Below are 56639 nucleotides of genomic sequence, written 5' to 3'. Positions count from 1 at the left end.
TTTCGGAGGCGCCCGGGGTGGCGGAACTAGGCGGGGCGGCCCTCAGAGAGGATCGGATCTGCGCTATAATCTGGAAGTATCTCTAGAGGACGCCGCTCTCGGTCGCGAATATAAGATCGAAATTCCCCGTCTGGAAACCTGTTCCGATTGTGGCGGGTCGGGAGCAGCGAAAGGCAGCGCCCCGACGACTTGTCCCGATTGTGGCGGCTCCGGACAAATCCGTAGATCCCAAGGTTTCTTTTCCGTAGCCACTACTTGCGGAACCTGTAGGGGCAAAGGGACGATCATATCGAATCCTTGTAAGACTTGTCACGGTCAGGGACTCGTGGAAAAAAGGCGCACCATTAACATCAAAATTCCCCCAGGAATCGAATCCGGAAGTCGTCTGAAAGTATCGGGAGAAGGCGAAGCCGGACCGAATGGCGGGCCTCACGGCGATCTGTATGTGGTAACACATATTAAAAAACACGAATTATTCGAGCGACAAGCCAACGATCTGATCTTGAACAAGAAGATCAGTCTGACCCAGGCGATTCTGGGAGGAGACATCGAAGTTCCTACCATAGACGGTAAGAAAGTGAAGATGAAGATTCCGGAAGGAACCGAGTCCGGTCAGGTATTCCGTTTAAAAGGTCACGGGATTCCTTACCTTGGAGGCTACGGAAAAGGGGATCAACACGTCGTCGTAAAGATCGAAATACCTAAAAAACTTTCACGTCGCCAACGGGAATTGATCGAAGAGTTTGCCAGGGAGTCGGGAGAAGGTCTGCCGGGTTCCAAGGGCAAGATATTCACGAATAAATAAAACCTCTAAGTAAAAGGAACATTCATGACTGATAGAGTCAAAATCGGTGTGATCGGCACCGGTCACATGGGTCAGTATCACGTAAACGTAGCAAAAACATTAAGTGACGCCGAACTTGTCGGAATTTACGACGCGGACGGAGAACGGGCGAAACAAATGGCCGAAAAGCACAAAACTTCGGCCTTTTCTTCCTTAGAGGATCTGATGCAAAAAGTGGAAGCCGTTATCGTTGCGGTTCCTACCTTTCTACACCACGAAATCGGAAAGAAGGCGCTTCTTGCCGGAAAACACGTACTTGTCGAAAAGCCGATTGCGGAGACGTTGGAACAAGCAAAAGAACTCGTCGAATTATCCTTAAAGAACGACCGAGTCCTTTTGGTGGGTCACGTAGAACGTTTTAATGGAGCGGTATTGGAACTGGGAAAAATCGCGGTCCAACCCCTCTTGGTCGAATCTAGAAGACTCGCTCCCTTCAACCCTAGAATTAAGGACGTGGGGGTGGTGCTGGATATGATGATACACGATATCGACATCGTTTTGAATCTAGTGAAATCTCCCGTGAAGCACCTCAACGCAGTGGGGGCCAAGGTGGTTTCCGAGCACGAAGATATAGCTTCGGTCGTTCTACATTTCGAAAACGGGACGATCGCGAACATTTCGGCGAGCCGTTGTACTCAATCCAAAATCCGCACTTTGAACGTTTCCCAACAGGACGTCTATATTACCCTGGATTTCTCGGACCAGGAAATAGAGCTTCATAGACAGGCCACTTCTGATATCCTACTCCGGACGGGCGAGATCAAATATCGTCAGGAATCGATCGTCGAAAAGATCTTCGTGCACAAGGATAATCCTCTCAAACAAGAGCAGGAACATTTCGTTAAATGCATCCGAAAGGAAACGGATCCGATCGTTTACGGACAGTCCGACATTCAGACTTTGGAAATCGCTTACCGGATTTTAGAAGAGATTCATAATAATTAAACCAGAAATATGGAAAACAATTTCGGCGGCAAAGTTCTAATTTCCAATTCCTCCATAGTGACGGATTATTTCAATCGTACGGTCATACTATTAGTGGAACAAGACCAGGCAGGCGCTTTCGGGTTGGTACTGAATAAGAAAATGGAAGTTTCGCTCAGTGACGTTATCCAAGGGATCCCGGAAGGAATGGACGGTTCTTTGCCTCTCTACTCCGGCGGTCCGGTGGATCCTACTTTTGTGTCCATTCTGCACGATAATCCCAAGTTGAAGCAACCGGGAGTGGAAGTAATCCCTGGCGTGTTCCTGGCCAGAAGTTTCGAAGCGTTGGTCGAATTATTGGAATCCTCTACCAAGACCAGATTTAACGTGTACCAAGGATACTCCGGCTGGGGAGCCGGCCAGCTCGAAGGAGAGATGGAAAGAAAATCTTGGGTAGTTCACGATCCTAAGCCGGAATGGATTTTTACCGCGGATCCGGAAACGACCTGGCAGGAAGCTCTGAAAAGCAAGGGTGGATTGTACAAATATTTCGTCGAACACACCAAAGATCCGCTGCTAAACTAGGATCGACCCCGTTTCGGTCCGCGGAAAAGCGGATATTATAATATTCGGATGGACAAAGCCGAATTCACGTAAGATTCCGGAGGGATGGTCCCTTCTTTACCCGGCTTGGAAATACTGGCAGGCATGATTGCACCTGCGGTCCTGATTTCCGCAAGCGCAAGTCTGATTTTTTCCACCGCAAACCGGTTGGGCAGAATTTTCGATCGAGTCAATCTGTTGAAATCCGAAATAGAAGCGCTTGTAGAGGGAAAGATTTCCTATCCCGCAGAGCGGCTTCTCTATCTTAAAAGTCAGTTAACCATACAGAGAAAAAGAGCGGGATTGATCCAAAGATCCATGGCTTCCCTTTACATGGCCACTTCCTGATTCGTTACTTCCAGTTTAAGTTTAGGAATTGTGGTCGCGTTTCACTCCGATGCAGTCTGGATTCCGACTTTGATGGCATTGCTCGGCGGAATTTTTTTGTTCTTGGCCAGTGTTCTTCTTTTGTACGAGAGCAGATACAATCTTCGTTTCATCAGCGGCCAAATCGATTTTGCCGAGTTCTTGAAGGGAAAGGCGGACGAAAGACGAGGAAAGATTTCGGAACCAGGTTCCCCGTCCAAAACTTGACAAATCGCCGGAATGGAATAGATTTAGTTTTCTATTTCTTCCGAGGACATTCCTTTTGAATATAAAGTTATCGATCGTTCTGGCTCTATTCCTTTCAGTTTTTTTGAGTTCGGATCTCTTTGCGGACGGTTGTTATCTGTGCGCACTCGGAAGTTCGGATTCTTGCAGGGACTATTGTAGGTTTTCGGGAATCGACTCCTTTGATACTCGGAAAAGATGCGAAAGCAAAGGATGCAGGGTAACCGGCATGGCGTCCTGTCCGACTGCGTCCAATTCTAAGGTATGTTCTGCGTCCCTTTTCCGTGGGAAGGAACGATTCAGGAATGAGGAGGGCCCCACCCTACTCTGGGTGGGGGCCGGTGCGGTGGTACCCGTCGCTCCGGTTTTTGCTAAATAGCAGATTTTTTTGATTTTGAAAATCTATTTTTTTTAGCAAAACCCTGTAGGAACTCCTACAAGAAACCTGCTTCATTCGCCTTTATTAGATTTCCTTCAAATATAAAGTAGGACTTCTTTCCCACTCTCCGCTCAAAGTCCAGAAATACATGGCAACCACAGCCAAGTTCGTGAATAGGTAAGCAAAAGCCGCCTCCTTCCAAGGAACGCTTCCGCTAATTTCGAAGACGAAATCCGTCAGAACATAGGAAGCGATCCAAACCAATCCGAACGCGAGTAGAAAAGCAGTCTGAGAAAGCACGAGCGCTTCCCCCAGAAAATATTTACGAAGAAATTCCTTTGTTCCTCCTAGGATTCGTAGTAGGGAAGTTTCTTCCAAGCGCTCCTTCCTGCTCAATTCCAAGGAGGATAAAATCAACAAAAGTGAGGAGATTACGATCAGCCCAGTCATCCAGCGGATCGCAAAGGAAATCTTTTCCAGAATTCCTATAAAGGATTGGACCGCTTTCTCGGTATCTATTATCGTTAAATTCGGGAATTCGTTTAATAATTCTTTCTGTAAGTTATATCGTTCTTCCGGAGATTCCAATCGGAAGGAACTCAGATAGAATTTCGGGGCCTTTTCCAAAATTCCTCGGGAAAAAATTACGACGAAATTTGGCCGCATGTCGGACCAATTCACAGTCCTAAAATTACGGATCATTCCGGAAACTTCCACTCCTCCTATGGAGAAAGTGAGCTTATCTCCTAGTTCGACTTTTAGATTTTTGGAAAATTCCTTTTCGACGGAAATCTGGTCCTCTTCTCCTTTTCTCCAGAAATCCCCTTCGGAAACTTTTTCCGTAGGATAGGTTGTGTCCCGATAAGAGAGAAAGTATTCTCTGGTTCGCGCGGTAGACCTCCAATCTCTTCTCAGAGCGGACTCTTCCGTTTCTTCTTTCTTGATCGGTTCCCCGTTGATACGAACCAATCTTGCTCCGATAACGGGAGCCGTTATCAGTTTTTCCGCATGACGATTCGTTGCGGATTGCATAAAGAAATCCAATTGTTCAGGCCGGATATCCAGGACGAACATATTGGGACGTCTTTCCTTATCCTTCGCTCCGCTATATTCTAATAGGCTATCGCCAATAAACAAACTGAGCAAAAGGACGAATAAGGAGGAACCCAATCCGACTGCGACCCAAGACAAACCGGTACGCGGCCTATCTAATTTTCGTAAGGCCATCCTAATGCTGGGGGAAAAATCAAATTTAGCTAGGATGAAGGATAGCAATTTTCTCACTACCAAAGTGCCGAAATAAATTACGACCGGTAAAAATAAAAGAAGACTGCAAAGTAGAATTCCTTTGAGCCAATCTCCCGTTTCCCACCAAGCCAAACCGAAAAAAAGTAAGTAGACTGTTCCGAAAGAAAGGATCTGTCTCAAATCGAATTTGGGTAAAGGCTGAAGCTCTTCCGCAAAATCGGAACGCAACGCGTAGAGAGGACTCAAGGAACGGGTTTTGGCAAGAGAATCCCAAGCGGAAGCGAGCGGCACAACCCAAGCTAAAAAGAATCCCCAAAGCGCCGTTTTCGGACTCGGAAGCAATTCCGGCTGAAACGGAAAATCGCTAGCGGCTATATTAGGGATTTTGTATTGAACCAATATGCCGACTCCGAAGCCTAAGACGGCTCCGATCGTGGAAAGCAGGAGTAATTCTCCGAGCACTAAGGAAACTACGAGATTCGGTGACGCGCCTAAACACTTATAGATCGAGACCGAATTCGCCTTACTTCTGATTCCCGCACGGCTTGATAGAAGAATGGAAATCCCTCCCAAAAAGAAAGCGCATAATGCCAATAGAGAAAAGAAATCCAAAGTATTCGCCAGGAATTTTTGGGATCCGGAATTGGCTTCCGTGCTTTCGTACAAGAGCAGATCGTTCTTTGCGAATTCCTTGAATTTCTTCTTTTTAAGTGCGGGTGCATCCTCGGATTTAGGCAATAAAATCGGACTTTGGTAACTGATTCTAGATCCTCTCTGTTCTAATCCGGTTTTCTCCAAGGAATCCCTATGAAGGATACAACTTGGAGCCATAGAGAGGAAATTTCCTGCGAGACCCGGTTCTTTCAGAATCATTCCCTTGAGTCGAAAGGAGGCTTCCCCCAATCTGACCTGGTCTCCGATTTTTAATTTGAGATTCTTGATTAAGCTTTCTTCTAAAAGAACTTCTCCTCGAGTTAAGTTTCTGTAAGCTCCGGGAGGATCGGTGACAACATCTCCGAAATACGGATATTCTCCTTTTACCGCCTTTACCAAGGAAAGACTGGAATCCTGGGTATGCGGATTTCTCAGCATGGAAGGGAATTGGACCAATTCGGAGAATTTTGTCCCTTGGGGCAATTCCTGCCTTAAAAACGATTTCTGCCGAGGGGAAAAGGGCGAACTGGAAGAGGCGACTAGATCGGCTCCCATGATGTTTTTGGCTTCGTTTAATATGGTTTTGGAAAGTTGCTCCCTGTAGGAATGAACGGAAAGAACGGCTCCGGTTCCGATTGCGACGGCTAAAATTACTTGGAGAGAAGAGGATTTTCGCGAGCCGATCTCCCGTAACATGACCCGGAAAAAGAAATTTCGATTCATTTCTTTCTCCTAGGAGGAACCTTCTTGGATTTTGAAGGACGAGCCTTTTTTCCGTCGTTTAGGATGGAACCGTCTTTCATTTCTAGGACACGGTCGGCCAAGGAGGCGACTTGCGGATCGTGGGTTACCACTAATAATGTGGATTTCCTCGTTCGATTCAGTTCCTTTAATAAAGACATGATGCGATTTCCGTTGGCTCGATCCAAATTTGCGGTCGGTTCGTCTGCAAACAGAAGTTTCGGCTCATGAATGAAGGACCTTGCAATTGCGACCCTTTGCTCTTCCCCACCGGAAAGTTGGCTGGGAAAATTGGAACTTCTGTGTTCCATGCCGACTTTTGCCAGCCAGAGCCTCGCTCTCTCTCTGATTTCCTTTTCCGGAAGGTTTGTTGTCAAAGCAAGTGGAAGGGATACGTTTTCCAATGCGTTCAGGGTCTTAATCAGTTGGAAATTCTGAAAAACAAAACCCAATTTCTCGCCTCTTAACTTTGCAAGCTCGTCTTCTTTCTTTTCGAGCAGGGAAATTCCGTCCAAGACCACCTTTCCGCTGTCAGCCTTATCCAATCCCGCGGAAATTGCAAGTAACGTGGACTTACCAGAACCGGAGGGACCGACGATGGCGACGAATTCTCCTTCTTGGACTTCGAATTCCACGTCTTTCAAGACGCGAAATTCTTCTCCTGCAACCGTATAAGATTTGTTCAGTTGTGATATCGATAACAAATGCGGCACCTTCCTCAAACTTTGACTGACCTAAACTCGGCACTTGATAGGAAATTTATTTCAGAGCAAAAAAACTTTCACTTGAAAAACCATTCCAGTCTTTGCGTAGCTTGGAATTTTTTTTCGAAAAATTTACGGGCATTTTCGCGATCGTTCTTCCTAATTTTTTTTGACTCTAGAATCGGCCGAATTTATAAAGTAACTCTCGACCTTCGGAGAGTCGGTTCAGAAACGAGAAGTCGATCTCAGACTTATTGACACTCCGTAAATAAAAAGAACCTCGATGGAAATTTCTGGGAGCAAAATGCAATTATCTACAGTGACGGATTTGAACGAACAGGATGCGGAAGTTAATCGAGCTCATGACAGGAAGCTATCGTGCAAAGGTTGCGGTCGTACAACGACGCATCTCTTTCAGTACGATCTTTGTCGCGACTGCTTGAATCAAACTTTTCGCAGACTGATCAAAGTGATCGATTCAGTACGCAAATAAAACGATTCGCTCGGAGCGTTCTCTTCCTTTTTTTTCCAACCTCCTAATGCTGATTTCGAATGATAAAAAGCCGGTTTTTCCCGGCTTTCCTCGTTTTTGACCTGTTGCGATTCTTTCGGTTCCTATTTTCCAAAGAATGAAGAAGGGATCGGCTTAGAATTCCGATCTTTCCGCCGCAATCTCGTACAAGTGATTCTCAAAAAAGAATTGGATTCTGGACCTAGGGAAAAATCCTCTCGGTATGGACTATCCGTTCCGGGAAATCGAATCGAAATGGCAATCGTATTGGGAGAAAAACCGTTCTTTCCAGACAAACCTTCGCTCTTCTAAGCCGAAGTTTTACTGTTTAGACATGTTTCCTTATCCCTCGGGTGCAGGTTTGCATGTCGGACACCCGGAAGGGTACACTGCGACGGATATCGTTTCCAGATTCAAAAGAATGAAAGGATTCGAAGTCCTGCATCCTATGGGTTGGGATGCCTTCGGGCTGCCCGCCGAAAGGTACGCTATGCAAACGGGAATTCATCCCGCTCAAACCACTCACCAGAATATAGACAACTTTAGAAGGCAGATCAAGTTTATCGGCCTGTCTTACGATTGGGACCGGGAACTTTCCACAACCGACCCTAGATACTACAAGTTTACTCAATGGATTTTTCTAAAACTTTTCGATTCTTGGTACGATTTTGAGGCAAAAAAGGCCCGACCGATTTCCGAATTGGCAGATAGGCTGAGAACCAATGGATCTGTAGGATTCGACGATTTAAGCCCGTTTAGCAGCTCCGACTGGAATAAATATTCCGACGTGGAAAAGGAGCAGGTGCTTTCCGGATTCAGATTGGTGTACCAGGCGGAAATTCCGGTCAATTGGTGCCCGGGATTAGGCACTGTTTTGGCCAACGAAGAAGTCGAGGAATGGGTCGAAAAGGGATACGAAGTGGTCCGGAAACCGATGCGGCAGTACATGATGAGAATCACTGCATATGCGGATCGACTTTTGGAGGACTTACGTCTGGTTTCCTGGCCCCAATCGACGCTAGAGATGCAAAAGAACTGGATCGGAAAGAGCGAAGGTTTGGAGATCACGTTCCCTTTCGACCCGGGTACGAATGAACGGGTGAATACCGCGAAATCGCAATTAGATTCCGAAACTTCGTCGCAAAGAGATCTGAATTACGGAGGAGTTAGGGTATATACGACTAGACCCGATACTATATTCGGAGTTACTTATATGGTTCTGGCTCCTGAACATCCGCTTGTCGACTTGTTAACTTCCCCGGAACGAAAGGAAAAGGTCCAGGAATATAGAAAATCCGCTGCCTTGAAAAGCGATTTGGACAGAACGGAACTTTCCAAAGAAAAATCCGGCGTCTTCACCGGAGCCTATGTTCTGAATCCCGCGGATCCTTCCAGAAAAATCCAAATTTGGATCGGGGATTATGTTCTCTATGGCTATGGAACCGGAGCCATCATGGCCGTTCCTGCACACGACTCCAGAGACTACGAATTCGCAAAAGCGTTCGATTTGGAAATCCTTCCGGTAATCGAAGGCGATTTTTCCCAAGGAGCTTTCGATTCCAAAGAATCAAAATGTATTCATTCCTCTTCCGAAGAATTGGACATCAACGGTCTCTCTTACGGAAAGGCATTCGACAAAACTTCTGAATGGGCGGAGCGGAAAGGAATCGGGAAGAGAAAAACCCAATTCAAATTGAGGGATTGGCTTTTTGCCAGACAACGTTATTGGGGAGAACCGATTCCTCTGGTTCATTTTCCTTCCGGGGTAACGAGGGCGATTCCGGAGTCCGAGCTTCCATTAGAACTTCCAAATTTAGCGGAATTTAAACCGTCCGGAACCGGGGAATCTCCCTTGGCTCTGGCGGGAGATTGGTTACAATACAAGGATCCTCTTACGGGCGAGGTCGGAGTGCGGGAAACGAACACAATGCCCCAATGGGCCGGCTCCTGTTGGTATTATCTTCGCTACATAGATCCGAATAATCCGGATCGTTTCGTAGATCCTGAACTGGAAAAAGCCTGGATGCCCGTGGATCTATACGTGGGAGGAGCGGAACATGCGGTTCTCCATCTTTTGTATTCCAGATTTTGGCATAAGGTACTCTTCGATCTCGGACATGTAACGACTCCCGAACCTTTTAAGAAATTAGTGCACCAAGGACTGATCCTCGGCGAGGATAAGAGAAAGATGTCCAAATCCCTAGGAAATGTCGTGAATCCGGACGACGTGGTCCAGAATTACGGCGCCGATAGTCTGAGATTATTCGAAATGTTTATGGGACCGTTCGAAATGGTCAAACCTTGGAGTACAAGAGGAGTCGATGGGGTATTCAGATTCCTAAATCGTGTGTGGAGATTGTATCACTCCGGCACGGGTGAATCCTTCCGATTGGACGAATTCGAACCGAACAACGAAGAGTTAAGAATCTTCCACAAAACCGTTCGCAAAATAGACGAAGACATCCAGAATTTCTCCTTTAATACGGCCATCTCGCAACTGATGATTTTCGTAAACGAATTCACTCCTTCGGAAAGACGGCCTCGCAGGATTTTGGAACCGTTTTTGCTTTTGCTTGCCCCTTTTGCTCCCCATATCTCCGAAGAATTATGGGCTCTTTGCGGAAGAAAAGATTCCCTTACTTACGAGAATTTTCCCGTTGCGGATCCGGAATTCCTAGTCGATGACGAGGTGTTAATCGTAGTTCAAGTAAACGGAAAATTGAGGGCAGACTTTAAGGCCCCGAAGGAGATTCGTCAGGAAGAAGCACTTGCCTTGGCAAAATCCCTGGATAAGATCAAACCGTTTATGGAAGGAAAGCAGATTCGCAAGGAAATCTACGTACCTGGAAAACTCGTAAATTTGGTCGTGGCGTAAGCGATTCTTCGAGGGAAATCCAATAAAAGAAGCGGGTTTCTTGCAGGAACTCCTACAGAGAAAGAGTCTTCAAAATCGGTTTGACAAAAACCGTTTTTTGGAATAAGGAGTTCGGGTACCACCGCACCGGCCCCCACCCAGAGTAGGGTGGGGAGTCCTTCAAAACTTTCTAAAAAGTCCGACTGTATCAGCTTACTTCGACGACCTCAGCGATCGGCGCATTGTTCTTTACCGATTCGATACCGTGAAGGCAGGCTTGCTTGGATTCATAGGCTTCGCTAGCCGCGATAATTTCCCCGTTTCCCGCCTTTAATCGAAAGCGGAATTTACCGCCCTTATCAGTATAAACTTCGAATTTCGCCGCCATATTTCTCTCTCTTGAATCAATAATTTATTTTTATATGTTCGGAGAAAAGCATTGTCAAGGCTAAAAACCGACTTCCGATTTCATGGTTTTTATTTCAGCAGAATGAATGCGAGCATGCCGGCTAAAAGAACAACTCCGATTAAAATGAAATAATTCAAAGTGTTCCCGCTTTCCTGCGCTCTTCCGCCGGACATTCCGGGAGGTCTCGGATTTGCACCAGGGGTAGCGGCGCTTTTCGGACGGGCTAAGCGTACAGGACTTTCCTCGAAAGCTTGCAACAGTACTCCGGCAGGGCCTTTTGCAAAAATATGATATTCGTTTTTACCGGACGCAATGGTCAAAAAAGAACCGACGATAGGTTTGGCATTTCCGTTCTGGTCCACCGCTCCGAGTGTTTTAGCCAAAGCCTTTTCTTCCGGAGAGGAGTTCGGTAATTGAAAAAGGACTTTATCCCCTTCTATCAGATCGTCGAAGTCGATTCCGTTGACCGGAGAAAGCACTGTCTTTGCAGGAACGATGCGCCCGAATCCTTTGGAAATCGCTTCTATCTGACGCTGGACTGCGGCTTTTTCCGGATCAATCTGTGCCGCCGATAGATCCCCCGCTTCTCCTTCTTCCTTGGGTTTGACGATCGGAGAAAGAACTCCGGCAAAAATCGTTTTGCCGCGGTTTCGAACACTGGAAACAAATTCCACATCCGCCTGGACTCGGACCGTATTGATTTTCAATCCGGCTTTGATCTGATTTTCCAGCATATTCACGAGAGCTCCGGTATCGTTCCGGTCCCACATCGGGTAGTAATTTTCCAAAATCTGTTTGTTGAGTTTGGAGTGCATAATTCGGCCGACTTGTTCGGACAGGCCTGCGTCTGCCGCTTCTTCCCTGGCGGCCTCCGCCATATCGTGTGTGATTTGGCCGAAATCTTCGAAGGTTCTGATTTTTCGAATGAGAGAGGAATTCGAAAACAGGGAATATAGTTCTATGATCTCGTGCTTAAATCTGGATACCAAGCTGATGACCACTCCGGCTCTATTTTCTACGTCGATCCGAAGTTTTAAAAGATAGGCATCTTTTAATTTGCCCTGAATGAGTTCGATCGCCTGTTCCTCCGTGAGGACGGATTCGAAAGCCAGGTTCATTAGGTTTGCCTGTTCCTGGAGTTTACTGGTTTGCGGGTTCTTTTCCATTATTCCTCAGTTCCAAGCACGATTATCGGAGCTTCTATTCGATGAAGCTCCTTGATTTTTCTTGCAACCATTTTTGATAACGATGTCTTCTCGGCATGTAATCTTCCGCCAAGGGGATCTCGACGCGAGCTACGGTGCGGTTCTCGGATCGGCGGCTGTAGATGGTAAACAGATGCCGGTCATAGCCGCTTTGGGCTACCAGAATTTCCACCATGGTGATGCCCATCCCGGCTCCTTCCGTCGTATCTCCGTACTTCATATAGTACTCGAAGAGATTGTCAAATTCTTTAGAGTGTATGAACTTCTCTCTGATCCTTTTTTCCTCGCGGCTCGCAAGATTAAAATTGTTCTGAACCAATAGGATGATTCTATCCTTGTTGAAACTTAGAGTTACCTTTACGAAAAGTCCGTTTTCCTTCATTTTACGGCGGTAATACGGAAACTTACGACTTACTAGATTTTCTTTAAACGAAGTCATCCCCTGGTCGTATTGGGTGGAATCGTTTATGTCCAGACCCAATTCTCGGAATAATACCCGTTTAATGGCGGCCTTTGTCGCATTGACGATCAGCTCCTTAGCGGAGGTAAAAAGAAGTTCGATTAAATCTTCCCGTCCGTATTTGGCTAAGACGGTATGTATCAGGTGTTTGAGCTTGGATTCGCCGTTACTACTCAGGACATACGTAATTATAGAGACTGGCTCTTCTTTTTTAACGGCTGTTTCTATTTCGAATAGGAATTCCTGGGAAAACTCCTCGATTCCTTCATTCATTCGGATTATCGATTATATTTACCGGTCCACGTTTTCGAGAAAAAAACGAGGCTTTCCCACGAAAAAAATCAGGATAAAAATCCCGAAAATCAGGAAATTTTAGCTCTTCCCTGTAGGAATTTCGCGATCTCATCCATCACCGGCCCGGTTTCGGGGCGGCAAGAGCGGATTTGATTCGCCAATTTCGGATCGGTGCCGGCGATTTTCCCTTCGTGAAATTTGAGTTTAAATTCCGTGAATTTTAATCCATGGGCGGTGGAAACAACGACTACTTTTTCGCCCTTATGTATCGTCCCTTTCGCCAAGAGTTTGTATAAGGCGGCAAGGGCCACTCCCGTATGAGGATCGTTGTACAGACCGTAAAGATCCGCGCGAGCGGCAGCATCGGATAATTCCTCTTCGCCGGCCTGCTCTACGATTCCGTTAAACGACTTTAAGGTTTTGATCGCTTTTTGAACCGAAACTGGATTTCCGATTTGTATTGCGGAGGCTAAAGTCGGCTTTGCGTCCATTGCCGCAAATTCCTGGAAGTTTTTTAAGTAGGAGAGATACAACGGATTCGCATTTTCCGCCTGTGCCAAAACGATTCGCGGACGCTTACGGATCAGGCCCAATTTTTCGGCCATTTCAAAACCTGCCCCTAGTGCGGAGACATTTCCGAGATTCCCGCCGGGAATGATGACCCAATCGGGAACTTCCCACTCCAGTTGTTGCAGGATTTCCGGTGCTATCGTTTTTTGTCCTTCGATCCTCAAGCTATTCATCGAGTTGGCTAGGTAAATTCCGGCTTCCTTCGTGACTTCCTTCACGATCTTCATACAACCGTCAAAGTCGGTTTCCAAGGCGATGACCTGTGCACCGTTGGAGACGGGCTGTATCAGTTGCGCTTGGGAAACTTTTCCGGCAGGTAGAAAAATGATCGCAGGGATGCCTGCCTTAGCCGCGTAGGATGCAAGCGCTGCGGAAGTATCTCCGGAGCTTGCGCAGGCTACCGCTCGGATCGGAACTCCTTGGTTCAACATGTGCCGTACTTGAGTCAGAAGAACGGTCATGCCAAGATCTTTGAAGGATCCGGTATGCGAAATACCGCATTGCTTGATCCAGAGCCCGCCCAATCCCAGATCCTTGGTGAATCGATCCGAGGAAAAAAGGTGGGATAGCCCTTCTCCAGAGCTTACGATCTCCGAGTTGTCTGCGTGAGGAAGGACCCATTCCCTTTTATTCCAAATCCCGGACGTATTCGGGAATTGAACGGAACGGAATCTGGAGTCGAACAGGTCCCTCCATTCTTGGCCGCTTTTTTCGCGCAAGGCATCCAGGTCGTGGGAAACTTCGAGTAAACTTCCGCATTTTTTGCATTCGTATACGACTTCGTTCAGATCGTATACGGAAGCGCAGGACTCGTTAATGCATCGAAATTCGGCCTTATACCGCGTAAGCGTGGAACTCATACTTTAGATAGAGTTTAGAATGTCCTTTTTTTTGGCATCAAATTCTTCCTGCGTAATGAGGCCTTGGTCCAACATGTTCTTCAATTTCGCCAACCTTGTCGTCGCGTCGTTTTGTCCGTTCGCGGCGGCATTGTTCTGGTTCTGTTGTCCCATCATATTGGCCATCATGTTCGCCATATTCATTCCCATGCCCAATCCCATTCCGGCGGACATTCCTTCCCCCGCGTTCCCTCCGGGATTTCCCGCAGCGGTCTCTCCGATGTCCAGCATCCTTTTTTGCTGGTACATTCCGCCCAGGGTTTCGATCTCGAATTTGTCGGTAAGTACCTTCTGGATTTTTTGGAAATTCGGATCGTTCTGATCGAAGTTGATGGACTGTACGAAAAAGTCCACGACCTCGACTCCATATTTCGCGAAGTCGGGTTGGATTTTCGTTTTTCCCGCGGAAGAGGATTCCTCTAAGTGCTGGCTAAGTCTTGTAATCGGTTCTCCGCTTTTCAGAACCACTTCCGCCAAAAAGTCGCTCAAACGAGTGACGATCATCGGTTTGAAAAGGTTATCGACTTGGTCCTGGTTATACGCGCCTTTGGATCCGACTACGGTGGTTGCGAAGGACTTTGAATCCGTTACTTTAATATTATAAGTTCCGAATGCTCTTACTCCCAGTGTGATCATATATTTCGGATCTTCCACCTGGATCGGGGTGGGAGTTCCCCATTTCAATTGAATCAGAGCTTTGTTCACGTACACGACTTCGGCGCTAAACGGAGTCTGTCCTCCGAAGGGTAGGTTAACGAGTTTTTCCAGAATCGGAACGTTTCCGGTTTTTAAAGTATGGGTACCGGGACCGAATACGTCCAAGGCTTTTCCTTCCTTGAAAAACACCGCCTCTTGGCTTTCGTTTACGACCAACTGTCCGAAAGTGCTGATGTCGTTTCTGGGAAATTTCCAAACGACTTCTCCGGGATTTCCCTCGTATTTGATGACGTCTATTAATGCCATAATCGCTCCTTATAAAGATGTTATTCGTCTGCATACTTGAGTGCAAACGAAAAAACGATGAAATTATTTCTTGAGAAACACGTTCCGTCTGGCTCTCAGCGCTTCCGCGAAACGATCCAATTCGCTTCGAAAATCACTTACCCAATTCCGTACGGATTCGACGGAATCGGTGGATTTTACACCGTTCGAAATCGCTTTTTCCCCCAGTTCTTCGGAGTGCTTCAACAAGGAATAATCCCATTCCGTGAGTTCGGTTAATTCGTTTTCTCCCGGTTTGAAGCCGGAGCCCAGACTAGTTAGACCGTATCCGGCGCCGGTAATTTCGTTTTTTAACCTTTCGATCAAGGAAAGTAGAATCTCCGTGGAACCGATAAGATCCATTCTTCGATCGTTTACGAAACCTTCTTCGATTCTTCGGATCGGTTCCTTTAAGGAACCGATTTTTCGAGAGAGTTCTTCTCTAACGAGGCGATCCGCGTTGTAATATTCCTCGTTTTTTATGATATCACCGTAAAAAGGAAACTTCGAGAGGAAGGACTTCATTTTTCCCCTTTCCGTACGGTAGCGGTCGATGTAACTTTGAACGGCATTGTTATCTGACATGACGAATATATTGTATCGGAAAATGGGCTCGGGCAAGTAGAATTCGCCTGGAAACCTCGATTTTGACGTTGTGCGAAAAAAGGATTCGAGTCTAATGGAAAAGAAACTCGTCGGGAACGGGTGCGGGAAAGCATGCCATTTTTAACCAATGTCGGCACATTTAGATTCACTCTGTTGCTTTGGATAAAAAAGGCGTTTCCCGTTCTTTTAGCGATCGCCTCCGTACTCTATCTCCGAATTTTCGTGATCCAATTCTATTTTATCACCGGAAATTCCATGATGCCTAGTTTTCAAGACGGGGACTTGGTGTTGGTAAAAAAATGGGGATTTCCGGCAAGGGTAGGGCCTTGGACTTGGTCCCTTGTGGAATCGAAAATAGATAGATTCGATGTTCTAGTCCTGGACGGAGTAGGCGCGGAACTCAGCTTGAAGAGGGTGGTCGGATTGCCGGGAGATTTTTTCCGGTTCTCGGAAGGAAGGATCCATATCAACGATTCTTCTTTGGAGGAGCCCTTCGTAAAGCCGGGTTTTAAGACCCAAGCCCCCTCTCTTTCGGTCGTTCCCGTGGTAAGCGTTGCCGGAAATGTCGGAATCGGAGATTCGGGAAGGATTCCTCCGGGATATTTTTTGGTCTTGGGGGACAACCGGGAATTTTCCACGGACTCCCGAAATTACGGACTGATTCCGTTTTATAAACTCAGAGGCAAGGTTTTGGCGAGAATCTAAAAGTCGCTAGCCTTCGGACACAATCGTCTTTGGGATTTTATCGGAACTGCCGATCTTGAAAAAGAAAGTTCCGTTGCGGGTCGCTCGCTAGGCGGCTCGCGATCGAAATCGCGACTCCCGGATAATTTGCAATATCGTTATGCTTCCCGATCGTAAGAGATTCTCCTTTCTTTTTTATTTTCTTTGTTCGCTTTTTGCGATTCTCGCCGGTCGCGTAGGGTATCTTGTATTCTTTAACGACAAGGAAATCGCGTTCAAAAACGGGGAAAGAGTTTTGCGCGGCGCCGTTTACGATCGGCGTGGAATCGAATTGGCGCTTTCCGTAGATTCTTCCACGATCGGAATCTACCCGGCGAATATCTACGACCCGAATTTCACAGCCATGCAGCTTTCTCCGTATTTGGATATTTCCCCGGAGAGAATCGAGGGCTTGATACGGGAAAAAAGCAGGTATTTTCTCTTAAAGCGGGAGATCGACGACGCCACCGCGAGTCGCATCATGGAGATGGCATTGCCCGGAGTGCGCAGAGAAAGGGAATACAAACGGGTGTACCCTCACGGAAGTCTCGCGGCGAGCTTGCTCGGGTTTACCGGAATGGACGACGACAAGGCCCTTTCCGGATTGGAATATTATTATAATCGGGAATTGATGACACCGACCGAATCCGATCCGACCCACGGCGCCAACCTCCATCTGACTCTGGACGGATTGATCCAATTCAAATTGGAAAAAGCCCTTGGAAAGAGATTCGAAGAAACGGGTGCAAAGCGAGCGGTCGGACTCCTGATGGAGTTGCATACGGGAAGAATCCTGGCGATGGCGAGTTTCCCTTCTTTCGATCCGAACCGTTATGCATCCTTCGAAGAGATTTCGCATACCAATTGGGCATTGCGTCACGTTTACGAGCCCGGATCCACGATGAAAATCTTTTTGGCGAGCGTTCTTCTGAACGAAAATTTAATTCGTCCGAACGAAAAATTCGATTGTCCGGGATATGTGGAATACGGAAAAACCCGCATTAAATGCACTCAGGTTCACGGGAAAGTCAACTTAGAGGAGATTCTGCAGTATTCCTGCAATGCGGGAATCATAAAAGCCGCATCCAGGATTCCCAACGAAGTTCTTTACGAATATATGAAACGTTTTCGTTTTGCCGAAAAAACCGGACTATTACCGAACGAATCCGTCGGCTACCTTCCGAGTCTGAATAAATGGACTCCTACCACTCCTATGTTTTTGGCGATCGGGCAGGGGATTTCGGTAACTCCGATCCAGTTGGTTGCGTCCGCCGCTTCCGTCGTGAACGGTGGAAGATTTATCACTCCTCGTGTGGCCTCCCATGTGACGGACGTTTACGGAGAGGTACTCCACGAATATAAATCCGAGGAGGCTCCGGTGGGAATCAGGGAATATTCTACGGAGAGACTCTTGAAGGCCATGACTCGGGTGGTGAGAGAGGGAACAGGGAAAAACGCCTACATACAGGAATATTCCATCGCAGGAAAGACGGGAACCGGTCAAAAAGCGGTGTCGGGAAGAGGTTACCAGGACGGACTTTGGTCCGCTTCGTTTTTGGGTTTTTTTCCGGCGGAGAAACCTAGGATCGTCGGATTGATTCTTTTCGATGAACCGAAAGGATCCAGTCATACCGGAGGCGGATTGGCCGCTCCGGTGTTTAAGGAAGTCGTGGAGAATATCATTCCGATCATCGAACAAGGGGAAAGAACTGTGGACATTCGGCTTCCGAAGTTGGACCGCAAGCCTCTGGTCCTAAAATCGGATCGAGTTCCCGATTTGTCCGGAAAAAGCAAACGCGAGGTGATCGAACTCCTTTCTCCATCCGGAATTCCCTATAAGCTTCACGGAAGCGGATTTTGTTATGAACAAGAACCTTCTCCCGGTAGCCAGTTCGATGGAAAAAGGGTGGATGTGTTCTTTCAATGAAGGAGATCGGTTCCGATTTACTGGATCGAAACTTGAACGCTCTTAGAGTTCTGGATCCGAGGATCGCGGATCAGATCCTGTTTTCCGAATTCATGGGGGAGCCGATTCCGACCGGATCGGGACAACCTAGTCTTAGGATGGATTCGACGATTCTGCACAGCGCTCGGGAACCATATACCGAAGCCGTACGACAATTGGCTTCCTTGAAGAAGGGGGACGAGGATCGGGTCTTCCTTTTTTTTGGAGCCGGCCTCGGATATTCGATTCTGCATGCGCTGGAGTTCGAAAAGATCGTTTGCGTATGGATGGAGCCTTTCCCCGGAATTTTAAAGCGGGCATTTTCCTTGCGGGATTTTTCCGAGGCGCTGGAAAATCGTCGCCTTAGGATCCTTTTACCCCCATTCGACGAGACTTCCTTTTACGACTGTTTTAAAGGAATCTCCGGTCTTCCGATCAGTTTTATTCCGCACAGGGGGAGTCTACAATGGAAGCCGGAGGATTACCAAGAACCGCGGTTTTTGGCGGAAACGTTCTTTCATAAGAAAGACGTAAACACCGCAACCTTGACTCGGTTCGAAAAAATTTGGACCGGAAATTTTTTACGGAATCTTCCCGAAATTTTGGACTTACATCCGATCCATTCGATTTTCGAAATATGCGATTCCAGGATAGACATCGTCGTCTGCGGCGCGGGTCCTACGCTTTCCGAATCCTTGGATTCCTTAAAAGAACATAGGGAAAAGTTCGTTTTGATCGCGGTTGATACGGCGCTTACGGTTCTTCAGAAAGCCGGAATCGATCCTGATCTAGTTTTTAGCGTGGATCCTCAACCGCTGAATTCGAAATATTTGGAAGGATACCAAGGCCAAGCCTCGTTCGTATTCGATCCTACGACCACTTATCATTCCCTTAGAATGAGGATCTCCATGGAAGGAGGTTTTTTTACTTCTTCTCCTTTTCCTTGGATCAAGTTGATCGAAAGTCGTCTCCCGGAAGGAATCGGATCCCTAGATTTCGGCGGATCCGTTTCTACCAACGCCTGTAGTCTTGCCGAGAAGATGGGTGCCAGGTCCATTCTACTCGTAGGCCAGGATCTTTCCTTTCCTCACACTCTTGCTCATTGTAAGGGGGCCGTTCTAGAGGAAAGATTGAACTTTTTAGAAAGCAGAAAATTTCGGAGAGAAAAACACAATCACAAGCAGATGACGGCGCTACCTGCAAGATGGGTGGAATCCGAAACCGGAGAAACTCTGCGCACGAACGCGAAATTGCTGATTTTTAAGAAATGGTTCGAAGAAAGAAAAAAAAACATCCCTTGGAGAAACCTGGGGAAAAACGGCGCTCGCCTGGAAGGTATTCCGTTCTCGGAACTTTCGGACTGGTTTTTGCAAAATCCTCCGGAGGAATCTCTTATCAAAAGGATCCGGGAAAAAATCAAAGGGATTCGGAAATCGATCCCGACGCAAATTCATACGGAAATTCTCTCCGACTTAAATGGGGTTCTGAACGAGTTGGTCGAATTTTCCAAGGACGTCGTGTCCGGGGAGAATCTTTCTCGAAAAATCTATGCTTTGATTTCCGCAGGCGCTAAGGATAGGGAAGGAATCCAAAGAGCGTTACGCGAAATAGACGGAATAGACGAAAGAGTGGCTTCCAAAAAAGGCCTGACGGAATTTCTGGGTGCAAGTCTCCAAAGGACGATTCTTTCCATCACCGAGGGTTACGAAACGGAACTAACCCTCGAAGAAAAAAAGAACGAACAGCTCGCGGTCGCGAAGAAGAGCGTTCTACTGTACGAAGGTCTTCGCACTGCGACCGACATGAACATTCGTTTACTGAAAAGATCGGTCCTCAGGATTCAGAACGCGCACAAGTGCTGAAACCGAACAGAGCGTAAGCAGGGCACCATCCGACTAAGCCGGTCGTAAGGGGAAGGATCCCGAATGCACCTAACCAGTTTTGGGAATAGATCCCCCAGCCAATCGCAATCACTCCTACTAGAACTCTAAGAAAACGATCCAATCTACCTTCGTTTATCGCCATCAATTCCGGATTCCTCCTATTTATAGGATATCCTAACACAATCTATCGTTTTGAGAATGCTGACAATTATCACGGACTCTCCGCTTCCCGCCGGATTTTGGGGAAAACCGGTTCCTATTTCCTAAGAAAACTGCCATAACGACGTCACATTCCCTTTTGAGAGGTCGAAAGAGGATTTCAAAAATTTTCTTTTTTCGGTTGACGGAAATTGTGCGCCGCATTAAAGATGGATTGTGCATTGCACAACAATGTGACCAGGAGAGATTAAAATGGAAAAACAAATTCTAGATATCCTTAACGCAGGTCTCGGTATCGTTAAAACCGGACAAGAAGGACTGGAAAAAGCGAAAGCAGAATTCACCAAAAGTTTCCAAGATTTGGCAGCTAAAGGTGCAGCAGACAATTCCGAGTCTTCCGTTCGTGTTCGCGAGTTTGTCGACAAGTTCCTTAATGAAGCTAAGGAATTGACGACTGCAGCTGGAAAAAGCTACGAAGACGTCAGAGTTAAGGTTCTCGAAAGGTACAACCAACTTGTAGAAGAGGCCAAAAAACTCGTTCCCCAAGAACAAGTAGACGCTATCAAAGCAAAACTTAGCGAAGTAACGGAAACCGTGAAAAACGGAATTCCGGCTAAGAAAACCGCATAAGATATAGCCGTTTGACCCTCCCGGATCGGCGGGAAATTCTTCCCGCCGAGAATTTTTCTCTCCTTATTCCTCGCTTGTCTCCCGACTCGATTTCCGATCCGAGTTTAGAAGTTGCCAGGCGCGGAATAATCTTCTTACTCCTTCCTTCGTTTCCTGTTCCGTTGCTCTAGAGAAATTCCATCTGACTTTTCCGGCGATCGGCTCCGACACGTAAAACGATTCCCCTGGAACGACGGCTACACCTTCGTTTAAACCGTAGCGAAAAAGCGAGTTCGAATCCAAGCTTTCGGAAAATTCCAGCCAAACGAATAATCCTCCTTTGGGCTCCCGAAAACGGACCTCGTCTCCGAACACTTCCGATAATCGATCGCATGTATATCGCGCTTTTTGAAAGTATTGCTTTTTGAGATTTTCCATATGAGACCCGAATTTGCCGGATTCCAAAAAACGGAATACGATCTCCTGGTTTATCGTCGGAGAGTGAAGGTCCATAGATTGTTTTTGAACGACGAGATCCCGTATATTTCTCTTCGGGATCTTGATCCATCCTACTCTGAGTCCGGGAGAAAGTGTCTTGGAAAAAGTTCCTACAGAAAACGTGTTTTCGGGACAGAAGTCATGGATGGAAGGCGGGATCGAGTTCGTAAAATAGAGATCCCTGTAGGCGACGTCTTCGATGATCGGAATCCGATGTCTTGCGAAAAAATCGGCCAGGTCCTGTCGAACGGAAAGAGGATAAGAAAAACCGGATGGGTTCTGAAAATCGGGAATACAATAGAAAAACTTAGGGCTTTTTCGTCGGACCTTAGTTTCCCATTCCTTATTCCATTCATCGCGATTCGATTCCAGGGATGAGTGTTCTATCCCCAAAAACTCGGGTCCATAAGAGGAGAAGGATTGGATCGCGCCTAAATAGCTGGGATTTTCGATCAGGATCCGATCGCCTTCATCGATGAAATACCGAGCCAAAAGATCCAAAGCCTGTTGGGAACCGCTCGTTATCAGGATTTGCTCCGGAGAGACATTCGCATAGTATGTCTCCGCAATCCAGGCTCGTAGCTCCGGGTGTCCTTGTGTGTCCGAGTATTGAAATAACTTCGGTCCTTTTTCCTTGGTCGCTTGAGCAAAGCTCTCTGCAAAATCATGGACGGGAAATAGGGAATCATCCGGCAATCCCCCTGCGAAAGAAAGTATCTCGGGCGAATCGATCACTTTCAAAATATCCCGGACTACCGACTTCGGTGTTCGGGATACCCGGAGAGAAACGCGATCCGTCTCGGGCGGAACGTATGCGGGTTGGATAAATGGCTTGCCCATAGGATTTATCCGATTTATATAATGAAAAGAGAGAACCATACAGATACAGAAATTCATTTTATGACCAATACAGATTCTTGGGAGACTAAATATTCCCGGATCGCAAGATCTTTGATGGAAAGGATAAAATCGGGAGAATTTCCTCCCGGAACGAAATTGCCTTCCCTTCGTCGGATCTGTCTTTCGGAACAATGCAATTTATCGACAGCCGTCGAAGCCTTCGGAATTCTTCAGGAGCAGGGTTATATCCGGGGACGGGAACGTTCCGGTTACTTTACCCTTCCGCGTACGGAGAATCCTCCAAAGTTCAAGGTGGATAAACCCATCCGAATTTCGAATCCTTCCGTTCCGGAGGAAGTGGGTTCTCTCCTCGCGGAATTGGCCGACCCGGCATTCATGTCCTTCGGCGCCGCCGTTCCGGACGATCGGTTTTTGCCCTTGGCATCTTTGGAACGCTGCTATCGAAGTGCGATGAGGGATCCCTTTTTACATAAATATTCCGACGTTCAGGGACATTTGGAACTCAGACGGAAAATTTCGAATCAAGCCTCCGTTAAGGAAAGAAGGATCTCCCCTGAACAGGTATTCGTCACCGTGGGTTGTTCCGAAGCTGCGTTCGTATGCTTATCCCTTTTGACGAAGCCGGGAGACCAGGTGGCGGTAGAGTCTCCTTTGCATTTCGTTTTATATCAAATATTAAGTATCTTGAAATTGAAAGCAGTGGAGATCCCTACCGATCCCGCATCCGGAATGGATTTGAAATCCTACGAATACGTGTTGAAAACGTCCAAACCGAAATTGCTCATCACCGTTCCCACTTTTTCGAATCCGACCGGAAGCCTTATGCCGGTAGAATCCAAAAAGGATCTACTTCGTCTTTCCGTTAAATACGGTGTAAGGATATTGGAGGACGATATTTACGGTGAGTTGTCGCATTCTCCCGGTTTGAGACCGCCTTCTCTTCTTTCCTTGGATGGAAGCCGGGAATTCGTGATTCAGATTTCTTCTCTTTCCAAGACGGTCAGTCCGGGATTGCGGATCGGCTGGCTGATCGGTGATCCGGAACTCATCCACAAAGCGGTGCAAAGACGAATCGCGGAATCCATCGCCTTACCCAGTTTGCCCCAACTTGCCGCCGCGAATTTTCTGGGATCCTTGGGATACGAAAGACATATCCGGAATTTGAAACGCAATATCGGAAACTCCATACTTTCCTACGCGGATGCATTTCTGGATTATTTTCCGAAAGGGACGATGCTTTCCGTTCCTAAGGGAGGATTTTTACTTTGGGTGGAACTCCCGGAAGGCAAGGATTCCCGGGAACTGCGTATCCGCGCCGTTAAAAAGCGCATCAGTCTCGTTCCCGGAAATTTGTTTTCGCTTTCCGGAAAATATCAAAGGAACTTTAGGATCAATGCAGGAATCCCTTTCGGGCCGAGCGTTTCCTCGGCAATCCGCACTTTAGGTAGGATTGCAGGAGAGATCTGAACGGAACCGGATTTAACGATCGTTATTAAAAAGAATTGAGGCCATTTCACTCCTCGAATTATTGTCTCGGCGGAAGTATGAATCTCGAAACTGAAATCCATCAGCAATCCGTCCTCTGCGAATCCCGTGGGAAGTTGAATCTGAATGCGGTCGGTTGGTCCAAAATCCCTCTGCACAGATGTAATTTGAGCCGACATCTGCTCAGAAAGAAAAAGTGGAATTATTGGTGTTTTTACGATCAGGATTTGCTCGTTTCTTTTACCGTTTCCGATTTGGATTATGCCGGAGTCGTCTTCTGTTATTGGTGGGATAGAAAAACGGGAGAGTTCGAAGAGAGTACGATAATTACTCCCTTCGGAAACGGTTGTTCTCTCGGACAGACGGTTTCCAACACGGCCTTGTTTCAGGGAAGAAACGGTAAATTCTCCTTTTCCGTCGACGACTACGGTAGTTACAGAATCTTTGTCGACTTTCATAAGGAAAATCGAAAGTATGTTCGAGCGGAATTGAAGGTGGGTGTTCCACAAAATTGGGAGACTTTGAACGTGGTCGTTCCCTGGAGTCGAAATCGATTCCAATACACGCATAAACTTTTCGGACTCGGCGTAGAAGGGAGCGTAAAAATCGGAGACAAAAGTTACGAATTCGAAAACGAGAGTTCTTTTGCCGTCCTCGACTTCGGCCGCGGTGTCTGGCCGTATTCTACGAAATGGAATTGGGCATCGATGTCTTATCGTCCCAACAAAAAGGAAGTTTACGGAGTCAATCTTGGCGCAGGCTGGACGGACGGAACCGGAACTACGGAAAACGCTCTTTTGATCAACGGTCGTATTTATAAGGTTCCTTCAGACGTGGTCTTCGAATTCGATCGTCAAGATTACCGATCTCCTTGGAGGATCTATACCAAAGATAGCAAGGCAGTGGAATTGACGCTAAAGCCCTCCTTGCATAGAAGGGCCACCTCCAACTTGGGGATCCTCTCCTCTACCGTGCATCAGATGGCCGGGGAATTTGAAGGAGTACTCCGAGTGGGGAAAAACGAATTTTTGATCGAAGGCGGACTCGGTTGGGCGGAAGATCATCGCGCAAGATGGTGATCCGTTTCGGAAGTCGGATTTGACAGCGTATTTCGGAAAGGTAGTATAAGCGAATGGTTGATTTAAAACGGATTTCCACCGATCCACCCGGGGATATAAAGAAGGAAAAAGCGGAAGAAGAAAGGCTCGAACACTTGGATAGAATCGCGGAATTGCAAACCCGCCTGTTCGCGTCCAAGGAAAAGGCGATCCTAATTATCCTACAGGGGATGGACACTTCCGGAAAGGACGGAACCGTTAAGAATCTCTTTACAGTACTGAATCCTTTGGGGTGCACTTGTGCAGCTTGGAAAGTTCCGACGGAGGAGGAGCAAAGTCACGATTTCCTCTGGAGGATTTATAAGGCGGTTCCCGCCAAAGGAATGATCCAGGTCTTTAATCGTTCTCATTACGAAGACATCGTCGTCCCTCTTGTGAAAAAAAGCATCGGTGAAAAACGGATTCGAAATCGGTTGGATACGATTTCCGTATTCGAGAGGTTGTTGTCGGAAGAGAACAACACGCTTGTTCTAAAGTTCTTTTTGCACATTTCCAAGGAAGAACAATCGACTCGGATAGAGAAACGATTAGAGGATCCCAGAAAAAAATGGAAATTCGATCCTAGCGACTTGATCGCTCATTCCCTGTACGAGGAGCATTTAAACGCCTACAGTGAAATATTGGATTATTCCTTCGAAGTCTCTCCTTGGAGAGTCGTTCCCGCGGACAAAAAGTGGTACAGAGATTTCCTGATCGCCAAAATTCTCCGGGAAGAGATGGAAAAAATGGATCTAAAATACCCTCCCTTCCCCGGTTGAGAGGGTTGATTCCGATCAAGTTCGGACGAAAAAAATCGAAATCTCTGATTTTTTTTCATTTCAAGATTGACCGAAATTGTGCGGCGCATTATGAATGGTTTGTGCGATGCACTAAAGTATTCTATCTAAGGAGTTCTGAACATGGAAAAACAATTTTTGGATATCTTAAACGCCGGGATCGGTCTTTTGAAATCGGGACAAGAAGGTCTGGAAAAAGCGAAAGTTGAGCTGGAAAAAACCTACGGTGAACTGGTAGCAAAGGGCGCTGCGGACAATTCCGAAGCTTCCGTCAAGATCCGCGAATCCGTGGATAAACTTTTGAACGAAATTAAGGAAGTTTCCACCGTTGCAGGGAAAAACTACGACGAAACCAGAGCGAAGATCGTGGAGAAATATAACCAAATTTCCGAAGAGATCAAAAAACGCGTTCCGGAAGGACAATTGGATGCAGTAAAGGCGAAACTTGCTGAAGTTGCTGAAACCATTAAAAGCACCGCCAAAGCGAAAGGAACTCCTGCAGCTTAATCTTTTTTATCGCAGATCGGGTTTGGACCGAAACCCGTCTGCGAACACCTTGCTTGACAATTCTCTCAAGTAGGTGTCTCTCAGAAGGATGCCCGAATCTAACAGGCGTTCCGTTCCAATATTCGGATTATTCTTCTTTTTATTTTTCAGCCTCTTGCCGTCGGTTTCTTCCGGAGCGGAGGAGGTCGGAACCCCTTCAATAAACTCCCCGGTTGCCGAAGAAAATAAAGCGGAGACGGAAAAAAATTCCCAGTCATCTTCCGCCGAAAAACCAAAGACGCCTAGTCAGGCGGAATTACGGGAGAAATTTAAAAATCAGTTGGGAGGATTCGGCTACGATCGGTTCTTTTCCTTTCAATATACCCGGATGTTGGATTCGCAATGGGCGATCGGAATCGCAGGTTATACGAATACCTACGTGAATCGCTTCGACAACGACGTTGCGTACCTTCCTTTTTTGTCCCCCAACGCCTTTTACGGAAATTTGAGCGATCATAATTCCAATTACAAAGGCGGATCCTTTTTTGTTCAGAGGTATCTGACAGACACACCTTTCTTCGCTTCTTTGCATTTGGGCCGGGAGCGGCACCAATCGGAGGAATCGATTTTGAATTGGGAGACATTCACCGGAACATATCGTTACGAAAAGGACAAAGTAAATTGGGGACCTCAGAATTATGCAGGCTTCGGTTTAGGGCTGCGTTACCAAGGGACAAGCGGTTTCTTTTTGGGATGGGAGGGAATTTGGAATTGGTATCTTCCCTATAGGGCTTCCTATTCGGTTTCGGATCTGTACTATTCCGATCATCAGGCGAATATGGGGGATCTTATCTACCGAACCTATGCATTGCAAAATCGTTATACTCATCCGGGATCTATGTTTGCGCTGAATCTGGTTGTAGGATGGGCTTTTTAATTGGCGGAGCCGTTTTCCGTCCCTTCTCCTTGGGTGATCGCACATAGAGGGTACAGTGGAGAATATCCGGAAAATACGATGCTCGCTTTTCGAAAGGCAATAGAGGCGGGTGCGGATTGGATCGAATTGGACGTTACTCTCTCTTTGGATCGACAAATTGTAGTGATCCATGACGACACTTTGGATAGGACAACGGACCTTTCCGGACCGGTTCGTGATTTTACCTTCGATCTGATCCGAACTGCGGATGCTGGTTCCTGGAAGGGCCGACATTTTGCGAAGGAACCGGTTCCGGATCTTTGGTCCGTTTGGGAATCCGTTTTAAAATCCGATCTGGGATTGAACATAGAGATCAAATCCAGCGCTTATGAATCGGAACCTAAGGGGAAATCGATCGAACACAGTTTGGTGGATTTTGCGAACAGTAAGAGCGCGTTTTCCCGGACGTTATTCTCTTCCTTTTGTTGGGATTCTCTCGCGAGGATCCGGGAATTGTCGTTCGAAGCTAGATTAGGCGTTTTGATCGGCGGAGAGACGCCAGCCTGGGAAGAGGCGCTGGAATTGGCTTTTCGGCTGAACGCGTTTAGTTTGAATCTTTCCTCTTCCATTGCCTCTCGGGAAGTGGTCGAGAAAATCCAAAGCGAAGGATTTAAAGTGTTCGTCTATACCTTGAATTCGATCGAAGAATTGAAAACGGGAATACTGAACGGAGTAGACGGAATCTTTACGAACTATCCGCCCAGTATGAGATCTCTTCTTACTTAACTTCCACTCTGGAGAATTGGTCCAATTCCACCTGCCATTTTTCCACGATTTTGAAAAGTATATTCAGAACGGCCGGAGTGGGGGCGTCGTAGCGATCCGCCGCAAAGGAATCCGTTTCCTCAAATCCGGGAATGGACCGCAGCGAATCTCCGTCCGCACGAAACCGGAAGATTTCGAATTCCTCTACGCCTCGTTTGTCCCCGTTCTTGATAAAAAAGGGTTTCACCAAACTCATCCGGAACTTGCCGAATGAAATGCCCTTTAAGGACTGCAAAAAGCGATACGTTTGCAATGCGAGCTCCAGTTTCATTCGGGCGGCGTATTGATCCGATTCCAGAAAGGTCAACGCAGATGTTCCGCCAAAACCCAAATATACTTCGTATTTGGTGGGGCTCGAACCGAACACGGGTACGACTTCGGTTTCTTTCAACCTATCTCCGAATAATTCCGTTGCGGCCTTTCGGATTTTATCGCTTTCGGACAATGAATTTTCGGCGAGGATTCTTTTTACTTTTTCTTTGGGGGATTTTTTGCAGGAATTCGCGGAGGTAACAGCGAAAACCGCCAAGAGTATTAGAAAAGGGAATTTTCTAAAAAAGGGGTTCATATTCGAAAATCCTATGGTCACGGATTCCATTCCCCGACTATATGACTTGTTTTCGTTCTAAAATCCATCCCAAAAGATTATTTTTTTCCCGGATTTTGAATATATTTTCGAAGGCGTAGGATCTGCGGAAACCAATTTCCGTTCTTTTTAAATTTGATGTGAAAGAGTATATTCATTTAAAGTTTTTTTCGTATCGAAAGTGTAAACGTTATCGGGATAATGCATTATTTTTTAATTTTATGAAATTTTTTTCTCAAAAGAGAGTTAGTATCAATACGAACGATATAGAACGAGCGTTCATAGAATCTCTATTTCTGCGTTAGCATCTTGCACAAGTCCTCCGTTATATAAACGTGTTATGGAAAAAAATTTCCATAATTGGCGACAATTATGGGAAAATCGTCTTAACGTTGCCTTCTTTCCATTTTGTTAAGATTCCCTTAATCCGGATTCGTTAGTCGACATTGAGCGTGTTTGGCGACGAAGGGAGGTCGATTAACATTTCGAGCATTGGAAAAAACTTTATTAAAAAAATAACTCTGCGTTATGCGAAAAATTAAAAACACTTTACTGGTTTTGTAAGAATGCGACTGTTGTTACGTCAGTTAACGTTTATGAAGCCAAAGAAAGTTACCAACGACGATCTTGAAAAAATCGTCGCAGGGGTAAAAACCCAAGCAGTCGAAGCGATCGGAAACTACCTATATAAAGGATTCCGGATTCAGGTTAGCAAATATAACCTTTCGGGAGCGGAGAGGGTCCAACTCCTTTACCAAAGACGGAGGAAAGAAGGGCTTTGCATCGTTTGCGGAACCAAAGTCGCGAAGAAAAATCCTTCTACCGGCAGGCTATATCGCCTCTGTGAATTCCACCGGAAAAAAATAGATAAAAAAAAGTGATTCATAAAATCCGGAAAACGGCTGATAATCATAAAGAGATTTCAGAAGTCTCGGACGGGTTTCCTTGTTTTCCGGATTTTATTTCAAAAATTGCATTCAGACCTTTCTTCTTTCGACTCTCGTTTCCGTAACGTTTTCCTTTTCCGTTTTTGCTCAATCCGATAAACCGGGCCCTAATTCGGAAGCGGACCTTCTCTTTCGAATTGCGGAAGAATCCTTTAAAGATCGTAAATATTACCAATCAGTAGAGCGGCTCCGGAGTTTTTTGGTTTTGTATCCGGGGAATACCAAAAGAACGGACGCTTTACTTTTGCTTCGAAATTGTTTTTTAAAGCTGGATAGACCGGAAAAGGCCCTGGAAGTGAGCTTAAACCTCTACAAAATGGAACCAACCGCCGAGTCCGGACTGGAGTCTTACTTGGAGGCGGGCCGTCTACTCGCTAAGATGGGGGAAACCGACCGGGCAAAGGAAGTTTTTGCCTCGATTTGCAGACAATCGTATTCGAGAACGGTTGCGGAAAAGGCGGCTTTGGAGTTTTCCGGATTGGACGCCCTTTCGGACGAGGAGCCTTCCTCGGATGCGGAGTCCTGCAGGGAAAAATAGCCTTTCGGGCCGGTTTTCGGTCCTAATTCCCCCGTAAAAAGCCGATACTAGTTTATAGTTGAACTCCGGCGGCGGAATTTTTTAATCACTGGTAAGGTATGTCCAACGGCTTCTTTCAAATCGTGAATTTCCCGAAAGGGTCCTATGTCATTGTCGAAGGCAAGAAAGAAGCCCATAACTTCTTTATCATTCGGCAAGGAAAGGTCCGGGTCGCTAGGGAAAACCAAGTAGTAGGTGAGGATCCGAACCAGCTTTTAGGCCCCGGAGATTTTTTCGGGGTCGTGGCTGCGATGAGCCAGCATGCCCAAATCGAGTCGGCGATCGCGCTGACAGACGTGTCTTTGATCCAAGTGAGTTACGATCAGTTCGGCACTCTGATCCAGAAAAATACTCCGGTGGCCATGAAGATCATCCGGTATTTTTCCATGAAGCTTCGTCAGTTCGACTCGACGATCACTCGTCTTTCGTTTCGTTCGGCCGTAGAGGAGGATCCGAACCAATTGTTCTCGATCGGCGAATATTATTTCAGCCAAAAAAACAATCTCCACGCCGCGTACGCCTTTCAAAAATATCTGCAATATCTTCCCAGCGGTCAATTCGCGACTCAAGCCAAGCTGAAACTGCAAACCATGAATCAGCCCATGGCTTCTCCTCCCGTCGATTACAATAAGTTTAATAGATCCTATTCCGATAACGAGATGATCTTTTGCGAGCACGAGCCTGGGCGGGAATTATATATCATCCAGCATGGTCGTGTGAAGATCACTAAGATCGTGGACTCGAACGAAGTTCTTTTGGCGGTCCTGCAAAGCGGGGACATTTTCGGAGAGATGGCGTTGCTCGACAATAAACCTAGATCCGCTTCCGCTATCGCCTGGGGCGAGGAGATCCAACTACTCGCGATCAATAAGGCGAACTTCGAAGGGATGGTCAAGGCCCAGCCTCAATTGGCTACGAGACTGATCACTCTTTTGTCGGAACGGATCTGGACGGCTTATAAACAATTGGCGAACCTTTTGATCACGGATCCGCAAGGAAGGATCGCGGATACCCTTTTGACTCTGGCGGAAAAAAACAGAGTCAAAGTGATTCCGAAAGCGAATTATAATTTCGAAATCGGAACGAAGGACTTGCTGAAAATGGTGGGTCTATCCTATCCCAAGGACGAAAATCTGGTTTTGGATCTGATTTCGAAGAATAAGTTCATCAAACTCGACCAAGGAAAACTTTCCTGCACGGATTTGGTGGAGCTGGAAAAACTCGTCCAAGTCTTCCGTAAAAAATCCCAAATGGATATGAAACTCAAAAAAAGAGCCTAAGCATGGAGCGGGAGATCAAACTCCGAGAAGCGGAAAAATGGCTTTCCCGGCGGGATCCGATTATGCGTAGGTTGATCGGAAAAGTCGGACCCTGCGGTTTAAAACCCATGGGTTCTCCGTATCATGTTTTGCTAAAGTCCGTGATCGGCCAGCAATTGTCTCTAAAAGCCGCCTCTACAATGGAGGCGAGAGTGATCGGATCCTTCGGTTCCGGAAAAAAATTCCCAAAACCGACCGAATTGAGGACGGCGAGTCTGAAAAAATTACGATCCGCCGGATTATCTCTCGCAAAGGCCGAGACAATCAAGAGGATCGCCCTAGCTTACGAGGAAGGAAATATTTCCGATCGTAAGTTGAAAAATTTAAACGATGTCGAAGTGTTGGAAGCCCTTTGCAACTTCAAAGGAGTAGGGCCCTGGACCGCAGAGATGGTTCTCATGTTCGCATTAGATCGCTGGGACCATTTTTCCCTGAACGATCTGATCTTACGAAAATCGATCGAAAAGCATTACGGAATCCACCGGGATTCCAAAAAAGAAATACTTACGTTTGCGGAGAAATTTTCCCCTTATCGCACGATCTTTTCCTGGTACTTATGGAAGGATGCGGACGGCGGAGAAGGTTGGTGATTTTTTTTCGGAACTTCCGTTCTTTAGATTCCTATGCCGGCAGCTTTGCAATCCGACTTGATCATGATTTCCACGAGTTCTTTGAATTTCACTTTAGGTTGCCAGCCTAGTTTCTTTTTCGCTTTTTCGGGATTTCCGATCAACAGCTCGACTTCCGCAGGGCGATAGAAATTCGGATCCACCTGTACGAGCAGCTTTCCGTCCTTTTTATCATATCCTTTTTCCTGGTCTCCGGATCCTTTCCATTCCACTTGGATATTCAAGTGACGGAAAGATTCTTCCACGAATTCACGGACGGTATGCATTTCGTTCGTTGCGACAACGTAATCGTCCGGCTCGGGTTGCTGTAGCATCATCCACATCATTTCCACATAATCCGGAGCGTAGCCCCAATCCCGTTTGGCGTCCAGATTTCCCAAGTGGATCGGACCGCTTTTTCCGGAAAGTAAGCCCGCCACACCTAAAGTGATTTTTCTGGTGACGAATCCTTCTCCCCTTCTCGGTGATTCGTGATTGAATAGGATTCCGTTCGAAGCGTGCAATCCGAACGCTTCCCTGTAATTGACCACCGCCCAATAAGCGTATAATTTCGCGACGGCATAAGGGGAACGGGGATAAAAAGGAGTCTTTTCGTCCTGGGGAATCGCTTGGACTTTTCCGTACAACTCGGACGTAGATGCTTGGTAAAATCTGGATTTGACTCCGGTTTGTTTGATTGCATCCAGGATTCGTAATGTTCCCACCGCATCCACTTCGGCGGTATATTCCGGGACCTCGAAGGAGACTCCGACATGCGATTGCGCGGCTAGATTATAGATTTCATCCGGCTGTACTTTTTCCAAAACCCGATTTAAGTTACTGGAATCCGTCAAGTCTCCATAATGCAAAAAAAGTCTCTGATTTCCCCGCAAATGCTCGATGCGGTCTCGGTTCAGCGAGCTGGATCGACGCACGATTCCATGCACTTCGTAGTCCTTGCCCAGAAGAAGTTCCGTTAAGTAAGATCCGTCTTGTCCGGTGATTCCGGTAATCAGCGCCTTTTTCATCCTGGGACCAAAAAAACCGATTTTGTTTTCCAGGCAAGAACGTTTAAACCGTTCCTCCGACCCATTTTTTCCTCCGGAATTCGATCACAAAGGTAGCGGAGAGGGTTGCGATCCAGACGAATATAGCGGCCCAGATCCCAAGAGTCCCTCCTTTCAGATAAATCCCGAAGAGATAGGCGCAAGGTAACATAACTAGATACGTGAGTAGCATATAGATCCGGAAGACCCGGATCTGTAGTCCCGCTCCCCGGAGCGCTGCTCCGATGACCATATGATACGCATCTCCGACCTGGATGACTCCGAGAAGGACGAGAGCCGGGTAGCATTCGTCTATGAGTTGCTGGTCTTGGGTGTATACTTTCAGGATGTTCCGGCCGAAGACGATGAATGCGATTCCCACCAAACCCATCATGTGTGCCGAAAAGAAGGCGGATCGAAACGCCGCGTGGTACGCCAACTTGAATTTTTTAGCGCCCATGGCCTGCCCCAACAAAGTGGTCGCGGCGACTCCGAAAGCGTATCCGGGAAGAAAAGCCATGCTCAAGGTCGAAAATAGGATGTTCGAGGCGGCAACGGAAAGGATCGAAATCATGCCTTGGAATTTCACGAATATCATGAACGCTATGTTCACGAACCCTTCCTCCAATCCGGGTGGAATTCCCGTCCGAAGAATTTCGAATAAATGCGCTCGACTGGGAAGGAAGGAAATCCCACGGAAGTAAGTTTCGGCCCCGTGCTTGAAAAGGAAGAAAGGAAAAACGCATAGCCCAGCCAAGCCGGCGAGAGAGGAAGCGAGTCCTGCCCCGGCCATCCCCATCGCTGGAGCACCCCAATTCCCGTATATTAGAATCCAGTTGAATAGAATGTTGGAGAGAGTCGTAACCGCCATGGAGACGAATCCCGCCATGGTAAATCCGAGCCCGTCCAAAAACCCTCTGAAACAGAAACTGATGAAATAAAACCCGCTTCCTATAAATCTGTACGTTAAGTAACTCTCGCCTAGCAGAACCACTCCTTTGTCCGCGCCCATCAGATCCATGAGAGGTCCGGCGATACCGATTCCTAAAGCCGTGATCGCCACGCCTAAAACGGAAGAAAAGTAGAGAGTCGTAACTCCGATTTTCCCGATTTCCTGCGGGCGTCCTTCTCCGAATCGTCTTGCAACGATGATTTGAATTCCCATGGAGAACCCGATGAGAAATGCGATTAGAGTATAATACGTGACTCCTCCCATCCCGATCGCCGCTAAAGCTTCCTTACCTAAGTAACCCACCATGATGGAATCGGTGGACCAAACAACGGTTTGACTGACCATTGCCAGTACTACCGGAATCGCTAAGGAAATAATGGAGGAATTGAATCTGCTGAATCTATAATTTCTGCGTATCTTTTTTAAAAAGGTGCCCAACGGTCTCCAGCTTTGTCGGATCGGACCGTGCAACCAGCACTTTTTCCGCGAAAAACGGTTTCTTCCCCCGTTGGAACGGCTAATTTGGCCTTAACCCTATGACGATCCCGAACAAGGAAACGGAATTCGCGGATTTGCACAACCATCTCTACGGAAGCATTCGCCCAGAGTTGCTTTGGGAGATGGGACGGACCAATCCGAACCCTCGTTGGGAGATTTTTCTCCGTCCTTACGAGACTCTGTACGGGAAAAGAATCGAATCTTCCTCTTTTTTCGAGACGTACCGAGATCCCGAAACGTTCCGAAAATTGTATCTATTCAACCACAAAGGTCCATTTTCCGAATTTCAGGCGAAGTTCAATTTGATCATCGCCCTTTCCAAATTCGATCCGGAAGAGATTCGATTCATCGCCGAAAGGATCACTGCGGACCAATTCTCGGAAGGAGTGACCTACGGAGAATATAGAATCATGTACGCTCCGAACGAATCGGACGTGAACGTTACGGCAAAGACGGTCGCGGCTTGCGAAGGTTTTGCCCGCGCGGAGTCGGAGCTTTCCGGTCGAGTAAAATCCAGGCTCGTGGTTTCTTTGCATAGGGACGGAGATTTTTATCGCGAGTACGAGCTTCTAAAAAGCATCATGGAAAAAGAGGCTCTTGTCAGAAAGTATCTAGTAGGTTTAGATTTTTGTTATATAGAAGAAGGGTTTCCTCCCAAGGAAAAGAGGGAGTTCTTCGAAATTGTCAATAGGGACAACACCGCGCAGAGGTCTTCCGCTCTTAGCATCCTTTATCACGTAGGCGAATCTTTCCAGGACAAGAGTCTGGTCTCCGCTTGTAGATGGGTTTTGGAATCGGCGGAATGGGGCGCGCATCGCCTAGGACATGCGATTGCATTAGGCTTGGATCCGGAAGCATATAGAGGGGAAACATTCCGGGAAACGGTATCGGAAAGAAAGGATACTCTAGAACTTTTATGTGAAAGATGGGAAGAAATCTCTCGTTTCGGCGAAATTCCTGCCAAAGATAGAATCAACGCTGAATTGGATTCGATCCGACATAAAAGCTCGATCGAAATTCCGATAACGGAAACCTCCTTGTCGGAAATTCGCGCCTTTCAAAACTATTGTATGGATAGGATTTCCAAGACATCGTCCGTGGTCGAATCCTGTCCGAGTTCGAACGAGTATATCGGTATGGTTCATGATTTGTCCCATCATCCTTTGACAAGATTCGCGCAGAAGGAAATCAAACTTACCATTTCGACGGACGATCCCGGAATTTTCGGGACCGACATCCGTGCGGAGTACGAAAAGGCGAAAAATTTAGGGCTCTCGGAAGGTCTGCTGGAGAAAATCCGGAAGGATTCCTTTCGGTATACGTCCGAAATATTATCCGGAAGGGAAGTTCCGGAATCATTATCGGATCAGAAATCATGAATATTCCAAAAAAATGCAATGTCCGGTTTTCGTTTCCTTACAAGATTCCGGCGATTTGTGTTCTACTTCTCTTTTCCTTTCAGACGATATTCCCCCAAGTCCAGAGTGATTTTTCGGATCCTTACGATTATAACCTGCGGAACTTCCGGGATGAAAAATCTCCCGATGGATTCCAGGAATACGCGCTTCCTCCCAAATTCGATAAACCGCAACTCGTAAATCCGAGAAATGCACAGGTCCCTTTTCAAAGCACTCTTCCCGCGACTCAAGGAGCGCAAGGGACCCGAAGGACGACGAATCCGAGCCAAGACAGGCAGGACGACGGACTTTTTAACCCGGTAACGGGTGAAGTAAATGTGGAAGCGTTTCAAAGGCAGCAATCCCAAGCCCAAGATAATAAGAAAAAACTGAAAAATTTCGGAAAGGAACCCGAGCCTTATACGGAGACCAGGCTGCGAAGATTTTCCATCATCTTTTTCATGACTTTGCCGGTGGCTGCCGGAGCTTCCTACGGTGCTTTAAGTTTTTTTAAACCAGGTTACCAAAAGACTCTCGCAGGCGGTTGGATTGTCGCCTTTTTGGCAGCGGGCCTGGCTTTTGCGAATGCGTGGGACGATTTGAACGAGTACGACAAAATGAAAAAAGAAAACCAACCGGAAAGTCCGATTCCGAATCCGACCGTTCCGGACCGTCTTTCGGAGTCCATTTTTCCAGGAACTTTTCCCGGGTTGGGACAGTTTACTAGAAATTCGGAAAATCGGTTGGAGATGGAAATTTTGAGAGCCAGCTTTTAGTCTTCTTCTGAAACGTTTTGTTTAGAATCACATTGTGTTATATAAAAACTTTTGGACCCGGAAGAGCATAGATGCCGGTCTCATTCGTCTAAGAAAGAAGGTCGAACGATGAAATTCTCGGTTGCGGTCCTTGTCATTTTCCATCTGTTTTGTTCACCTCTAATGGTAAAATCGGGAGTGGAAGTGAGCCAGTCCCACCGGATGACTTTGTTCGGAAAAACCTTCGCCTTTTTGCCTTTTGCGGGAGAAGCGAGCAAGGTTCAGATCGCCGAGCACGAGGATCTGATCCGAACGAAGTTCATCGAAAAGGGATTTAAAGAGTTGGATGCCAATCGCGCCGATCTTTTGGTTTCCTACGATATCTTGACGTTTCCTAGAGGGACCGTGATCCCGAATTCGCTTCCCGTGGGAGCAAGCGGCGGCTGGTTTACGAAACGGGGAATTCGATACCATTCCGACGGAGACACTGTCAACGGGTACTTCGGAATTCCGTTCTTGGGCGGGTTAGCCGGCGGTGTAGGAGGAATCGGAGGTTATTCCGGATACGGGGGCGGTTACGGTTATTATATGGGCAGCGGCTACGGAGCCTACCGAAGGTCTTTGCCCGGAAGAGCCGGCAACGTCAGCAATTACGATATCATCTTTAAGATGACGATCTACGACGGCCGATCCTATCGGGGAAAACCTTTTAATGTGCTCCTAGAGGCGAGCATTGAGGGAGAGGGCCATTCCGGTTATCTGTTCGACGTGGTTCCGTATCTGATCGCAAGTTTCTTTAAATCCTTTCCCGATTTTAACGGTCAGAAAATGGAAACCGTATCCGAATACGAAGTGGGATTCGAAGATTAGCCCATCGGATACGGTATTTTCCTGGATACAGCATCAATTTTTTTTAATATTTCCTCCGGCAGAATCAAATCGGAGGCTTTCAGATTTTCCTCCAACTGTTCGACCGTATTCGCTCCGATAATCGTGGATGCGACGTAATCGTGTTGTTTGGACCAGGCAACCGAAAGAACGGCGACGCTTACGCCGAACTCGGCGGCGATTTTGGACAATTCCTCCACGGAAGCGAGAGTCCCTTCGTTTAAAAACCGATTGGCCATTTTCTTTTGGCGTTCCGTCGAAAGCTTGGCATATCTGGTAAAACGCGCATTCTCCGGGGGATTGGGAGAATTGTATTTTCCCGTCAGGACTCCGCCGGCCAAAGGGGAATACGGCAATAGACTTACGTTTTCCCTCCTGCATATATCGGATAACGCGTCCTCGAAACGACGGTTCAGGATGCTGAAGTTATTTTGAATGGATTCGTAGCGTGCATATCCGTATTTCTCCGATACGGAAAGATTTTTCATGGTTCCCCAGGCGGTTTCGTTACTGCTACCGATATATCTGATTTTTCCCTCGTCGATCAAATCCGTAAGCGCCGCCAAGGTTTCCTCGTATCCGAAATCGTGATCCGGCCAATGGGTTTGGTATAGATCCACATAATCCGTTCCGAGTCTGGTAAGACTCCCTTCGATCGCGGTTTTAATGCTCCTTCGGTCGAGAGCGGTTTTTCCTTCGCGCACCGGAGGGGAAAACCAGCCATGGCCGGGTCCGCAAACTTTTGTGGCGATTATTACGGATTCCCTTTTTTTGGTCTTCAGCCATTTCCCGAAAATTTTTTCGGTTTCATGGACGTATTTCGCTTCCGGCGGGACCGGATAAACTTCGGCGGTATCGTAAAAATCGATGTCCGCATCGAAGGCGCGGTCCAAAATTCGTATCGCTTCCTTTTCGTCACAACTGGATCCGAAAGTCATGGTTCCCATACAGATCTCCGAAACGACCATCCCGCTTTTGCCGAGCCTTCTTTTTTTCAATCCAAGCCTCCTTCGGAATCGATTCCGAAATTTTTCCTCACTGAAAGAATGGGAAGAGCCGGTTCTTTCGCAAGAATTTTTAGGCTATGCCCGAAAGTCAGGAACTTCCGGGAAAGGAATTCTAGTAAACCGGGTCGAAAGGGAAAATAGATTGTCACTCCGAAAAATAGGAATTATAGTCAGATTCGCGCCGGATCGGAAACACTTTCGGGAGCTCCGTCTAATTCCGTGTTCGGAGACATCGCTTCGGAGAGTATTATAGAATGGCGAAGAAAGCTCGGTTCATTTTGTTCTTTTTTCTCGCAAGTTGCTCGGCGACCGTTCCTCTCGGTCACGTCGGACTGAGATTCGATTCGATCAATAAGGAATTGGATAAGAAGTCCTTACCGCCAGGCTTTTATTTTCCGATCGGTTTCTTCGAAAGGATCATAGAATATCCCGTTCAACTCCAATCCCATACCGAAAAAGTGGAAGTCATCACGAGGGACGATCTCAGGATCGAAGTCGTTGCGACCATCATAATCAAGCCCATCGTGGAAGAGATATACGAACTGCAAACGAAGATAGGCAGGGACTTTTATAATATGGTGGTTCAGCCCGAATTTCGTACCTGCATCCGCAACGTAATGACGAGCTATCCGATGATCCAGATCTCGAAAAAAACTCCCGATATAGAAAAGGAGATCAAGACCGAAGTGATGCGCCGGATCCAAGGAAAGCATGTGGAAGTCGACGACGTGGTTCTCAGCGATATTAATTACAGTCAGAAGATCTTTCAGGCGATCGAGGAAAAACTGACTAAAGAACAGCAGTTGGAGGCGATGAAGTTCCAGATTCGTATCACCCAGAAGGACAACGAGATGGAAAGGATGAAGGCGAAGCGCGAGGCCGAAATCAGGATCATCGAAGCAGAAGCTGAGGCCAAATCGAATGTCATCAAAGCGAAAGCCGCAGCGGAAGCCCAAGAGATGATCAATAGTAAACTGACGACCAAATACATCCAATTCAAAGCCTTGGAAAATCCGAACAACAAGATCATCTATTATCCGTTAGGCAAAGACTCTTTGCCGGTCATTATCAATCCGCAACTCGGAGGAAGGCCGGAACCCGGAAAACAGGATTAGAATGAAACGCAGGAAGAAGGGAAGATGAAAATCTCGGTCCGAAACACCTCTCAGAAAATACTGACGATCTTCCTACTGGCTTTAGGAACGTCCTCTCCGGTCCGTACTCAGGGAAGTGCCGCTTCGGAGGAGACTTTCATTCCGAAGATCGCTCGATCTTCCGGAGTGCTCAGCATTTCCGTATCCGCGGACGGAAATACGTTCGTCTCCGGATGCGAGGACAAGACCGCTCGAATATGGAGTCTGAACAATCGCACCTTCGTAACGCTTTCGGAAAATACCAGTCCTGTTACCTCCGTTTCCTTGTCTCCGCAGGGAGATAAGATTCTGACAAAGGGGGACGGAGATACCGCTATTCTTTGGGATAGAAGCGGGAAGAAACTCCTTGCCACTCATAGCAGTGAAGGATGGACGCAAGTCGTTCTGTTCTCACCGGACGGAAAGAGTTTTTACACCGCTTCCGATGACGGAAAGATTTATCAGTGGGATCTTTCCGGCAAATTGGTTTATAGGTATGTGTTCCATACCGATGCGATCACTTCCATCGACGCTTCCAAGGATGGAAAATTTCTGATAGCGGGTTCGGACGACGGGAAGATCTCCATCTGGCAGGTAAAAGGGAAATTATTGAGGGAAATGGAAGGTCATAGCGCTTCGGTTTCCACCGTTGCAATTTCGCCTAGCGGGGAAACTTTCGTATCGGGAGGTCTGGACAATAAGGCGATTCTTTGGAATTTTAAAGGGGAAAAATTGCAGGATTTTCTGGGGCATACTTCCTCGATTTCGGGAATCGCTTTCGCTCCGAACGGGAAATGGATCGCTACAGCCAGCCAGGATAGGACTGCTAGGATCTGGAACCTATCGGGTCATCTTGTTTCCGTACTGGAAGGGCATACTGAGGATTTAACGGACGTAAAATTTCTTCACAAAGGCGAGATTCTGATCACTTCGAGCACGGACGGTTCTCATAGTTTTTGGAACTTAAAAGGGAAACGATTAGGGAACGTGATCTTGACGGAGCGTGGAAAGGTAGTCTTTACCGAAGACGGGCGTTTTGAATACGACGATTCTCATTCCGTGGATTCCATCGAATTCGAAGATAAGATCTCCGGCCAGGTGGTCAATATTGACCAGTTTTTCGACAAACTCTACACGCCGAACCTTTATTCCGAATTATTAAGCGAAGTTAATGAGACAAAACCGCAAAAGAATATAGTGGAACTGTATAAGGAGTCGCCGGCTCCTAGCGTTTCTCTCGCGATAGCCGATATGCCCAAAACAAAGGAGCAGAAGATCGATCTGGAAATCAAATCCTGCGACACCGGAGGCGGAATCAAGGAAGTTTTGTTGTACCATAACGGAGCCCTGATCGATCCGGAAAAAATGCGAGGCATCCAGATCAGATCGGAGGGAAAATGCGTCGTTAGAAGAGTCGTCGCACCTCTCATCGGCGGTGCAAATACGTTCCAGGCCGTAGCGAAAAGCCGGCTCGGGATGGCGTCGTTTTCCAGGAACGTGAGTATAGATTCCGATAAGAAATTCGGCGCGGGTGCTAGGCCGGCATTGCATATCGTGACGATCGGAATTGACCGATACAAAAATCCGGATCTGAATCTAAAATACGCGGTTGCAGACGCGAAGGCGATTCGGGACGCGGTGAGAGAAAGGGCGGGAGATCTCTTTTCGAACACCTACGTTTATGAGGCTTTCGACTCCGACGCTAGTCGCGAAGGTATAGAGCGTGCGTTCCATTCGGCGTCCGAAAAGGCTAAGCCGGAAGATGTGGCGCTGATTTATATCGCGGGGCATGGATTATCGGAGGATCGTACGTATTACTTTTTGCCTCAGGAAAATCCAGGGAACAATATTCAGATCATTCAGTCGGGCTTGTCCCAACAGGAATTGGTCAAGCTGGTTTCTAGGATAGAAGCCACGAAAAAATTCGTAATCATCGATACCTGTCAATCCGGAGGAGATTGGTTGGTTACCATGAGAGGCGGTTCCGAGGATCAGGCAGCATTGGGAATTTTCGCCAAAACCGCAGGTGTCTGGGTCGTAGCGGCTTCCTTAAAGAAACAATACGCGTGGGAATCCACTTTGACAGGACATGGACTTTTAACCACTAGCATTTTGGAAGCTTTGGAAGGAAAAGCGGGGAAATCAAAAACGGTTTCGGTCGGGGAATTGATTCCTTACATTAATAGGCGTGTTCCCGAAATCGCGAAGGATTATTTTAAACGGGAACAATATCCGTACACCGCGCAACACGGTCAGGATTTTCCGATCGCCACGATCAAGTGAATCTTTAGAGGAATTCGACTCTGAAAATTTTATTTCGGCATTCGTAATCTACGGCCGTTTTCTATGTCCCTTTCATGGAAATAATTAGTTTATAAAATTCTAAACTAATCCTTTTCGGCTATTCGTTTTCGTAAAAACCGTAAAAAAGAGGAAAAGAATCGGAATTTTTGCAGCGAACGCGGCAAAAATGGTGTTAAATGAAGACGGGTATACAAGAGGCACCTAATGATGAAAGTCGAGACAGCCGAACCCGCGCTCAAAGAGGATGCGATCGTTTACCATCACCCGCATCTTCGAACCGAGTTGAAAATCCACTCCGGTCCAAGGTCGTACTTCGATACGGATACCGAAAGCCTTTTGACCATGTCTCGGATCAATTCCCGCCCGGAAGGTCTTTCCGACGGTAAGCTGCCGACACTGAATGCCGAGGTGGACTGGGATCGAAAGATGTATTCCAGAGTGGAGACTTTGGTCAAAGAAGGATTGATCGTTCTCGTTCCCAGGATCAAGTATCGCAAAGAAAAGAGGGATGGGGAAATCGTACTCCATTTGGTTTCCGCTAAGGGGGAAAATACCCGGGATCGGGAAGCCTTCAAGAATCTCATCCTCGAAATTCACAGAAGATCCGCTTGGGCGGTCCGCAATTATACGATCGAAAGTCAGACGAGCAGGGCGAGGAAATTGGAAATTCTTCTCGATGACGTTATCGAGGGTAAGTGGTCGGATCAAAAGAGATCTTCGAAAGAGATTCTGATCGGTTACCTGGAAAGGATCCGAGTCCTCGAACTGTTGCGCGAAGAGGCCTTGCCCGAAGCCGAGGAACAGATCGACGCTTTTTTGAGGGAGGAAGGCTTTGTACTCCCGACGAAGAACTTCGGATACGTTTATGTTCCCGAAGCCGAAGCGGAGGCGCTTTATAAAAAAGCAAGGAACACATATCGGTACCAATTGCTTCCTAAATTAACGAATTCCATTCCCGCTTTGGAGACCGAAATCAGATCCTTTCGGGAAAATTTCCTGGACGTCTTGTACGATGAGTTGATCGAAAATCCGGTTCTTGTCCGTGATCAGATGCTCGTCGGCGAATGGAAGAAATTCTCACAAAGGTTAGGAATCTCTTTGGACGGAGATTTACTTTCCTTGATTGCCGCAATCGGAGAAAAAGCTCTCTCCGCTAGAAGTTACAGGATAGAGACGGAAAATCGCCGGATCGAAAGAGGTTTGATGGAAACTCTTCCCGATGCCGAACCGTCCATGGCGCGATTTTTAAGACTGGAAGGAGAAGCGTTTACCGTTTCCAAATTGGCCAAGAACCTGGAAAGAGACGATAGATTTTTGAGTACGGTCTATTTTGGGGAGAAAGGACCTTGCCTTTGTATCTGTCCGAACTCGGAGGCGACAGTTCTGAGTATTCTTGGCCAACTGGAGGACAAATATTCATTCCAGTCGGAGACAGCGATTTCTTTTCTTTTAACGATTTATTCTAAACGAAATCGACTGGCGCTGTGGTTCAATAAGGAGAGTTTCCGGGATACGTTCTGCGGCGCCGTGATCGGTTGTCTCGGCGCAAAGGTTTCGTGGCTTTATAGAATGGCTTTCTTTATGGGGTTCAGGGAATCCCTATTTTCCGAAGCGCTTCACGTACTTTCCGTTCTGGATTACGAACAACTGGATCGTAAGTTGGAAGAGGAAAATAATCTTAGGAGAAAATACGAAATTTTAAGGACCGATTTCTTGAAGGTCCTTTAAATCATCAAAAGCCTTATTCCAAAACTTCCGCTTTACCGGAAAGGGGAGTGATCGCGCGGATTCTGTCCTTTTTGTAATCCAAAGAATAGAGTGTGTAGCTGGAATAAGGTTTGTATTCCGCGTCCTTGGTTCCCTTTACGAATTTCGGATCGCAGAGAAAATAGACGACTCCGTTTTTGATCACGGGAAAGGAGCCTAAATAAGCGGATTCGAACCTCTGTTTCAAAACTAGATCGATCACAACGAGATAACCGAATTTTCCTTCGGACCTTTCGGTAAAGGCTAGAGTCTTCCCGTCCGAGCTTACGCTTACATTGAATTGCTCTTTCGGATCCTCGTTCGTTTTGGAAGGATAAAAGACCTTATCCAATTTTACCAATTCTCCTTGGGAAGCCGTTAAGTGATAGAGTCGATTTTCCTTTTCGGTAGCCGCACGTACTACGATTAGATCGTCCGAAAGTCCATAGACATCCAGCAGTTGCAGTTTTTCCTTTCCGGATTCCACCCAAGCTATTGTGACCAAGGAATCCGTTTCCGGTTCATATCTATGGATGGGAACACGCAGCGAATCCTCCCCGTGTTCGGAGTATCTGACTTCGTTCCCGATCAGAAATACGTATCGATGGTCGGCGGACAGAAACGGTTGCGTTCCGGGGAGAACTTTCTCCTCTTTTCGTTTTTCGTAATCATACAGAATAGTTTCCCATCTATGGTTCGATTTCCGGGAAAACAAAAGCCAAGGTTTCTCTTTAAAAAAACCGGAATTCCCCGGAAATGCGTCCTGGGACCCGAGAATGGTTTCGCTTTTGCCCAAACCGAGATTGAACAATAAAAGTTCTTTGGAGGTTTTGAAGAGGATGAGATTCTGCTTTCGGAATACGGGGAGTCCTTTTTCCAATGCTCCGGTATAAACTAGACGGGTCTTACCGCTATTGGGAGAAACGGATATCAGTCTTAGGATTCCTTTGTCTTCCTGGACTATGTAAATGGAAGACGAATTATTCTGAGTCAGATTTACACCCGAAGAGGATGCAAAAGGGAAAAGGGACAGACATATAAGAGAAACGGTTAAAAGTAAGTCAGCTTTTATTTCACGAAACCGTCCCATCCGTTTTTCAAACATGCTTTCTTTTTATCGGTGATTTTATTCGTTTAACGTTTGATCTCGAAAGTTCTAAAATTTCCCTTGGGCTCTTCCCATAGGATCGTGGTCTCGGCAACTTTCGCTTTCGAGGGGCCTCTCTGTACCGCTTTGTATAAGTCTTCGATGAAGACTTTGTCGCCTTCCACAACCACTTCTACTTCTCCGCTTGGGAGATTCATCGTGTAACCGGTCAACCTACATTCTTGGGCTCTTTGCAGAACGAAATAGCGAAACCCCACGCCTTGGACGGCTCCTCGGATCCTTATTTTTGCTCTTGTTTGGTTTTTCGTCGCCATTCCGATCCTCGATAAAGTAGAGTTTCACCGATTGCTGTAGGATTTGAAACAAGAAATCAATCGTCTGTAGACTTGTTTACCATCCAAGAGGAAAAGCTTTCCAAAAAATCCCAAAGAATCTCCTTGGTTTCGGGATCCGCGTCCCAGATTTGGATCGCTTTCCGATAACAGGAAAGCCAAGCTCTTCGCGCTTTTTCGTCTATAGGAAAAGCAAGATGGCGAGCTCTCATTTTGGGAGATCCGTAACGCTCCACGTAGTACGGAGGTCCTCCGAGTACCTGGATTAAAAAATCGGCCGATTTGACCGAACTTTCCTCCAACTTTTCCGGAAACATCCGGACGATCGGACTAGAGGCAATGTTCCGATAGAACTCGTCGACTAAGAGGCGTATTTTCTCTTCCCCTAATTTCACGTACAAGGATCTCAATCTTGGGTCCGCAGGAGGAGGTCCTCCAGGAGGAACATAGATCGGATCGTCGTTCATGATATTCTCTCCGAATCCAAATAAGATCGTATTACCGGTTCGAATGTTTCCACAAGCTTTCGGTACACCTCTCTTTTAAAGGATACAACGGTCGAAAGGCAATCCCTTAACGGAATGAACCGAACCTGCTCGAATTCCCGCTCATGAATATCCAGTTTGCAATCCTCCGCAGAGCCGTTCCAAAACAGTAGGAACCATTTTTGACTCTGCCCTTTGAATTTTCGGAGATGCTTATTCAAGGGAAGGGTCTTAGGAAAGTCATACTGGATCCAATCCGGGTACTCATATACGATTTTAGCGTTAGAAACCCCTACCTCTTCGTGCAGTTCCCGAGCTGCCGCTGATTCCGCTTCTTCCCCTTCGTCGATTCCACCTTGCGGGAATTGCCACGAACCCCGAAAGTTCGTTCTTTCTCCCACTAACACTTCCCCTCTAGCGTTAAACACTACCATCCCGACGTTTTTTCTATAAGGTTTTTCCATCCTATAGGAATAAAAACTTTACTTAGTTTCTCCGACAAGCGGTTTCCCTACCGTTAAGAGATGTAGATCATTCGACAGGTTCGTATAAATCAATAGAGGATGGACAAAGTGAAGCCTTCCTATTCATTGGGACAAAAGCTCTGTTGTTTTGGGGGGATCGTATTTCGGAGATGCAGGTACAACGTAAACGGCTTCGCCGTAGGATATTGAAGGGAGTAGACTTCGAGATTCGGGAATCACATATCCCCGGAATAGGCATGGGACTTTTTCCGAAGGCTGATGTTCAAAAAGGCGATACGGTAGGTTTTTACACGGGTCGTGTTCTCGATGATAAGTCTGCTAACTCCTCCAAATACTGCGAATCGAAATATCTACTTTGGATTTGTAAGGACCATTGGATTTACGGGGAAGGAAAAGAGTCAAACTATACCCGTTATATCAACCATAGTACCAAACCGAATATTAAATTAGTGGTATCTACCCGTTGGAAGACCGCTCGATTCGAAGCCCTTCGCAAGATCAAAGCCGGTGAAGAACTCTTCTTCGATTATGGGGACGAATACTGGATCAACGTGGACGTTTCTCCCGTCGAAAGGAACTGAGTCCGAACGTTAAGCCGCTACGGATTCCGGATCCCTTTTTTGCGCCGATGAAAACCTGGATCTGCCTATCTGTTTGAAAAAGAAAGCGAATCCATTGATCAGATCGAAGATCTTCGGGATTGTTTTCAGGGAAATTCCCACGTCTCCATGAGAGATCAGAGGAGTTAAGATCAGTCTTACCTTGTCCTTTTCCAGACATTCCGCGATTCTGACGGCTTGCTGGGGGGGAACCACCTTATCCCCTAATCCGTGGACCACTGAAATCGAACAGGAGATGGAATTCAGCTTGTCCTCCACTTCCAGGTCTTTCAGAAAAGAGGCTTTCTTTCCCGCGTTTTCCACGATTTTCTTCCAGATTTCCAGTCTATATTCCGGATCGTCCCGCAGGTTTTCGAATATTTTGCGGTTCGCGGGTTTTATCGATTCGAGAACCGAAGGTAATTCCAACGAATCTCTTCCGTAACTGCCGTCCATCACGCAAGCTTTCAGTGCGGATTCGATTTCCCGGTTTTCTCCCATTTGAAATTTTATAAAATTATAAAGTAGAATCATGCGGCCGTACTCGTCTCCTTCCGGAGAGGTCATCACATAATCTAGGGTGCTTTGCACGTTGCAGTAAGCTCCGATGGTCAGAATGGACTCCAATCTCCCTTTTACTTCCGGTGCGGAGGCGGCAATCAATCCCATGCTTCCCGAAAACGAGGGCGCAATGTAGGAGATTTTTCCTTTCGGAGAATAATTAGGATCTGAGGATACCGCCAAAATCATCTCCCGGATCGTATCTATCGTTTCCTTTTCTATCTTGAATTCGGTGACTTCCTTAAGAAGAGGGGAAATAACCGTGTAACCTACGGCGCAAGCGGACTTACAGACTGCGGCGAATCTCGGATCCTTATTTCCTAGATAAGCTAGTCCGTTTACGGCTAATATGGTTCCTTTGGGTGTGTTCTTGGGTGTGTAGAGTATCGCAGGGATTTTCTTGTTCGGGAGTGAAATTAGAATCTCGTCTTCCTGCGCTCTCGGCGGTTCAGGGCGTTGGCAGTAGAGGGCAAAAAGAGCGGCTTCTATAAAATATTTCATACAAACGTATCGGACTAACATTCGGTTAAGGGTCGATAACATTTTTATGACGTTTTTTGAATTTTCGAACCCAGGGGCCAAAAATCGGACACGCAAAAGAGCTCTTTCGTAGCGATCGTCTCTTATTTGAAATCAAGAGAATTTTGAGAATGCTGGCGGAATATGGATTACAGCAGCCATGTGATGTTCTGACCGGGTAATGTCTTTTCCGCGATGCTCTTGGAGATTTGCCCAAATTCTACTTTTCCCACTCTTTATCAGTGAGAGATTCCACCAAAATGAAATGGTTTAAAGGAAAAAATCAAAAAATGAATTCAGTAGATTCTTTGCAGCCGACAGAACTTCTAGAGGCGGGTTCTCTTTCTAAGGAGACGCGCAAGGCCTATTTGACCAAGCAGGAAATGGGTCGGATCATCAAAGTTGCGAAAGGAAATGAGAGACATTTTCTTTGGATCCAGATGATTTATTCGTTCGGTCTTCACATTTCCGAATTGGTTTTCCTCCGAGTACGAGATGTGGATTGGGAGAAAAACCTCGTTCATATCGGTAGTTCCAAAAAATCGGAGACTCGCGATCTTTCCTTAACTTGCTCTCTTTCTCTCCGAAGACTATTGTGGTTCGCTTGTGAAAGAAAATCCGGAGACGAGTTTTTATTTTCCGGTCGGAACGGAAACGTCCATCCTCGCACGATTCAGAAAATGTTTTCCAAGCTGGAAAAAGAGACGGGGCTATCGGTGAGTATTACGATTTTGCGTCGTTCTTTGGCGACCCATTTGCGGGAAGTCGGTTGGGGGCGGAAAAAAATCCAGCACCAACTCGGTTTGTGTTCCACTCGTTCTGTGGATGCGCTCCTGAGCGGGGTTCCTTTGCCGAGTCAGGGAGATTCCTTTCCTCTGGATGAAATCCTTTCTTTGGCAGCTTGAACCAAGAGAGAAACGTTAAAAATTTGTTGTAAAACCTTATTTCCTCCCTATTTTAGTCTGGAGAGAGCGTTTCTTTTCCATTTTTGTAACAATGGAAGGGAGACGCTTCCCAAACCGTTTTGCGGGAGCCTCACTTGGAAATTAAGACCAAAAAAATCGGGAAACACACTCTCGTTCAGTTGGACGGAAGATTAGATATTACCCATTCCGATGAGGTTGAGGCGAAATTGTTGGACGATGTCCAATCGGGCGCAGGTGATATCGTAATCAATCTGCAAAATATTTCCTACATTTCCTCCTCCGGTATTCGCATCTTCGTAGGAATGGTGCGAGAGTTGGAAAAGCAAAGTCGGAAATTGAAACTTTGCTGTATTACTCCCAACGTCAAAAAAGTATTCGACGTGGTCGAATTATTGGATCTGTTCGAAGTTTACGAAACCGAGCAGGAAGCTGTCGCCACCTTGAAATAGGTTCGTCGATCGGGAGCCTTATGACCCAGTCTCCTGAATCCGGCAATTCAGATCGATCGTATTCCGCCGTCTCCTTTTTCGGCCTAATTTTCCTTTCCGTTATATATGGTTTAGCGTTTCGCTTTTCCGGTACCGAGTTTCCTCCGGTTTGGCCGGATGAGGTTTTGTTTTATGCTCCGTCTTGGGACTTTTCCGTAAACGGGTCCTTCCGCACCCTCGTTCTGGAAGGACTCATTCGAGGAATGGAGACGAAGACTCTTTGGATGCCTCCTTTATTCTTTATCGTGAACGGAGCTGTTCTGTCCGTATTCGGAGGAGGATTGGAGACGCTTCGTTTTTTTTCGGCGTCGGTTTCCCTCGGATCTATCTGGCTTTTTTGGTTGTTGTTAAGGGAAGTCGGGTATTCGCCGAGAGCCCGACTCGGGGCCTGCCTCTTACTCGGAACGGACCTGTTATTTTTAAGAGTTGGCTGGACTGCGAGAATGGAATCTCTCTGTCTTTTCTGGGCTCTGGCTTGTTTTTGGGTGCTTTCCAGGAAAGCGGATTGGGGCCGAGGAAACACGGGCATTCTTTCCGGATTCGAAGGTTTTTTGGCCGGATTCTTTTTGGGCCTTTCCTTTTTGTCCCATCCGTTCGCGGCGGTTTTCGGGATTCCGGTTCTGTTTCTGATCCATAAAGCTAGAGGTTGGAAGGTTTGGTCTTTTTGGTTCGGCGGGGCCTGCGTTTTGTTTTCGTGGCTGATTTGGATCCATCCGAATTGGGATTTGTTCGCATACCAATTCGGAGCGCAGTTCGGTAGGAAACGGGAACTTTTTCAGACGTTTTCTCCGGTTACGAAGCTGAAGGTCCTGTTGGGAGGATACGAAAGTCCCGGTTCCAGAATTTGGTTTTATTCGGCTCTGGCCTTAGGCCTGTGGGTCGTTCGCAGAGAACTCCTGGAAAGGAAAGTTTTGGCCTTTTTCTTTTTTCTCTGGTTCTCCGCAGTTCTGCTTTTCCTTGTTTTGTCTACGGAATATTATTATGTGATGTATTTATGCATTCCTTTGTCCGCGTTAGGAGGATTTTTTTTCGAGAGAATCCGGAGCAGAAGGATCCAATATGTCGCTGCATTATTAGTTTTTTGTAATTTATATGTTCTGTTTTACGCGTATCGAAAGATCGGTTTCGCTAATAGGGATTTCGATTTGGGATCCAAGTTTTCCGAAGCCCTCATCACCGAACTGAAAGGATCCAAGAAAATCTATCTGCAAGCGATCCCGGATCCCTATTTTCGGATCGCTGAGGCGTTGCCCGAGGCCCGAATCATGGAATTTATTCCCGGAGAATTACCGATTCCTGCGGAGGATTTTTCCGCTACCTTAGACACCGTGGACGCTTTCGTATTTTCCGAAGGCCAAAAAAGGAACGAGGTTGTTCAGAAATTTTTAACCGAGAACTCGCACCGTTTTAAGACAAAAACGGTTTCGGTCGAGCCTTCCACTCCTAGAAAATTGGTGAGGGCGGAAGCGGTGTTGTATCTGAGAAAATGAGAATGTCACGACTTAGAGTTTTTCTCGGATGTAACTTGGTCCTTTTTTGTTTGGGATGCTATTCTCAAAAAAAGGAGTCGGACCTGACCGCACTGTTATCTTTAGCGACTTCGATTCCGGTTTCCGTCATCGGAGATTCTCTTTGCGAGAGATCCCAGGCTTTCGATCTGGCAGACGGCCTAGGTTCCGGTTTTCAAGTCTTAAACGTCTGCATTACCGGCAGCACCGTTCCGGATTGGTCTCAAAAATTGGACACCGCTTTGACCAATGCCCCGAGAATCATCATCATCGAGTTGGGGACCAACGACGTTTCCTCCTATCCTACGGATCAATTTCCGGGAAATTACGACAGATTGATTTCGGATCTTTCGATCCGGACAAACGCGGTTTTGCTGATCACCGTGCTACCTCCTCCTACTGACCCAGGCTTTCGAACGGGAGTGCTGACGATCAACAAATATCTAAAAGGACTTTCCGCTTCCCATCCGATTGCGGATATGGAAACGCCGTTTCTGCAACAGGAAAACGGTATTCATTTATACCCTCTATCGGATCCGATCCATCCGGACCCTGCCGGAATTGCGATCATGAAATCCGTTTATATCCAAGCGATCGGAAGGATTACGGGCCTCCCGCTTTAGCGTCTCAGGGAATTCCTTTTTCCTTGATCTTTTTGAGAAGCTCGCGGTTCGATTCCTGACGGAGAATCGCATTTTGGAATCTTCTCTTTTCCATGTCCGTTTCGGGCTGTAATTTCGGAATCGGACAGGGCTTCTTGTTTTCATCCAGCGCGACGAAAGTCAGGTATGCAGTCGTTGCACGGACGGTCTTTCCGGTATAAGGATTTTCCTTGGAGACTTGGACTCCTATTTCCATAGAGGAACGTCCCGTATAATTCGCCGAGGCTTTCAGGATGACATGATCCCCCACGGAGATAGGTTCTAAAAAATTCAATTTGTCCACGCTGGCGGTGACAGCTTCTCGACCGCAATGTCTTTGGGCGACCATTACAGCGATCAAGTCTATCCAAGACATTAAGATTCCCCCGAAAAGAGTTCCGTAGTGGTTTGCGTGGTCCGGCATTACGATATGCCTGGTCTCCACCGCGGAATCCTTGGGAGTTTTAGTGATTTCCATACCTACTATCCTCGATTTCCGGTAAAATTCGGCAAGAAAACAACTGTGAGAATCGAGGAGGACCTATTTTTCGGAACAGGTCAGAACGAAATCGTTGAAAACTTGAGAAATATATAATTTGTCTTTGTGAGAGATCGCCGTACTTCCCGCCGATATTTCCTCTCCCGGATTCGCATAGATTTCCTTAAAGGAATCGTCGGGAAAAATCGCAAATACTTCGGTAGGAGAAGGGTAGTCCTTGTTCCTTACGTGTCTTAGGAATTTCCATGTGGAAGTATGTCCAACCACAAGGACTCTTCCGTGCTCGTCCAATTCCAAATTGTCCGTTCCGGTATCCAGAAAAATCTTTTTGGGGTCACCGAGCGCGATTTTGCCTGAAGTCCGGTCCACTCGGAATTTAAAGACCGATCGATCCATGAATCCCGATCTATATAGGAACTCTTTTCCGTCGGCTTGCTTTACGAATAATATTCCATTTCCATAATACAATGGGTTTCCTAGAGAGGACCAAGTCTTTCCGTCAAAGAGGGATATTTCCGCTCTTGCGATTCCGAAGAGATCGTCGATGAAATAGCGGAATTTTCCTCCCTTGCCGTGGTCGTTCGATACGTAGATTTCGTTTTCGGACACCACGAACAGGTCGTTAGGGCTGGTTAATAAGGGGTCTTTTAATGTTTGGACGTGCTTCCAAACTCCGGTTCTCGATTTTTGGTTCGGCGGGGATTTTCTTTCAAAGACTTCGATGGCGTGTTCTTGGTAAGGAACGATATGCGAAATCACGTACAGTCTGTAAATATCTCCCCGGATCAAAAGACTCATTCCGTGAGCTTGAAAAGATTTAGGATAATCCGTATCCAAGGGAATGAGTTGCAGGGAAGGAGACTTCAGATCCAGCGCGAATAATTTTCCTTCCTGATCGGGAATCCTTCTTTCATGCGATGAGACATAGATCAGGTCCGCTTTCGCATCCAGAGCCATGTCTTCAGGTCCAGGCATGCCTGAGATTTTTTGGCAAGAGGAAAGGGGGAGGGTTTTTACCTCTGCCGAACAATAGAGTAAAAATGGCAGTAATAGTAGAAATCCGATAAATCTTCGATTTTGCATGGAAGCAGATTTCCCTCAAAATCCTTCCTGGCAATCCGGATTCCGTTAAAACGGGAGAATTTTCTGCTTGCCTTTATTGTGCGGCGCATAAAAATGGAGGAAAAGGAACGTTCCGGATGGATAACCAAAAGCTAAATGATCTAATCAATGCGGGAATCGGCGCTGTCCAGACTTCTAAGGAAATCTTCGATAAACTTTTGGAAGACCTGAATGAAGGAAAAGAAAAGGTGGAACAGCGTTTCGACGAGCTGAGAGCTCAGGGAGAAAAAGATCTGAGTGAAAATGCTCTGAAATTTAAGGTACCTTTGGCATGGGGAATCGTTAAATTTGAGGAGATCCGCGACAACTTGCTGAAGCAATTTTTGAATAAATGAATTCGTAGATTCTTGTGGTTGTGATTCGTCCTGCCGCAAGGGGGAAAGAGTGCGTTTTCTAGATTTTATCGCTCTTTCCGTAGCTTTTTCTTTTCTGCTTCCTTGCGAAGCGGGCCAGACCCCGCAAAATCCTTCCGAATTGATTTTAACCTCCGAGTTCGCATTCGCCCAAAGCAAGGTTCCGAAAACGAAGTTTGCCGGGAACCTTTCCTACGTAAAAAACCGCTTTTCCCCCGCCTCCACTTTCAAAACTTATTGGGCTCTCTCTTTATTGGAAAACCGTGTCGTTGATCCTAAAAAGAAAATCCGTATTTCCGACGACCATATTCCCGGTTCCCCTCGCGAAGTCGATTTGCGCGAAGCTCTGTTCTATTCTTCCAATGATTACTTTGAGATGCTTTGGCCCTCTTTGGGGAGGTCCGCTTTGGAGACTACCCTTCGTCATTTAGGGTACGGTCCGGTTCTTGGAGTCGCTCAGGCGGGAAAAAAAGGAAGTTATCCGAAAGATTGGTGGAAAGGGGAAAAGGCGTTAAAACACGGAGGTGGGATCCGTCTTTCTCCAGAGGAAATTCATTCGAATTGGGTTTCGGTTTTTTGGAAGAAGCCCTCTTGGATCGACGAGGAGACGTACCGTTTGTGGAGGGAGAGTCTAGGTTGGTCGGATTGCCCGGAGAAAAAAGGGAAGATCTTCGGTAAGACGGGTTCTTGGGAAGGAAACTATTGGTTTCAGGGAACTTTTGTGCCGGACATCGGCGGGGATTATGTCTCGATTACTATATTAAATAAATCGAAAGTGGCAACCAGAGAAAAGACGATTTTACGGTTTTATGAAATCGTAGGGTGCGTGATGCCTTCCCTGAATTGATTCCGGTTCGAGGTTCGAAAGAAATCTTCGGAGTGACTGGATTCGAACCAGCGACCCCTTCCCCCCCAGAGAAGTGCGCTACCACTGCGCTACACCCCGATTCTCTTTCTTAAAGGATGATCTTTTCGATCGAGGTCGGGTGTAAACCCAATTTTAAGTCTACAAGAGGATCAACAAAGGAAGTCCGGGGAAACGAACCAGATGATTTGACCGCCGAGGAATTTCTCCCTCGGCACATTGACCGCTAGAGCGGATCCGGGAGTGAAAAGAAAGGACTTCCCGACTCCTGAAATTCCAAGTAACTTCTCCGAAAAAATGCTGATATCCGGACTATGGCCGACGACCAAGATCGCGTCGGAATTCGTGTAATCCTTTAAAAGCGAGCAGGCTTGGGAATATTCCTCTCCAGGAAGTAGGAATTCCAAGGATTCGGTTTCTTGTTCCGGTTTTAAGACATTCTCGTAAATCTGTGCCGTTTGAGAAGTTCGCACGAAAGGACTGTGATAAATTTTTTTGATCTTAAAACCGGTCAGAAAAAAACGTGCCATCTTTTCAACGTCCGCTTTTCCCTTTGGTGTCAGGACTCGGGAGGAATCTCTCCCGTCTGGAGAATCCGGTTCGGCCTCTCCGTGTCTAGCTATAATTATCTTCATCGAATAAATACCGGATTCGAACCCGAGTTCTCCGGAAAAAGATTGCCGGGGTACCCTAGGGAACGTATCGTTCTCGGCACTTGGTCTAAGGATTTTCCGATGTCCCTATTTGCAATTGAAATCGATAGTCTTCGTAAAAATTATCCGGGAGTACAAGCTCTGCGAAACATTCATTTGAGCGTTTCGAAAGGAGGCATTTTCGGTTTACTCGGTCCCAACGGTGCGGGCAAGACGACTTTAGTTCGAATTCTATTGGGATTTTCCAGACCTAGTAGCGGAAGTTGTAAAGTTTTGGGCGCGGTTCCTTCTCCGGCCGTGCGAACGCGTTTGGGTTATCTTCCGGAGAGGATGGCCGTTTCTCCTTATTTGACCGGGAGGGAATTTTTAGAAGCGAGTCTTCGTCTGGCTTTTCTGAAATCCAAGGAGGCACAGTCCAAGTCTCAGGATCTTCTGAAACAAATGGGATTATCGGACGCGGCGGATCGAAAGGTTTCTACTTATTCCAAAGGAATGTTGCAGAGATTGGGACTGGCTCATGCGCTAGGAGCGGAGCCGGAACTTCTTCTCTTGGACGAGCCCGGGACCGGTTTGGATCCCGCCGGGTACAAGGAATTCAGAGATAGAATTCTGGAAGAAAACGTAAAACGAGGGGTCACCGTTCTGATCAATTCCCACAGACTCCCCGAGGTAGAGCAGATCTGCACCGAAGTGGGAATATTACATAAAGGTCAAATAAAGGCGCAGGGCAAATTGGACGAACTTCGCCAAGGCAAGGATAGGATCCGTCTCAAGTTTGAAGGAAACGAGAGTGTGGATTCCTATTTGCGGAATCTCTCTTTGGAATGTACGAACGAAGGAAAGGATTGGGAGATCCGCCCGAAACCGGATGTGGACCTGAAAAGATTGCCGGCGGAGTTGGTCGAGAGGGGTGCAGAGCTCTTTTTGTTCGAAAGAAAATCGGAATCTCTCGAAGAGGTGTTTTTACGTTTGACCTCCGAAGGTTCGGAAACGAAGAGCGAAGCGGAAGGGCAGAAATGAATCGACAACCGACGCAATCTTTTTCTTTTTTCGTTTCTTCCCTGTTCCGACAACTTCCGATTTTACTAAGATTGACGTTCCTGCAAGTTGTACGTAGGAAAGCCTTGTTCTTTCTTTTTTCTTTATTGGGTTTTTTTCTGCTGGGAGAATGGTTTTGCACAACGTCCGTCGAGGATCAGATTCTCAAGGGGGTTTCGAACGGAGCGTATTTTACCCTTTCTTCTCTTTGGGTTACCGTTTTTTTAGTGATGATGACTTCCGATTTGTTAAGGCAGGATTTGGATTCTCAGATCCATACCCTTTGGTTGAGCAGACCTCTGGATCTTCTGACTTATTTGGCTGGAAAAGGCATTACTTTATTACTTTTGGTCATAATCTTTCTTGTGGGCGCTTTTGCCGTTCATTCCGCTTTCGCTCCGGAGATTCCTTGGGAATTTTTGACCTACCAAGGTGTGATGTTTCTCGCATACGGATTTCTGGTGGTCTTTGCACTCCTACTGACTCTGACGGCAAATCAGACGATATCCGTCCTTTTTTCTTTCGGATTGCTTCTCGGAACGGCGATCCTTGATTTTATCGTATACAACGGTATCGTGGACGGTTCGCGCGAATTGGCGGAGGCGCAAAAGCTGTTCGTTAAGATCTCTTACTGGATTCTTCCTCAGCTCGGAACGGTCTATTTTCATTCCGGTCGGCTTTTGGAAGGAAACGTAGAGGATCCGCAATCTTACGGGCCGTATTCTTTCTTGCAGGTCGGAGCCTGGATTCTCGTTCTGAAACTTGCTCTGATCGGAATTTCCCGGAGGAAGGAAATCTGAGAAAATCGTCGGTTTTAGAGTTAAAGTAATCTGGAGTTGACAAAACGTTCCGAATATTAGGATATAGGGATGGTCTTTCCGAGCGAAAATGAACATAAACTGGTACCACTTC

General features: G+C 46.8%; 58 protein-coding genes, 1 tRNA gene and 1 pseudogene (2 of these 60 cut by a window edge). 37 read left to right on the top strand and 23 right to left on the bottom strand.

Going from position 1 to position 56639, the window contains the following annotated elements:
• The 5 genes and pseudogenes from dnaJ to EHO60_RS03860 form a co-directional block, all read left to right on the top strand.
• Positions 1 to 805, top strand: partial view of a molecular chaperone DnaJ gene (dnaJ, locus tag EHO60_RS03880; RefSeq protein WP_135766865.1) — the 3' portion only. Its footprint begins 311 nt before the window's first position; the window shows 805 of its 1116 coding nt (coding positions 312-1116); the start codon falls outside the window, past its left edge; the stop codon is at positions 803 to 805.
• Positions 806 to 829: 24 nt separating this feature from the next.
• Positions 830 to 1789, top strand: coding sequence for a Gfo/Idh/MocA family protein (locus EHO60_RS03875; protein WP_135766864.1), 960 nt, complete (start codon positions 830 to 832; stop codon positions 1787 to 1789).
• 9 nt (positions 1790 to 1798) lie between these two features.
• Positions 1799 to 2353, top strand: a complete 555-nt coding sequence (locus EHO60_RS03870) for a YqgE/AlgH family protein (RefSeq protein WP_135766863.1) — start codon at positions 1799 to 1801, stop codon at positions 2351 to 2353.
• A gap of 84 nt (positions 2354 to 2437) precedes the next feature.
• Positions 2438 to 2965: pseudogene (locus EHO60_RS03865) on the top strand (DUF2721 domain-containing protein).
• Positions 2966 to 3020: 55 nt separating this feature from the next.
• Complete coding sequence (locus tag EHO60_RS03860) at positions 3021 to 3362, top strand: hypothetical protein (protein ID WP_246028126.1); 342 nt, start codon at positions 3021 to 3023, stop codon at positions 3360 to 3362.
• Between the two features lie 84 nt (positions 3363 to 3446).
• On the opposite strand, the gene EHO60_RS03855 is transcribed toward EHO60_RS03860, so the two are convergent.
• Together EHO60_RS03855 and EHO60_RS03850 are read right to left on the bottom strand one after the other, a co-directional pair.
• Entirely contained in the window at positions 3447 to 5987 is a 2541-nt protein-coding gene (locus EHO60_RS03855; RefSeq protein ID WP_135766862.1) for an ABC transporter permease, read from the bottom strand.
• Positions 5984 to 6709 carry an ABC transporter ATP-binding protein gene (locus EHO60_RS03850; protein WP_135766861.1) on the bottom strand — a complete coding sequence of 242 codons (726 nt, stop codon included), beginning with the start codon at positions 6707 to 6709 and terminating at the stop codon, positions 5984 to 5986. The genes EHO60_RS03855 and EHO60_RS03850 overlap by 4 nt, the downstream gene beginning before the upstream one ends.
• A gap of 304 nt (positions 6710 to 7013) precedes the next feature.
• Between EHO60_RS03850 and EHO60_RS17190 the strand changes: the two genes are divergently transcribed.
• A complete protein-coding gene (locus EHO60_RS17190; protein WP_135766860.1) occupies positions 7014 to 7202 on the top strand; it encodes a hypothetical protein in 189 nt (62 codons plus the stop codon).
• Between the two features lie 241 nt (positions 7203 to 7443).
• Positions 7444 to 10095: a leucine--tRNA ligase gene (gene leuS, locus EHO60_RS03840; RefSeq protein WP_135766859.1), complete on the top strand. Its 2652-nt coding sequence runs from the start codon at positions 7444 to 7446 to the stop codon at positions 10093 to 10095.
• 187 nt (positions 10096 to 10282) lie between these two features.
• Here leuS and EHO60_RS03835 read toward each other — a convergent pair whose 3' ends face one another.
• The 6 genes from EHO60_RS03835 to EHO60_RS03810 all read right to left on the bottom strand — a co-directional run bounded on the left by EHO60_RS03835 (position 10283) and on the right by EHO60_RS03810 (position 15477).
• Positions 10283 to 10462, bottom strand: coding sequence for a YegP family protein (locus EHO60_RS03835; RefSeq protein WP_135766858.1), 180 nt, complete (start codon positions 10460 to 10462; stop codon positions 10283 to 10285).
• A gap of 89 nt (positions 10463 to 10551) precedes the next feature.
• Entirely contained in the window at positions 10552 to 11649 is a 1098-nt protein-coding gene (locus tag EHO60_RS03830; RefSeq protein WP_135766857.1) for an LIC10486 family protein, read from the bottom strand.
• 34 nt (positions 11650 to 11683) lie between these two features.
• Positions 11684 to 12421 carry a hypothetical protein gene (locus EHO60_RS03825; protein WP_135766856.1) on the bottom strand — a complete coding sequence of 246 codons (738 nt, stop codon included), beginning with the start codon at positions 12419 to 12421 and terminating at the stop codon, positions 11684 to 11686.
• Positions 12422 to 12510: 89 nt separating this feature from the next.
• Positions 12511 to 13872, bottom strand: a complete 1362-nt coding sequence (gene thrC, locus EHO60_RS03820) for a threonine synthase (protein WP_135766855.1) — start codon at positions 13870 to 13872, stop codon at positions 12511 to 12513.
• A gap of 3 nt (positions 13873 to 13875) precedes the next feature.
• On the bottom strand, positions 13876 to 14874 hold the full coding sequence (locus EHO60_RS03815; RefSeq protein WP_135766854.1) for an SPFH domain-containing protein: 999 nt from the start codon (positions 14872 to 14874) through the stop codon (positions 13876 to 13878).
• 63 nt (positions 14875 to 14937) lie between these two features.
• On the bottom strand, positions 14938 to 15477 hold the full coding sequence (locus tag EHO60_RS03810) for an LIMLP_15305 family protein (protein ID WP_135766853.1): 540 nt from the start codon (positions 15475 to 15477) through the stop codon (positions 14938 to 14940).
• A gap of 132 nt (positions 15478 to 15609) precedes the next feature.
• Between EHO60_RS03810 and lepB the strand changes: the two genes are divergently transcribed.
• The 3 genes from lepB to EHO60_RS03795 all read left to right on the top strand — a co-directional run bounded on the left by lepB (position 15610) and on the right by EHO60_RS03795 (position 20028).
• Entirely contained in the window at positions 15610 to 16203 is a 594-nt protein-coding gene (lepB, locus tag EHO60_RS03805; protein WP_135766852.1) for a signal peptidase I, read from the top strand.
• Between the two features lie 139 nt (positions 16204 to 16342).
• Positions 16343 to 18148: a penicillin-binding protein gene (locus EHO60_RS03800; RefSeq protein ID WP_167880152.1), complete on the top strand. Its 1806-nt coding sequence runs from the start codon at positions 16343 to 16345 to the stop codon at positions 18146 to 18148.
• Positions 18145 to 20028 (top strand): motility associated factor glycosyltransferase family protein, encoded by a 1884-nt coding sequence (locus tag EHO60_RS03795; RefSeq protein ID WP_135766850.1) that lies wholly within the window; start codon positions 18145 to 18147, stop codon positions 20026 to 20028. The genes EHO60_RS03800 and EHO60_RS03795 overlap by 4 nt, the downstream gene beginning before the upstream one ends.
• On the opposite strand, the gene EHO60_RS03790 is transcribed toward EHO60_RS03795, so the two are convergent.
• Positions 20000 to 20191 (bottom strand): YgaP family membrane protein, encoded by a 192-nt coding sequence (locus EHO60_RS03790; protein ID WP_135766849.1) that lies wholly within the window; start codon positions 20189 to 20191, stop codon positions 20000 to 20002. The genes EHO60_RS03795 and EHO60_RS03790 overlap by 29 nt on opposite strands.
• A gap of 269 nt (positions 20192 to 20460) precedes the next feature.
• Here EHO60_RS03790 and EHO60_RS03785 point away from each other — a divergent pair, with 269 nt between their 5' ends.
• Positions 20461 to 20838 carry a phasin-related domain-containing protein gene (locus EHO60_RS03785; protein WP_135766848.1) on the top strand — a complete coding sequence of 126 codons (378 nt, stop codon included), beginning with the start codon at positions 20461 to 20463 and terminating at the stop codon, positions 20836 to 20838.
• Between the two features lie 63 nt (positions 20839 to 20901).
• On the opposite strand, the gene EHO60_RS03780 is transcribed toward EHO60_RS03785, so the two are convergent.
• The gene (locus tag EHO60_RS03780) at positions 20902 to 22155 is read right to left on the bottom strand and encodes an aminotransferase-like domain-containing protein (RefSeq protein ID WP_135766847.1); all 1254 of its coding nucleotides are present in this window, start codon (positions 22153 to 22155) and stop codon (positions 20902 to 20904) included.
• Positions 22156 to 22215: 60 nt separating this feature from the next.
• Here EHO60_RS03780 and EHO60_RS03775 point away from each other — a divergent pair, with 60 nt between their 5' ends.
• From EHO60_RS03775 to EHO60_RS03750, 6 genes are all read left to right on the top strand, one after another.
• A complete protein-coding gene (locus tag EHO60_RS03775) occupies positions 22216 to 23643 on the top strand; it encodes an aminotransferase-like domain-containing protein (protein WP_135766846.1) in 1428 nt (475 codons plus the stop codon).
• A 77-nt stretch (positions 23644 to 23720) separates the two neighbouring features.
• Positions 23721 to 24740: a DUF2804 domain-containing protein gene (locus EHO60_RS03770; protein ID WP_167880151.1), complete on the top strand. Its 1020-nt coding sequence runs from the start codon at positions 23721 to 23723 to the stop codon at positions 24738 to 24740.
• Positions 24741 to 24793: 53 nt separating this feature from the next.
• On the top strand, positions 24794 to 25537 hold the full coding sequence (locus EHO60_RS03765) for a PPK2 family polyphosphate kinase (protein ID WP_135766845.1): 744 nt from the start codon (positions 24794 to 24796) through the stop codon (positions 25535 to 25537).
• A 141-nt stretch (positions 25538 to 25678) separates the two neighbouring features.
• Positions 25679 to 26062 carry a phasin-related domain-containing protein gene (locus EHO60_RS03760; RefSeq protein ID WP_135766844.1) on the top strand — a complete coding sequence of 128 codons (384 nt, stop codon included), beginning with the start codon at positions 25679 to 25681 and terminating at the stop codon, positions 26060 to 26062.
• Positions 26063 to 26381: 319 nt separating this feature from the next.
• Positions 26382 to 26978, top strand: a complete 597-nt coding sequence (locus EHO60_RS03755; RefSeq protein ID WP_167880150.1) for a hypothetical protein — start codon at positions 26382 to 26384, stop codon at positions 26976 to 26978.
• The gene (locus EHO60_RS03750; protein WP_135766842.1) at positions 26979 to 27743 is read left to right on the top strand and encodes a glycerophosphodiester phosphodiesterase family protein; all 765 of its coding nucleotides are present in this window, start codon (positions 26979 to 26981) and stop codon (positions 27741 to 27743) included. It abuts the gene before it with no gap.
• On the opposite strand, the gene EHO60_RS03745 is transcribed toward EHO60_RS03750, so the two are convergent.
• Positions 27736 to 28350 carry a hypothetical protein gene (locus tag EHO60_RS03745; protein WP_135766841.1) on the bottom strand — a complete coding sequence of 205 codons (615 nt, stop codon included), beginning with the start codon at positions 28348 to 28350 and terminating at the stop codon, positions 27736 to 27738. The two genes, EHO60_RS03750 and EHO60_RS03745, sit on opposite strands and share 8 nt — an antisense overlap.
• 614 nt (positions 28351 to 28964) lie before the next feature.
• On the opposite strand from EHO60_RS03745, the gene EHO60_RS03740 reads away from it, so the two are divergent.
• From EHO60_RS03740 to EHO60_RS03725, 4 genes are all read left to right on the top strand, one after another.
• Positions 28965 to 29249, top strand: a complete 285-nt coding sequence (locus EHO60_RS03740; protein WP_010415576.1) for an LIC10235 family protein — start codon at positions 28965 to 28967, stop codon at positions 29247 to 29249.
• Positions 29250 to 29313: 64 nt separating this feature from the next.
• A complete protein-coding gene (locus EHO60_RS03735) occupies positions 29314 to 29853 on the top strand; it encodes a tetratricopeptide repeat protein (RefSeq protein WP_135766840.1) in 540 nt (179 codons plus the stop codon).
• Between the two features lie 98 nt (positions 29854 to 29951).
• On the top strand, positions 29952 to 31172 hold the full coding sequence (locus EHO60_RS03730; RefSeq protein WP_135766839.1) for a Crp/Fnr family transcriptional regulator: 1221 nt from the start codon (positions 29952 to 29954) through the stop codon (positions 31170 to 31172).
• A gap of 2 nt (positions 31173 to 31174) precedes the next feature.
• Positions 31175 to 31801, top strand: coding sequence for a DNA-3-methyladenine glycosylase family protein (locus EHO60_RS03725; RefSeq protein ID WP_135766838.1), 627 nt, complete (start codon positions 31175 to 31177; stop codon positions 31799 to 31801).
• A gap of 23 nt (positions 31802 to 31824) precedes the next feature.
• Here EHO60_RS03725 and gmd read toward each other — a convergent pair whose 3' ends face one another.
• Together gmd and EHO60_RS03715 are read right to left on the bottom strand one after the other, a co-directional pair.
• A complete protein-coding gene (gmd, locus tag EHO60_RS03720) occupies positions 31825 to 32847 on the bottom strand; it encodes a GDP-mannose 4,6-dehydratase (protein ID WP_135766837.1) in 1023 nt (340 codons plus the stop codon).
• Between the two features lie 43 nt (positions 32848 to 32890).
• Complete coding sequence (locus EHO60_RS03715) at positions 32891 to 34255, bottom strand: MATE family efflux transporter (RefSeq protein ID WP_135766836.1); 1365 nt, start codon at positions 34253 to 34255, stop codon at positions 32891 to 32893.
• 98 nt (positions 34256 to 34353) lie between these two features.
• On the opposite strand from EHO60_RS03715, the gene EHO60_RS03710 reads away from it, so the two are divergent.
• The 3 genes from EHO60_RS03710 (at position 34354) to EHO60_RS03700 (ending at position 37337) form a co-directional block, all read left to right on the top strand.
• Positions 34354 to 35694 (top strand): amidohydrolase family protein, encoded by a 1341-nt coding sequence (locus tag EHO60_RS03710; RefSeq protein WP_135766835.1) that lies wholly within the window; start codon positions 34354 to 34356, stop codon positions 35692 to 35694.
• On the top strand, positions 35691 to 36488 hold the full coding sequence (locus EHO60_RS03705) for a hypothetical protein (protein WP_135766834.1): 798 nt from the start codon (positions 35691 to 35693) through the stop codon (positions 36486 to 36488). Before EHO60_RS03710 ends, EHO60_RS03705 begins: the two co-directional genes overlap by 4 nt.
• A gap of 108 nt (positions 36489 to 36596) precedes the next feature.
• Positions 36597 to 37337: a DUF4136 domain-containing protein gene (locus EHO60_RS03700; protein ID WP_135766833.1), complete on the top strand. Its 741-nt coding sequence runs from the start codon at positions 36597 to 36599 to the stop codon at positions 37335 to 37337.
• Here EHO60_RS03700 and EHO60_RS03695 read toward each other — a convergent pair.
• Positions 37334 to 38323 (bottom strand): aldo/keto reductase, encoded by a 990-nt coding sequence (locus EHO60_RS03695; RefSeq protein WP_135767933.1) that lies wholly within the window; start codon positions 38321 to 38323, stop codon positions 37334 to 37336. The two genes, EHO60_RS03700 and EHO60_RS03695, sit on opposite strands and share 4 nt — an antisense overlap.
• Positions 38324 to 38616: 293 nt before the next feature.
• Between EHO60_RS03695 and EHO60_RS03690 the strand changes: the two genes are divergently transcribed.
• The 3 genes from EHO60_RS03690 (at position 38617) to EHO60_RS03680 (ending at position 43527) form a co-directional block, all read left to right on the top strand.
• Positions 38617 to 39477, top strand: coding sequence for a prohibitin family protein (locus EHO60_RS03690; protein ID WP_135766832.1), 861 nt, complete (start codon positions 38617 to 38619; stop codon positions 39475 to 39477).
• Positions 39478 to 39501: 24 nt separating this feature from the next.
• Positions 39502 to 41778 (top strand): caspase family protein, encoded by a 2277-nt coding sequence (locus tag EHO60_RS03685; protein ID WP_135766831.1) that lies wholly within the window; start codon positions 39502 to 39504, stop codon positions 41776 to 41778.
• 225 nt (positions 41779 to 42003) lie between these two features.
• Entirely contained in the window at positions 42004 to 43527 is a 1524-nt protein-coding gene (locus tag EHO60_RS03680) for an exonuclease (RefSeq protein WP_246028125.1), read from the top strand.
• Between the two features lie 13 nt (positions 43528 to 43540).
• Here EHO60_RS03680 and EHO60_RS03675 read toward each other — a convergent pair whose 3' ends face one another.
• From EHO60_RS03675 to EHO60_RS03660, 4 genes are read right to left on the bottom strand one after another with little or no spacing between them, the layout of a single operon-like run.
• Complete coding sequence (locus EHO60_RS03675; protein ID WP_246028124.1) at positions 43541 to 44650, bottom strand: hypothetical protein; 1110 nt, start codon at positions 44648 to 44650, stop codon at positions 43541 to 43543.
• A gap of 29 nt (positions 44651 to 44679) precedes the next feature.
• On the bottom strand, positions 44680 to 44967 hold the full coding sequence (locus EHO60_RS03670; RefSeq protein WP_135766830.1) for an acylphosphatase: 288 nt from the start codon (positions 44965 to 44967) through the stop codon (positions 44680 to 44682).
• 56 nt (positions 44968 to 45023) lie between these two features.
• Positions 45024 to 45452, bottom strand: coding sequence for a globin domain-containing protein (locus EHO60_RS03665; RefSeq protein WP_135766829.1), 429 nt, complete (start codon positions 45450 to 45452; stop codon positions 45024 to 45026).
• Positions 45449 to 45934, bottom strand: coding sequence for an RNA pyrophosphohydrolase (locus tag EHO60_RS03660; RefSeq protein ID WP_135766828.1), 486 nt, complete (start codon positions 45932 to 45934; stop codon positions 45449 to 45451). The genes EHO60_RS03665 and EHO60_RS03660 overlap by 4 nt, the downstream gene beginning before the upstream one ends.
• Positions 45935 to 46104: 170 nt before the next feature.
• Here EHO60_RS03660 and EHO60_RS03655 point away from each other — a divergent pair, with 170 nt between their 5' ends.
• Positions 46105 to 46536, top strand: a complete 432-nt coding sequence (locus EHO60_RS03655) for an SET domain-containing protein-lysine N-methyltransferase (protein WP_135766827.1) — start codon at positions 46105 to 46107, stop codon at positions 46534 to 46536.
• Positions 46537 to 46545: 9 nt separating this feature from the next.
• Here EHO60_RS03655 and EHO60_RS03650 read toward each other — a convergent pair whose 3' ends face one another.
• Entirely contained in the window at positions 46546 to 47616 is a 1071-nt protein-coding gene (locus tag EHO60_RS03650) for an alpha/beta fold hydrolase (protein WP_135766826.1), read from the bottom strand.
• A gap of 308 nt (positions 47617 to 47924) precedes the next feature.
• On the opposite strand from EHO60_RS03650, the gene EHO60_RS03645 reads away from it, so the two are divergent.
• From EHO60_RS03645 to EHO60_RS03630, 4 genes are all read left to right on the top strand, one after another.
• Positions 47925 to 48539 carry a tyrosine-type recombinase/integrase gene (locus tag EHO60_RS03645; RefSeq protein ID WP_135766825.1) on the top strand — a complete coding sequence of 205 codons (615 nt, stop codon included), beginning with the start codon at positions 47925 to 47927 and terminating at the stop codon, positions 48537 to 48539.
• A gap of 134 nt (positions 48540 to 48673) precedes the next feature.
• On the top strand, positions 48674 to 49009 hold the full coding sequence (locus tag EHO60_RS03640; protein ID WP_135766824.1) for an STAS domain-containing protein: 336 nt from the start codon (positions 48674 to 48676) through the stop codon (positions 49007 to 49009).
• 20 nt (positions 49010 to 49029) lie between these two features.
• Positions 49030 to 50538, top strand: a complete 1509-nt coding sequence (locus tag EHO60_RS03635) for a glycosyltransferase family 39 protein (RefSeq protein ID WP_135766823.1) — start codon at positions 49030 to 49032, stop codon at positions 50536 to 50538.
• A 2-nt stretch (positions 50539 to 50540) separates the two neighbouring features.
• Positions 50541 to 51179, top strand: a complete 639-nt coding sequence (locus EHO60_RS03630) for an SGNH/GDSL hydrolase family protein (RefSeq protein ID WP_246028122.1) — start codon at positions 50541 to 50543, stop codon at positions 51177 to 51179.
• 4 nt (positions 51180 to 51183) lie between these two features.
• On the opposite strand, the gene EHO60_RS03625 is transcribed toward EHO60_RS03630, so the two are convergent.
• Entirely contained in the window at positions 51184 to 51675 is a 492-nt protein-coding gene (locus EHO60_RS03625; RefSeq protein WP_135766821.1) for an acyl-CoA thioesterase, read from the bottom strand.
• A 63-nt stretch (positions 51676 to 51738) separates the two neighbouring features.
• Positions 51739 to 52779, bottom strand: coding sequence for an SMP-30/gluconolactonase/LRE family protein (locus EHO60_RS03620; protein WP_135766820.1), 1041 nt, complete (start codon positions 52777 to 52779; stop codon positions 51739 to 51741).
• Between the two features lie 116 nt (positions 52780 to 52895).
• On the opposite strand from EHO60_RS03620, the gene EHO60_RS03615 reads away from it, so the two are divergent.
• Together EHO60_RS03615 and EHO60_RS03610 are read left to right on the top strand one after the other, a co-directional pair.
• Positions 52896 to 53153, top strand: coding sequence for an LIMLP_16025 family protein (locus tag EHO60_RS03615; protein ID WP_135766819.1), 258 nt, complete (start codon positions 52896 to 52898; stop codon positions 53151 to 53153).
• 49 nt (positions 53154 to 53202) lie between these two features.
• A complete protein-coding gene (locus EHO60_RS03610) occupies positions 53203 to 54018 on the top strand; it encodes a penicillin-binding transpeptidase domain-containing protein (RefSeq protein WP_246028120.1) in 816 nt (271 codons plus the stop codon).
• A gap of 27 nt (positions 54019 to 54045) precedes the next feature.
• Here the strand turns inward: EHO60_RS03610 and EHO60_RS03605 are convergent.
• Together EHO60_RS03605 and sixA are read right to left on the bottom strand one after the other, a co-directional pair.
• Positions 54046 to 54117 (bottom strand) — tRNA-Pro (locus tag EHO60_RS03605).
• A 71-nt stretch (positions 54118 to 54188) separates the two neighbouring features.
• On the bottom strand, positions 54189 to 54671 hold the full coding sequence (gene sixA, locus EHO60_RS03600) for a phosphohistidine phosphatase SixA (protein WP_135766818.1): 483 nt from the start codon (positions 54669 to 54671) through the stop codon (positions 54189 to 54191).
• Positions 54672 to 54770: 99 nt separating this feature from the next.
• On the opposite strand from sixA, the gene EHO60_RS03595 reads away from it, so the two are divergent.
• From EHO60_RS03595 to EHO60_RS03585, 3 genes are all read left to right on the top strand, one after another.
• Positions 54771 to 55709 carry an ABC transporter ATP-binding protein gene (locus EHO60_RS03595; RefSeq protein WP_167880148.1) on the top strand — a complete coding sequence of 313 codons (939 nt, stop codon included), beginning with the start codon at positions 54771 to 54773 and terminating at the stop codon, positions 55707 to 55709.
• Complete coding sequence (locus EHO60_RS03590; RefSeq protein WP_135766816.1) at positions 55706 to 56527, top strand: ABC transporter permease; 822 nt, start codon at positions 55706 to 55708, stop codon at positions 56525 to 56527. Before EHO60_RS03595 ends, EHO60_RS03590 begins: the two co-directional genes overlap by 4 nt.
• 88 nt (positions 56528 to 56615) lie before the next feature.
• On the top strand, positions 56616 to 56639 hold the start of the coding sequence (locus EHO60_RS03585; protein ID WP_135766815.1) for an HDOD domain-containing protein. 1500 nt of this gene lie beyond the right edge of the window; the window shows 24 of its 1524 coding nt (coding positions 1-24); its start codon is at positions 56616 to 56618; its stop codon lies off the right edge, out of view.

Source organism: Leptospira fletcheri (assembly GCF_004769195.1).
GTDB classification, from domain to species: Bacteria; Spirochaetota; Leptospiria; order Leptospirales; family Leptospiraceae; genus Leptospira_B; species Leptospira_B fletcheri.
This window is presented reverse-complemented; position numbering and strand designations above follow the sequence as displayed.

Coding starts and splice junctions, on each gene's coding strand:
- EHO60_RS03740 (WP_010415576.1), top strand. CDS start 28,965: ATGAAGCCAAAGAAAGTTACCAACGACGATCTTGAAAAAATCGTCGCA.
- EHO60_RS03680 (WP_246028125.1), top strand. CDS start 42,004: ATGATGAAAGTCGAGACAGCCGAACCCGCGCTCAAAGAGGATGCGATC.
- EHO60_RS03665 (WP_135766829.1), bottom strand. CDS start 45,452: ATGAACGACGATCCGATCTATGTTCCTCCTGGAGGACCTCCTCCTGCG.
- EHO60_RS03830 (WP_135766857.1), bottom strand. CDS start 11,649: ATGGAAAAGAACCCGCAAACCAGTAAACTCCAGGAACAGGCAAACCTA.
- EHO60_RS03635 (WP_135766823.1), top strand. CDS start 49,030: ATGACCCAGTCTCCTGAATCCGGCAATTCAGATCGATCGTATTCCGCC.
- EHO60_RS03810 (WP_135766853.1), bottom strand. CDS start 15,477: ATGTCAGATAACAATGCCGTTCAAAGTTACATCGACCGCTACCGTACG.
- EHO60_RS03645 (WP_135766825.1), top strand. CDS start 47,925: ATGAATTCAGTAGATTCTTTGCAGCCGACAGAACTTCTAGAGGCGGGT.
- EHO60_RS03615 (WP_135766819.1), top strand. CDS start 52,896: ATGGATAACCAAAAGCTAAATGATCTAATCAATGCGGGAATCGGCGCT.
- EHO60_RS03675 (WP_246028124.1), bottom strand. CDS start 44,650: ATGTTTGAAAAACGGATGGGACGGTTTCGTGAAATAAAAGCTGACTTA.
- EHO60_RS03855 (WP_135766862.1), bottom strand. CDS start 5,987: ATGAATCGAAATTTCTTTTTCCGGGTCATGTTACGGGAGATCGGCTCG.
- EHO60_RS03875 (WP_135766864.1), top strand. CDS start 830: ATGACTGATAGAGTCAAAATCGGTGTGATCGGCACCGGTCACATGGGT.
- EHO60_RS03775 (WP_135766846.1), top strand. CDS start 22,216: ATGACCAATACAGATTCTTGGGAGACTAAATATTCCCGGATCGCAAGA.
- EHO60_RS03770 (WP_167880151.1), top strand. CDS start 23,721: ATGAATCTCGAAACTGAAATCCATCAGCAATCCGTCCTCTGCGAATCC.
- EHO60_RS03765 (WP_135766845.1), top strand. CDS start 24,794: ATGGTTGATTTAAAACGGATTTCCACCGATCCACCCGGGGATATAAAG.
- EHO60_RS03685 (WP_135766831.1), top strand. CDS start 39,502: ATGAAAATCTCGGTCCGAAACACCTCTCAGAAAATACTGACGATCTTC.
- gmd (WP_135766837.1), bottom strand. CDS start 32,847: ATGAAAAAGGCGCTGATTACCGGAATCACCGGACAAGACGGATCTTAC.
- EHO60_RS03795 (WP_135766850.1), top strand. CDS start 18,145: ATGAAGGAGATCGGTTCCGATTTACTGGATCGAAACTTGAACGCTCTT.
- EHO60_RS03780 (WP_135766847.1), bottom strand. CDS start 22,155: ATGGGCAAGCCATTTATCCAACCCGCATACGTTCCGCCCGAGACGGAT.
- EHO60_RS17190 (WP_135766860.1), top strand. CDS start 7,014: ATGCAATTATCTACAGTGACGGATTTGAACGAACAGGATGCGGAAGTT.
- sixA (WP_135766818.1), bottom strand. CDS start 54,671: ATGAAGATAATTATAGCTAGACACGGAGAGGCCGAACCGGATTCTCCA.
- EHO60_RS03730 (WP_135766839.1), top strand. CDS start 29,952: ATGTCCAACGGCTTCTTTCAAATCGTGAATTTCCCGAAAGGGTCCTAT.
- EHO60_RS03785 (WP_135766848.1), top strand. CDS start 20,461: ATGGAAAAACAAATTCTAGATATCCTTAACGCAGGTCTCGGTATCGTT.
- EHO60_RS03705 (WP_135766834.1), top strand. CDS start 35,691: ATGAATATTCCAAAAAAATGCAATGTCCGGTTTTCGTTTCCTTACAAG.
- thrC (WP_135766855.1), bottom strand. CDS start 13,872: ATGAGTTCCACGCTTACGCGGTATAAGGCCGAATTTCGATGCATTAAC.
- leuS (WP_135766859.1), top strand. CDS start 7,444: ATGGACTATCCGTTCCGGGAAATCGAATCGAAATGGCAATCGTATTGG.
- EHO60_RS03710 (WP_135766835.1), top strand. CDS start 34,354: ATGACGATCCCGAACAAGGAAACGGAATTCGCGGATTTGCACAACCAT.
- EHO60_RS03870 (WP_135766863.1), top strand. CDS start 1,799: ATGGAAAACAATTTCGGCGGCAAAGTTCTAATTTCCAATTCCTCCATA.
- EHO60_RS03595 (WP_167880148.1), top strand. CDS start 54,771: ATGTCCCTATTTGCAATTGAAATCGATAGTCTTCGTAAAAATTATCCG.
- EHO60_RS03760 (WP_135766844.1), top strand. CDS start 25,679: ATGGAAAAACAATTTTTGGATATCTTAAACGCCGGGATCGGTCTTTTG.
- EHO60_RS03815 (WP_135766854.1), bottom strand. CDS start 14,874: ATGGCATTAATAGACGTCATCAAATACGAGGGAAATCCCGGAGAAGTC.
- EHO60_RS03835 (WP_135766858.1), bottom strand. CDS start 10,462: ATGGCGGCGAAATTCGAAGTTTATACTGATAAGGGCGGTAAATTCCGC.
- EHO60_RS03650 (WP_135766826.1), bottom strand. CDS start 47,616: ATGAAATATTTTATAGAAGCCGCTCTTTTTGCCCTCTACTGCCAACGC.
- EHO60_RS03620 (WP_135766820.1), bottom strand. CDS start 52,779: ATGCAAAATCGAAGATTTATCGGATTTCTACTATTACTGCCATTTTTA.
- EHO60_RS03655 (WP_135766827.1), top strand. CDS start 46,105: ATGCAGGTACAACGTAAACGGCTTCGCCGTAGGATATTGAAGGGAGTA.
- EHO60_RS03660 (WP_135766828.1), bottom strand. CDS start 45,934: ATGGAAAAACCTTATAGAAAAAACGTCGGGATGGTAGTGTTTAACGCT.
- lepB (WP_135766852.1), top strand. CDS start 15,610: ATGCCATTTTTAACCAATGTCGGCACATTTAGATTCACTCTGTTGCTT.
- EHO60_RS03625 (WP_135766821.1), bottom strand. CDS start 51,675: ATGGAAATCACTAAAACTCCCAAGGATTCCGCGGTGGAGACCAGGCAT.
- EHO60_RS03745 (WP_135766841.1), bottom strand. CDS start 28,350: ATGAACCCCTTTTTTAGAAAATTCCCTTTTCTAATACTCTTGGCGGTT.
- EHO60_RS03630 (WP_246028122.1), top strand. CDS start 50,541: ATGTCACGACTTAGAGTTTTTCTCGGATGTAACTTGGTCCTTTTTTGT.
- EHO60_RS03725 (WP_135766838.1), top strand. CDS start 31,175: ATGGAGCGGGAGATCAAACTCCGAGAAGCGGAAAAATGGCTTTCCCGG.
- EHO60_RS03695 (WP_135767933.1), bottom strand. CDS start 38,323: ATGGTCGTTTCGGAGATCTGTATGGGAACCATGACTTTCGGATCCAGT.
- EHO60_RS03590 (WP_135766816.1), top strand. CDS start 55,706: ATGAATCGACAACCGACGCAATCTTTTTCTTTTTTCGTTTCTTCCCTG.
- EHO60_RS03800 (WP_167880152.1), top strand. CDS start 16,343: ATGCTTCCCGATCGTAAGAGATTCTCCTTTCTTTTTTATTTTCTTTGT.
- EHO60_RS03700 (WP_135766833.1), top strand. CDS start 36,597: ATGAAATTCTCGGTTGCGGTCCTTGTCATTTTCCATCTGTTTTGTTCA.
- EHO60_RS03790 (WP_135766849.1), bottom strand. CDS start 20,191: ATGGCGATAAACGAAGGTAGATTGGATCGTTTTCTTAGAGTTCTAGTA.
- EHO60_RS03690 (WP_135766832.1), top strand. CDS start 38,617: ATGGCGAAGAAAGCTCGGTTCATTTTGTTCTTTTTTCTCGCAAGTTGC.
- EHO60_RS03825 (WP_135766856.1), bottom strand. CDS start 12,421: ATGAATGAAGGAATCGAGGAGTTTTCCCAGGAATTCCTATTCGAAATA.
- EHO60_RS03670 (WP_135766830.1), bottom strand. CDS start 44,967: ATGGCGACGAAAAACCAAACAAGAGCAAAAATAAGGATCCGAGGAGCC.